Source organism: Xenorhabdus anantnagensis, from assembly GCF_028598555.1.
Taxonomy (GTDB): Bacteria; Pseudomonadota; Gammaproteobacteria; order Enterobacterales; family Enterobacteriaceae; genus Xenorhabdus; species Xenorhabdus anantnagensis.
Map to the genome: position 1 here is coordinate 57,672 of NZ_JAQRFN010000002.1, position 57,671 is coordinate 115,342.

General features: G+C 42.9%; 44 protein-coding genes, 3 tRNA genes, 1 pseudogene and 1 riboswitch (2 of these 49 cut by a window edge). Of the genes and pseudogenes, 22 read left to right on the forward strand and 26 right to left on the reverse strand.

Annotated features, from left to right (window positions below):
- The 3 genes in view from rlmM to PSI14_RS01915 are tightly spaced (at most 55 nt apart) and all read right to left on the reverse strand, a layout consistent with a single transcriptional unit that may run on beyond the window.
- On the reverse strand, positions 1-1,045 hold the 5' portion of the coding sequence (gene rlmM / locus PSI14_RS01905) for a 23S rRNA (cytidine(2498)-2'-O)-methyltransferase RlmM (RefSeq protein WP_273574154.1). The gene continues 53 nt to the left of window position 1, outside the view; 1,045 of the gene's 1,098 nt are visible here — the first part of the coding sequence; the start codon lies at positions 1,043-1,045; its stop codon lies off the left edge, out of view.
- Positions 1,038-1,433 (reverse strand): DUF423 domain-containing protein, encoded by a 396-nt coding sequence (locus PSI14_RS01910; RefSeq protein WP_273574155.1) that lies wholly within the window; start codon positions 1,431-1,433, stop codon positions 1,038-1,040. The genes rlmM and PSI14_RS01910 overlap by 8 nt, the downstream gene beginning before the upstream one ends.
- A gap of 55 nt (positions 1,434-1,488) precedes the next feature.
- The gene (locus PSI14_RS01915) at positions 1,489-2,412 is read right to left on the reverse strand and encodes a transcriptional regulator GcvA (protein ID WP_273574156.1); all 924 of its coding nucleotides are present in this window, start codon (positions 2,410-2,412) and stop codon (positions 1,489-1,491) included.
- Between the two features lie 407 nt (positions 2,413-2,819).
- Between PSI14_RS01915 and csdA the strand changes: the two genes are divergently transcribed.
- Positions 2,820-4,025, forward strand: a complete 1,206-nt coding sequence (gene csdA, locus PSI14_RS01920) for a cysteine desulfurase CsdA (RefSeq protein ID WP_273574157.1) — start codon at positions 2,820-2,822, stop codon at positions 4,023-4,025.
- An 84-nt stretch (positions 4,026-4,109) separates the two neighbouring features.
- Positions 4,110-4,568, forward strand: a complete 459-nt coding sequence (csdE, locus tag PSI14_RS01925) for a cysteine desulfurase sulfur acceptor subunit CsdE (protein WP_273574158.1) — start codon at positions 4,110-4,112, stop codon at positions 4,566-4,568.
- Between the two features lie 23 nt (positions 4,569-4,591).
- Here the strand turns inward: csdE and tcdA are convergent, their stop codons facing one another.
- Positions 4,592-5,404, reverse strand: coding sequence for a tRNA cyclic N6-threonylcarbamoyladenosine(37) synthase TcdA (tcdA, locus tag PSI14_RS01930; protein ID WP_273574159.1), 813 nt, complete (start codon positions 5,402-5,404; stop codon positions 4,592-4,594).
- An 83-nt stretch (positions 5,405-5,487) separates the two neighbouring features.
- Positions 5,488-6,585 carry a murein transglycosylase A gene (gene mltA, locus PSI14_RS01935; protein ID WP_273574350.1) on the reverse strand — a complete coding sequence of 366 codons (1,098 nt, stop codon included), beginning with the start codon at positions 6,583-6,585 and terminating at the stop codon, positions 5,488-5,490.
- 228 nt (positions 6,586-6,813) lie between these two features.
- Here mltA and PSI14_RS01940 point away from each other — a divergent pair.
- The 3 genes from PSI14_RS01940 to PSI14_RS01950 all read left to right on the forward strand — a co-directional run bounded on the left by PSI14_RS01940 (position 6,814) and on the right by PSI14_RS01950 (position 7,304).
- Positions 6,814-6,890: transfer RNA gene (locus tag PSI14_RS01940), tRNA-Met, on the forward strand.
- A gap of 192 nt (positions 6,891-7,082) precedes the next feature.
- Positions 7,083-7,159 (forward strand) — tRNA-Met (locus tag PSI14_RS01945).
- 68 nt (positions 7,160-7,227) lie between these two features.
- Positions 7,228-7,304 (forward strand) — tRNA-Met (locus tag PSI14_RS01950).
- Between the two features lie 225 nt (positions 7,305-7,529).
- On the opposite strand, the gene amiC is transcribed toward PSI14_RS01950, so the two are convergent.
- The gene (gene amiC / locus PSI14_RS01955) at positions 7,530-8,777 is read right to left on the reverse strand and encodes an N-acetylmuramoyl-L-alanine amidase AmiC (RefSeq protein ID WP_273574160.1); all 1,248 of its coding nucleotides are present in this window, start codon (positions 8,775-8,777) and stop codon (positions 7,530-7,532) included.
- Positions 8,778-9,018: 241 nt separating this feature from the next.
- Between amiC and argA the strand changes: the two genes are divergently transcribed.
- Entirely contained in the window at positions 9,019-10,344 is a 1,326-nt protein-coding gene (argA, locus tag PSI14_RS01960; protein WP_273574161.1) for an amino-acid N-acetyltransferase, read from the forward strand.
- A 62-nt stretch (positions 10,345-10,406) separates the two neighbouring features.
- On the opposite strand, the gene recD is transcribed toward argA, so the two are convergent.
- From recD to PSI14_RS02005, 9 genes are all read right to left on the reverse strand, one after another.
- The gene (gene recD / locus PSI14_RS01965) at positions 10,407-12,296 is read right to left on the reverse strand and encodes an exodeoxyribonuclease V subunit alpha (protein WP_273574351.1); all 1,890 of its coding nucleotides are present in this window, start codon (positions 12,294-12,296) and stop codon (positions 10,407-10,409) included.
- Between the two features lie 5 nt (positions 12,297-12,301).
- Positions 12,302-15,949: an exodeoxyribonuclease V subunit beta gene (gene recB / locus PSI14_RS01970; protein WP_273574352.1), complete on the reverse strand. Its 3,648-nt coding sequence runs from the start codon at positions 15,947-15,949 to the stop codon at positions 12,302-12,304.
- A 65-nt stretch (positions 15,950-16,014) separates the two neighbouring features.
- Positions 16,015-18,900, reverse strand: coding sequence for a pitrilysin (gene ptrA, locus PSI14_RS01975; RefSeq protein WP_273574162.1), 2,886 nt, complete (start codon positions 18,898-18,900; stop codon positions 16,015-16,017).
- A 35-nt stretch (positions 18,901-18,935) separates the two neighbouring features.
- Positions 18,936-22,358 (reverse strand): exodeoxyribonuclease V subunit gamma, encoded by a 3,423-nt coding sequence (gene recC / locus PSI14_RS01980; RefSeq protein WP_273574163.1) that lies wholly within the window; start codon positions 22,356-22,358, stop codon positions 18,936-18,938.
- On the reverse strand, positions 22,358-22,726 hold the full coding sequence (locus tag PSI14_RS01985) for a prepilin-type N-terminal cleavage/methylation domain-containing protein (RefSeq protein WP_273574164.1): 369 nt from the start codon (positions 22,724-22,726) through the stop codon (positions 22,358-22,360). The genes recC and PSI14_RS01985 overlap by 1 nt, the downstream gene beginning before the upstream one ends.
- Positions 22,723-23,181, reverse strand: coding sequence for a YgdB family protein (locus tag PSI14_RS01990; protein ID WP_273574165.1), 459 nt, complete (start codon positions 23,179-23,181; stop codon positions 22,723-22,725). The genes PSI14_RS01985 and PSI14_RS01990 overlap by 4 nt, the downstream gene beginning before the upstream one ends.
- A 23-nt stretch (positions 23,182-23,204) precedes the next feature.
- On the reverse strand, positions 23,205-23,816 hold the full coding sequence (locus tag PSI14_RS01995; RefSeq protein WP_273574166.1) for a prepilin peptidase-dependent protein: 612 nt from the start codon (positions 23,814-23,816) through the stop codon (positions 23,205-23,207).
- Complete coding sequence (locus PSI14_RS02000; RefSeq protein ID WP_273574167.1) at positions 23,813-24,319, reverse strand: prepilin peptidase-dependent protein; 507 nt, start codon at positions 24,317-24,319, stop codon at positions 23,813-23,815. Before PSI14_RS02000 ends, PSI14_RS01995 begins: the two co-directional genes overlap by 4 nt.
- Positions 24,320-24,668: 349 nt before the next feature.
- Positions 24,669-25,124, reverse strand: a complete 456-nt coding sequence (locus PSI14_RS02005) for a YaiI/YqxD family protein (protein WP_273574168.1) — start codon at positions 25,122-25,124, stop codon at positions 24,669-24,671.
- 278 nt (positions 25,125-25,402) lie between these two features.
- Between PSI14_RS02005 and PSI14_RS02010 the strand changes: the two are divergent.
- Positions 25,403-25,504 (forward strand): annotated as a pseudogene (locus PSI14_RS02010) (IS1 family transposase); the annotation flags it as partial.
- Positions 25,505-25,615: 111 nt separating this feature from the next.
- Here PSI14_RS02010 and PSI14_RS02015 read toward each other — a convergent pair.
- From PSI14_RS02015 to rppH, 7 genes are all read right to left on the reverse strand, one after another.
- Positions 25,616-26,506: an alanyl-tRNA editing protein gene (locus PSI14_RS02015; RefSeq protein ID WP_273574169.1), complete on the reverse strand. Its 891-nt coding sequence runs from the start codon at positions 26,504-26,506 to the stop codon at positions 25,616-25,618.
- Between the two features lie 210 nt (positions 26,507-26,716).
- On the reverse strand, positions 26,717-27,511 hold the full coding sequence (gene thyA, locus PSI14_RS02020) for a thymidylate synthase (protein ID WP_273574170.1): 795 nt from the start codon (positions 27,509-27,511) through the stop codon (positions 26,717-26,719).
- Complete coding sequence (gene lgt / locus PSI14_RS02025) at positions 27,508-28,398, reverse strand: prolipoprotein diacylglyceryl transferase (protein WP_273574171.1); 891 nt, start codon at positions 28,396-28,398, stop codon at positions 27,508-27,510. The genes thyA and lgt overlap by 4 nt, the downstream gene beginning before the upstream one ends.
- A gap of 451 nt (positions 28,399-28,849) precedes the next feature.
- Positions 28,850-29,230 carry a hypothetical protein gene (locus tag PSI14_RS02030; protein WP_273574172.1) on the reverse strand — a complete coding sequence of 127 codons (381 nt, stop codon included), beginning with the start codon at positions 29,228-29,230 and terminating at the stop codon, positions 28,850-28,852.
- Between the two features lies 1 nt (position 29,231).
- Entirely contained in the window at positions 29,232-29,372 is a 141-nt protein-coding gene (locus PSI14_RS02035; RefSeq protein ID WP_273574173.1) for a hypothetical protein, read from the reverse strand.
- 20 nt (positions 29,373-29,392) lie between these two features.
- Complete coding sequence (ptsP, locus tag PSI14_RS02040; protein WP_273574174.1) at positions 29,393-31,639, reverse strand: phosphoenolpyruvate--protein phosphotransferase; 2,247 nt, start codon at positions 31,637-31,639, stop codon at positions 29,393-29,395.
- 9 nt (positions 31,640-31,648) lie between these two features.
- Positions 31,649-32,179 (reverse strand): RNA pyrophosphohydrolase, encoded by a 531-nt coding sequence (gene rppH / locus PSI14_RS02045; protein ID WP_273574175.1) that lies wholly within the window; start codon positions 32,177-32,179, stop codon positions 31,649-31,651.
- Between the two features lie 116 nt (positions 32,180-32,295).
- Positions 32,296-32,400: riboswitch (TPP riboswitch) on the forward strand.
- 113 nt (positions 32,401-32,513) lie between these two features.
- Between rppH and thiB the strand changes: the two genes are divergently transcribed.
- Genes thiB through thiQ form a run of 3 tightly spaced genes read left to right on the forward strand, consistent with a single transcriptional unit; the run spans position 32,514 to position 35,786 of the window.
- Positions 32,514-33,518: a thiamine ABC transporter substrate binding subunit gene (gene thiB / locus PSI14_RS02050; protein ID WP_273574176.1), complete on the forward strand. Its 1,005-nt coding sequence runs from the start codon at positions 32,514-32,516 to the stop codon at positions 33,516-33,518.
- On the forward strand, positions 33,494-35,104 hold the full coding sequence (gene thiP / locus PSI14_RS02055) for a thiamine/thiamine pyrophosphate ABC transporter permease ThiP (RefSeq protein WP_273574177.1): 1,611 nt from the start codon (positions 33,494-33,496) through the stop codon (positions 35,102-35,104). The genes thiB and thiP overlap by 25 nt, the downstream gene beginning before the upstream one ends.
- Positions 35,091-35,786, forward strand: a complete 696-nt coding sequence (thiQ, locus tag PSI14_RS02060) for a thiamine ABC transporter ATP-binding protein ThiQ (RefSeq protein WP_273574178.1) — start codon at positions 35,091-35,093, stop codon at positions 35,784-35,786. The genes thiP and thiQ overlap by 14 nt, the downstream gene beginning before the upstream one ends.
- Positions 35,787-35,839: 53 nt before the next feature.
- On the opposite strand, the gene PSI14_RS02065 is transcribed toward thiQ, so the two are convergent.
- Complete coding sequence (locus PSI14_RS02065; protein ID WP_273574179.1) at positions 35,840-37,543, reverse strand: ArnT family glycosyltransferase; 1,704 nt, start codon at positions 37,541-37,543, stop codon at positions 35,840-35,842.
- Positions 37,544-37,842: 299 nt separating this feature from the next.
- On the reverse strand, positions 37,843-39,120 hold the full coding sequence (locus PSI14_RS02070; RefSeq protein WP_273574180.1) for a DUF6880 family protein: 1,278 nt from the start codon (positions 39,118-39,120) through the stop codon (positions 37,843-37,845).
- A gap of 252 nt (positions 39,121-39,372) precedes the next feature.
- On the opposite strand from PSI14_RS02070, the gene PSI14_RS02075 reads away from it, so the two are divergent.
- The 3 genes from PSI14_RS02075 (at position 39,373) to rluA (ending at position 45,689) form a co-directional block, all read left to right on the forward strand.
- The gene (locus tag PSI14_RS02075) at positions 39,373-41,763 is read left to right on the forward strand and encodes a DNA polymerase II (RefSeq protein ID WP_273574181.1); all 2,391 of its coding nucleotides are present in this window, start codon (positions 39,373-39,375) and stop codon (positions 41,761-41,763) included.
- Between the two features lie 219 nt (positions 41,764-41,982).
- Entirely contained in the window at positions 41,983-44,892 is a 2,910-nt protein-coding gene (rapA, locus tag PSI14_RS02080; protein ID WP_273574182.1) for an RNA polymerase-associated protein RapA, read from the forward strand.
- Positions 44,893-45,035: 143 nt separating this feature from the next.
- Positions 45,036-45,689: a bifunctional tRNA pseudouridine(32) synthase/23S rRNA pseudouridine(746) synthase RluA gene (gene rluA, locus PSI14_RS02085; RefSeq protein WP_273574183.1), complete on the forward strand. Its 654-nt coding sequence runs from the start codon at positions 45,036-45,038 to the stop codon at positions 45,687-45,689.
- 78 nt (positions 45,690-45,767) lie between these two features.
- Here the strand turns inward: rluA and djlA are convergent, their stop codons facing one another.
- A complete protein-coding gene (djlA, locus tag PSI14_RS02090) occupies positions 45,768-46,592 on the reverse strand; it encodes a co-chaperone DjlA (protein ID WP_273574353.1) in 825 nt (274 codons plus the stop codon).
- A gap of 182 nt (positions 46,593-46,774) precedes the next feature.
- Between djlA and lptD the strand changes: the two genes are divergently transcribed.
- From lptD to apaH, 6 genes are all read left to right on the forward strand, one after another.
- Positions 46,775-49,135, forward strand: a complete 2,361-nt coding sequence (gene lptD, locus PSI14_RS02095) for an LPS assembly protein LptD (protein ID WP_273574184.1) — start codon at positions 46,775-46,777, stop codon at positions 49,133-49,135.
- 64 nt (positions 49,136-49,199) lie between these two features.
- The gene (surA, locus tag PSI14_RS02100; RefSeq protein WP_273574185.1) at positions 49,200-50,504 is read left to right on the forward strand and encodes a peptidylprolyl isomerase SurA; all 1,305 of its coding nucleotides are present in this window, start codon (positions 49,200-49,202) and stop codon (positions 50,502-50,504) included.
- Positions 50,482-51,483: a 4-hydroxythreonine-4-phosphate dehydrogenase PdxA gene (pdxA, locus tag PSI14_RS02105; RefSeq protein ID WP_273574186.1), complete on the forward strand. Its 1,002-nt coding sequence runs from the start codon at positions 50,482-50,484 to the stop codon at positions 51,481-51,483. Before surA ends, pdxA begins: the two co-directional genes overlap by 23 nt.
- Positions 51,476-52,291 carry a 16S rRNA (adenine(1518)-N(6)/adenine(1519)-N(6))-dimethyltransferase RsmA gene (rsmA, locus tag PSI14_RS02110; protein ID WP_273574187.1) on the forward strand — a complete coding sequence of 272 codons (816 nt, stop codon included), beginning with the start codon at positions 51,476-51,478 and terminating at the stop codon, positions 52,289-52,291. Before pdxA ends, rsmA begins: the two co-directional genes overlap by 8 nt.
- 40 nt (positions 52,292-52,331) lie before the next feature.
- On the forward strand, positions 52,332-52,709 hold the full coding sequence (apaG, locus tag PSI14_RS02115) for a Co2+/Mg2+ efflux facilitator ApaG/CorD (protein WP_273574188.1): 378 nt from the start codon (positions 52,332-52,334) through the stop codon (positions 52,707-52,709).
- A 2-nt stretch (positions 52,710-52,711) separates the two neighbouring features.
- Positions 52,712-53,533 (forward strand): bis(5'-nucleosyl)-tetraphosphatase (symmetrical) ApaH, encoded by an 822-nt coding sequence (gene apaH / locus PSI14_RS02120; RefSeq protein ID WP_273574189.1) that lies wholly within the window; start codon positions 52,712-52,714, stop codon positions 53,531-53,533.
- Between the two features lie 88 nt (positions 53,534-53,621).
- Here apaH and folA read toward each other — a convergent pair whose 3' ends face one another.
- Positions 53,622-54,107: a type 3 dihydrofolate reductase gene (gene folA, locus PSI14_RS02125; RefSeq protein ID WP_273574190.1), complete on the reverse strand. Its 486-nt coding sequence runs from the start codon at positions 54,105-54,107 to the stop codon at positions 53,622-53,624.
- Positions 54,108-55,076: 969 nt separating this feature from the next.
- On the opposite strand from folA, the gene PSI14_RS02130 reads away from it, so the two are divergent.
- The 3 genes from PSI14_RS02130 to PSI14_RS02140 all read left to right on the forward strand — a co-directional run.
- Positions 55,077-55,928, forward strand: a complete 852-nt coding sequence (locus tag PSI14_RS02130) for an N-acyl homoserine lactonase (RefSeq protein ID WP_273574191.1) — start codon at positions 55,077-55,079, stop codon at positions 55,926-55,928.
- Positions 55,929-56,135: 207 nt separating this feature from the next.
- A complete protein-coding gene (locus PSI14_RS02135; RefSeq protein ID WP_273574192.1) occupies positions 56,136-57,167 on the forward strand; it encodes a hypothetical protein in 1,032 nt (343 codons plus the stop codon).
- Positions 57,168-57,497: 330 nt separating this feature from the next.
- Positions 57,498-57,671, forward strand: the 5' portion of a protein-coding gene (locus tag PSI14_RS02140; protein ID WP_273574193.1) for an inverse autotransporter beta domain-containing protein. It continues 3,900 nt past the right edge of the window; only the first 174 of its 4,074 coding nucleotides appear in the window; the start codon lies at positions 57,498-57,500; the stop codon falls past the right edge of the window.

A 57,671-nucleotide genomic window follows, 5' to 3' on the forward strand; every position in this document is an offset into this window, starting at 1 on the left:
TGATCTCTTCACGATCGTGATACAGGTGTTTCGCCTGGAGCTGCGCATTTACGCCGTTCTCTTTCAATTGCAACTCTATTTTCTGCAAAATATGAGCCACTTCCTCATAGCGCTTTTTCATCGGCAATTTAAGATTGAAGATCGCCTCACGACACCAGCTTTTTATTAGCCAATCCGTCATAAGCTGTGCAACTTTTGCGGGTTTCTCAACCATGTCACACACCAGCCAGTAAATATTTTTCACTGGCGGTTCAAATTTAAAACCATCCACACGATAATGCTTCACCTGCCCCGTATCCATCAGGCTATCAGCCATCGGGCCATTATCTACCGCATGAACAATCATACTGCGTTTCACAAACTGGTAAGTCCATCCTCCCGGACAAGCACCGAGATCCACTGCGTGAAGGCCACTATCCAAACGCTCTTCCCATTCGTCATGAGGAATAAATACATGGAAGGCTTCTTCCAGTTTCAGTGTTGAACGGCTTGGCGCATCTGAAGGGAATTTCAGGCGAGGGATCCCCATATAGAAACGGGAATTGTTGTTGCTGTAGGAATACCCGACATAGCAGCAACCTGAAGCAATGAAAAAGACATGAATCACAGGGCGACTGAAATTTTCCTTTGCCAGCAAAAGTTTCTCCTGACGCATCGCATTACGCAGCGGAACCGTAAACTTACGGCAGAATTTCATCAACTCTTTGCTTTCATTAGTATCCGGCACTTCTACACGCAGCTCACCCGCCCTCTCAATGACACCGAACAACATGCCAATAATCGGTGTAATGCGATCTTCCGGCGGTAAATCTTTCAACAGCTCACCAACAACCAACATTTGACGAGCAAAAATCATCTCACTAAATGGAATTTCCCGAATCAGACGATCCGCATCATCAGGTTGATAACATTCAAACAGCACATAACCACTGTTCTCTTTCACGCGGGCGAAACCGTAAATTTCTTTTTTACCCGCTTTATCGGTAATTTCTGCCGCACACTCTTTTTCAAAACCCGGACGGCAATATAAAGCAACTTTATTCATGGCTAGGCGCCAATTTCCTTAGACGCAGAGCGCCAATTAATACACATAACCAACCAATGAGAAAACTGAACCCACCGATTGGTGTCAAATAAACCAGAAATTTTAACGGAAAAAAGGCCAGACAATAAAGACTGCCACTAAACAGCACAATTCCCGCCGCGAAAAAAATCCCACTCCAGCCAAACGATGCTACAGGCTGACGCATCAATAAAGCTGCCAGAGCCATCATGGCGAGTGTATGCAGCCCTTGATATTGCAGGCCGGTATGAATCCATTCCATCTGACGTGGTGTCAGGATAGGTGCCAACATATGTGCCCCCATCGCTCCTAATGCCACGTAGAAAAAACCACTGATCCCAACAAAAATAAGCATAATTCGACTGCTCATCACACAGCTCCTGTTTAGCAGCTATTGGGTATAGCTGGTTATTAATTGTGTCAGATTAAGTGTGTTGGGTGATAAATCCTAACCTTTCTTGCTCAGTCGCTGCTTGAGTCAGTATCCATTTCCGGAAAGCGGCGATCTTGCCCAATTCTGCCTGATTATCGTGACAAACCAAATAAAATGCATTCTTACTGACCAAAACATCATTGAACGGGCAGACAAGACGCCCTGCATCAATTTCATTCTGTGCCATGACATTGTTAGCCAGCGCAACCCCTTGGCCATGCACTGCCGCCTGAATCACCATCGAACTATGACTGAATATTGGCCCCTGCTGAACATTGATCTGCTGCTGCATATCAAGCTGGCGGATATAGGCTTGCCAATCCCGCCGGGATGAATCGTGCAGCAAAGTATGTTTGGCGAGATCTGAAGGTGTTTTCAATGGACGATCTCCCGTCAGCAACGAAGGAGAACAGACGGGCAACAGATATTCCGGATAAAGACGGTCAGTTCTCATTCCCGGCCAGCTTCCCCTGCCATAAAAAATCGCGACATCGACATCATCAGCCAGTTTATCTTCTTCCCGATCCACCGCCTGAATTCGGACATCGATCCCCGGAAAACTCTGATTAAAACCAGAAAGCCTAGGCACTAACCACTGAATAGCAAAACTGGGGGATAAACTGACTGTTAACGCCCCCTTGGCACTGCGGGCCTGAAGTTTGCGGGTGGCATCATTAATGGCAGTGAAAATTTCCTTGATATCGAGATAATAACTTTGTCCATCTTCCGTCAACAATAGTGAACGATTACGACGACGAAAAAGCTTTAATCCCAGAAAATCTTCCAGACTTTTCATTTGATGACTAACCGCAGCCTGAGTCACAAATAATTCTTCTGCCGCTTTAGTAAAACTTAAATGACGGGCCGCAGCATCAAAAACGCGTAACGCATTGAGTGGAGGTAAACGTTTAGACATGTTCGTTTCTTATATGATAGTGACGATACCGGTAACTCTTTTCATTTAGGTATTAGTTTTTATAATCCGAATCATTATAATTTGTCCATTGATGATATACCAGCAAATCCCTATAGTGTGCGCACTTCCTAAGCCGGAACGAAAAGTCTCTTTGTAGCAATACATTGACGCTTTTGGCTTTGTGGTTGTGATGTTGTGTTTGCAAGTTGTCTGGGAAACCAGATTTTGTAGCGTAAGCTACTGTTTTTTTCACTTCCTGTACATTTACCCTGTCTGTCCATAGTGATTTTTTTTAATGCACCGCAATTGCGGTGCTTTTTTTCTCGACTTTCTCCTGTAGAATTCCTCTGCTCTTGTCTAAAGAAAAACTTATTCTTTATTACACAACGATTAAATTAGCACCGTTTATGAAAGCCTTTGACTCAGAAAAATTCCGACAGTACTTTCCTGCCCTGCAACAATCAACCACATTTTTGGACAGTGCAGCCACGGCATTAAAACCGACCTGTATGATTGAAGCAACTGAACACTATTATCAAAACCATAGTGCAACAGTGCATCGCAGCCAACATGCCACTGCACAAGCCATGACCGCTCGTTATGAGCAGGCTCGTTCAATGGTAGCGGAATTGATCAATGCGCCATTGCCTGAAAATATTATCTGGACGAAAGGCACAACCGAGGCCATCAATCTGGTCGCACAAAGTTACTTCCGTTCCCGTCTGAACGTGGATGATGAAATCATAGTCAGCGAACAGGAACACCACTCTAACCTGCTGCCGTGGCTGATTCTGGCAGAACAGACGGGCGCTAAAATCGTCAAATGGCCGATTGGTAATCAGCGCCAACCAGAAATCGACACCCTCGCAAAACTATTGACTGAAAAAAGCCGCTTGGTTGCCATCAGCCAAATATCGAACGTTACGGGTGCAGCAGTAGATTTGGCGCAGGTGACCAAACTCGCCCACCAATATAATTGCCATGTGCTAGTCGATGGCGCTCAGGGCATCGTTCACGCACCTATCAATGTTCATCAACTGGACATCGATTTTTACGCCTTTTCGGCCCATAAACTGTATGGCCCAAACGGATTGGGTGTGTTGTATGGCAAAACTGAATTACTGAATACGATGTCACCGTGGCATGGCGGCGGCAAAATGCTGACTCAAGTCTCATTTGACGGTTTTACACCGGAAGCAGTACCTTATCGCTTTGAAGCAGGAACGCCCAATGTTGCAGGTGTGATCGGCTTTGCAGCAACCTTGGCATGGCTGAAAACCATTGATATCCAGCTCGCCGAAGCTCATGCAATTGCTCTGACAGATTACGCTGAACAGCAACTCAGCACGCTGGCGGGTTTTATCAGTTACCGTGTGGCAGATTCCAGTTTGCTGGCTTTCAATATCGCCGGAATACACCACAGTGACCTGGCAACACTGATTGCAGAACAAAATATCTCCCTGCGTTCAGGGCAACATTGCGCCCAGCCACTGCTGGATGCCCTTGGGATCAGCGGCTGCCTGCGTGCTTCGTTTATGCCTTATAATAACCAGCAAGATGCGGATAGGCTGATCAGCGCCGTAAAGTTTGCACTGTCGCTGTTGGATGAGTGATGTTGTTTAGATACATAACTGCTATGATCCTGAAACTTCATCCAAAGGAAATCAGCAACCCACCCACTGCAAGATAAATAACCAATGACACAACTCTCAGACAGCATCCTTGCTCCGCATCCCTTCGGAACGGAAATCACAGAGCAACAACTTATTGAAAACTTTCAGCAATGCATATTGTGGGAAGATCGTTATCGGCAGCTAATCGGTCTGGCCAGAAAGCTGCCTGCTTTGGCGGATGAGCTAAAACAACAGAATATCGAAAGATCTGGCTGCGAAAATCGGGTCTGGCTGGGGTATCAACGACTTTCAGACGGCCGATTGCATTTTTATGGTGATAGCGAAGGCCGTATTGTCAAAGGGTTATTGGCTGTTCTGCTGACCGCCGTGGAAGGCAAAACACCAGAGCAGGTTTTACAAACACCTTTAGCTGAGTTATTTCAACAAATCGGCCTTGAACAGCAATTAAGTGGTTCAAGGCTCAATGGCGTGAAATCCCTGATAAACACGATTCAGGAAATAGCTAATACCTACATTCATTAGCTCTGTTTAAAGATGAGACCTGTTTAAAGCGTATTTTCCCGCCCAGCTTTTGCCACCATTTTTTTCAATGCGTGGGATACAGCAACAAAACCAAAGGTCGCCGTAACCATTGTTGCGGCACCAAAACCAGAAGCGCAATCCATTCGTTTAGAACCCTCCGCAGTGCTCTTCGCTGCGCAAACTGTGCCGTCAGATTGGGGATAAACCAGCTGTTCCGTTGAAAAAACACAGTCAATCCCCAACTTGCCCTTGCCGTTTTTCATCACACGATAATCCGACTTCAAGCGCTCTTTCAATTTTGCCGCCAATGGATCTTGTACCGTTTTTGCTAAATCCACCACCTGAATCTGGGTTGGATCGAGTTGCCCACCCGCTCCGCCAGTCGTTACAACCGGAATTTTATAGCGACGACAATAGGCCAATAACGCGGCTTTTGGCCGTATACTGTCAATCGCATCAATAACATAACTGAATCCTGTGGACATCAATTCAGCTACATTATCAGGCGTGACAAAATCATCAATGCAAGTAACTTTGCATTCAGGGTTGATCGCTCGTATCCGCTCAGCGATGACTTCTGTTTTTGGCAAGCCCACGTTTTGTACCAAGGTGTGCAACTGACGATTGGTATTGGTGACACAAACATCATCCATATCAATTAGCGTGATAGCACCGATACCTGTACGCGCCAGCGCTTCTGCCGCCCATGAACCAACACCGCCAATGCCTACAACACAAACATGTGAACGGGCAAATAATGAAAGTGCTTTCTGACCATAGAGTCGAGCCGTACCAGCAAAACGCTGAAGATAAGCATCAGAGAGAGAAGCTTGCATTGCTAAATAAATCCTGCATAAAACCTACTCTATTGAGATAGGTTATTGATTATTTGAAATTGATCGTGCGAATTGGAGGGATCTTACTGGTTCTCAGCCAAAAAGCCAGATGATGCTTTCTTCAATACCCAAACACGGCCATAGTGATTATAAAAACCGGCCATTTCACCCGATTTCGCCCCAATACCATGATAAATATCGAAATGGTTTCCTTTTATGGCACCACCAACATCCAGCGCTACCATCAGACGCATCTGATACCGGCCGGTAAATTTGCCCATCTCATCCAATACAGGCACTTCCGCCAGTAGCGTCGTTCCGGGAGGGATCAATGACTTATCAGATGCTACCGATGCTTTTGCAACAAGGGGGACGGCACTGGCTCCCCTCACTTGGGTGTGGGGTTCAGGTTTAAAGAAAACAAATGAAGAATTATGTTCCAGCAATTCTCTCACCTCGGGCTCGCTGTGCTGTTCTGCCCACTGACGGATAGCTTTCATGGACATTTTCTCTTTCGGCACTTCTCCACGATTAATCAGAACACTGCCAATACTGAGATAGGCATGTCCATTTTTTCCCCCATAGCCAAAAAAGGTAAATGGACGCCCATCCCCAAAATTGACATAGCCACTTCCTTGTACTTCCATCATGAAATTATCCACTAGGGAATTACTGTATCCGATAATAAATTTCTTATTCAGTGCTCCGCGATATATCGCAGCGCGGCTTGGCAAACGGGAATGCGAATGAGTTGGCATACGATACAGCGGATATTTAAACTCACCTTGTTTGGTATGTCGCGCATGCAAAACGGGAGTGTAATAACCTGTGAATTTTACATTGCCGTATTTATCTTCACCTTCCATCTGATAAGCCAGCAAGCCAAACTCATTTAAATCACGGGTATCACCACCCGACAGCATCCAATTCTCGATCGCCTCAAATATTTCACGATTATTGTTATAAAGGCGAGGAGAAGCCTCACTGATATATTTAACTTGAGTGACAAAATCCCTGGCATTAACCGGGGAGCCTTCGGCATTAGGCGTATTAACCAACTGGAGGTTATGGATAATTCGCCCATCCTTATACTGCTGCGCCCGATCAATCGGTCGAAAATGGCATCCCGATAATAACGAAATGACAAATCCAAATAAAAGATATTTGCCCCACATTCTCATATTTAATGCCTTATCTCTAGCCATCACTTACTCCGACCACGAACAATATCAAACACCCATAAATAATGAAATGTGGTTATAAAAAAATAGCTGACTGTTTTGATAAAGCTTATCGAGTAAAAATGAGACAATAAGATTGCTTTGCAACCAAAAATCAAAGTAATTTAGCAAATATTAATAAAAAACTTGCAACTGCTACATTCCAGAGTATAGTGTGCCGACATCGAACGCGGGGTGGAGCAGCTTGGTAGCTCGTCGGGCTCATAACCCGAAGGTCGTCGGTTCAAATCCGGCCCCCGCAACCAGTTCGATAAAATACTGTCGTTGATATGCTGTAATATTGAGACGATTTAGTAGTAGAGAAGATTTAGTAGTAAAAACAGTAGTAGTAAAAGCAGTAATAGTAAAAGCAGTAGCAGTAAAAGCAGTAGCAGTAAAAATGTCATCATTCAGTATTTGCATTCATGATTGATAATCAAGATTTGCAGATAGACGGACGCGGGGTGGAGCAGCTTGGTAGCTCGTCGGGCTCATAACCCGAAGGTCGTCGGTTCAAATCCGGCCCCCGCAACCAACTTTATACGATGTCATTGCTCAATATTTGCATTCATAATTAATGATCGAGGTTTGCAAATAAACGGACGCGGGGTGGAGCAGCCTGGTAGCTCGTCGGGCTCATAACCCGAAGGTCGTCGGTTCAAATCCGGCCCCCGCAACCAATATCAATTTTTTATCTTATCTCTTCGACTTCTTCCCAATTTTTATTTCCTGATTTTTACCTGATTTATTTTTAGATTAGCATTTGAACATTATTTAAATTCTGTTTAAAAAAATGCCTATAATCACATCATAAGCAATCAACCCTTACTGGTTTTATGCAATATTTTATCAGGCCAAACTTTACAATAGCCTTTATGGTGAGAAATTAATTCACAGCGGATATTTCACCGCCGTGCTAATTCTGCTCCATTCTTGAAATACGCCTTAATGCCAGCAAAAATAGATTCCGCCACTTTTTGCTGGAATTTAGCTGTCTTAAGTTTGCGTTCTTCTTCCAGATTACTGATAAATGCAGTTTCTACCAAAATAGAAGGAATATCTGGCGCTTTCAATACCGCAAATCCTGCCTGATCGACACTATTTTTATGCAGTTTATTAATTTTACCCATCCGTTTGAGCACTTCATCACCAAACTTCAAGCTATCATTAATCGTCGCGGTTTGAACCAAATCCAGCATGGTATGATCCAAGTATTTATCACCACTTTTGCTGACCCCACCAATCAAGTCAGCCTCGTTCTGAGTCTGAGCGAGGAAGCGAGCTGCATTGCTGGTAGCTCTCTTAGTTGAAAGCGCAAACACGGATGATCCCCGAGCAGAGCGATTTGTGAAGGCATCCGCATGAATAGAAACAAAGAGATCAGCCCGCATCTTACGAGCTTTCGCTACCCTCACTTTCAAGGGAATAAACACATCTTCATTACGGGTCATGTAAACTTTCATACCCGGCTCACGCTTGATAATTGCCTGTAAACGACGGGCAATTTGCAACACGACATCTTTTTCGCGGGTTTTATGTTTCCCAATCGCCCCAGAATCTTCACCACCATGACCGGGATCGAGCATAATCACAATTGGCCTGTCTTTACCTGCTTTTCCGGGTTTACGGGTCTCGGCAGGTAAACGTTGTTCCAGATTCCCACTGTTGTATTCTTCAAGCAGAGCCTGCAAAGGATCATCATCCATACTAGCAGCCTTTTTGGGATATAGATCGAGTACCAAACGGTGCTTAAACTTTGCAATCGGTGGTAATGTAAAAATATGCGGAGCCACAGGCTGTTTTATTTCAAATACCAAACGCACTGTTTTAGGATCAAATTGCCCTGTCCTCACTAATTTTAAGTAAGGATCACGCGGCTGAATCTGTGTCCCCATACTGCTCAAAACACTATTAAGCTGGATACCCTGTAAATCAATAACAATACGGTTAGGCTTTGAAAGTGAAAACTGGCGATACTTAAGTGGAATATTAGACTCCAACGTCACTCTGGTATAGCTTGATGCAGGCCAAATACGAACAGCAATGACTTTTGAAGTAGCTGCGTAACCTATCGGGCTGATACTTAATAGCCATACAGCGGCTGCGCCTTTCAGCAGGCGACGACGTGAAGTATTATGGTCTGAATGACTCATCGTTTATTCCATTTAAAAACAACCGAACTCAGTAATCTTTACCAAAGATAATAGTTAAGCGGGAACTCTAATTAATTAGCGAACTTCTGTCATTAAAAAAAATGCCTTTTTTAATCCCTTAATTTATATATACCAATATAAATAATAGCGTTATTTTTATCCATATTTCCTCTTGCCATTTCCCTCCAAAAAGAATAAAAATACAAAAAAATCGAATAAAAATTCAATCAGAGAGGGGATCATGAAAGAACGCAGTACTGAATTGATTGAAGCATTACGTCACTCGGTTCCGTATATCAATGCACATCGTGGCAAAACCTTTGTCATTATGCTGGGAGGTGAAGCCATCGCCCATGAGAATTTCCCCAATATCGTCAACGATATTGGGTTACTGCATAATCTTGGTATTCGTTTAATCGTTGTTTATGGTGCTCGTCCACAAATTGAGCAAAATATTGTCGAACACAATTGCCAATCGGTTTACCACAAGCACACCAGAGTAACAGATGCTAAAACACTGGATTTGGTCAAACAGGCAGCGGGTCTACTACAATTGGATATTACAGCGCGCCTTTCCATGAGCTTAAGTAATACACCATTACAAGGTGCCAATATTAATGTTGTCAGCGGGAACTTTATTATCGCTCAACCTTTGGGAGTGGATGACGGGGTTGATTATTGCCACAGTGGCAGGATCCGCCGTATTGATGAGGAAGCAATCAACCAGCAATTGGATAATGATACTATCGTGCTGATTGGGCCGGTTGCGGTCTCCATCACAGGAGAAAGTTTCAACCTGACTTCCGAAGAAATTGCAACACAATTAGCGATTAAACTAAAAGCAGAAAAATTAATTGGATTTTGCTCATCTCAGGGTGTACTTGACGCTGAAGGTAATACCTTGTCAGAAATGTTTCCCAATGAAGGAGAAGCTCACCTGTACAAATTGGAAAATACGGGTGATTACTCTTCAGGAACCTCGCGTTTCTTAAGGGGAGCAATCAAAGCCTGCCGCCGTGGAGTTCGCCGCAGCCATCTGATCAGTTATCAAGAAAATGGTTCGTTGATTCAGGAATTATTCTCCCGAGAAGGTATCGGCACCCAAATAGTTATGGAGCGCTCCGAACAGATACGCCGCGCCAATATCAATGATATTGGCGGCATTCTTGAACTTATTCGCCCATTGGAGCAACAAGGCATTTTGGTACGCCGTTCACGTGAACAACTGGAAATGGAAATTGATAATTTCACGCTGATAGAACTTGATAATGTCACTATCGCCTGCGCTGCGCTGTATTCGTATCCTGATGAAAAAATCGGGGAAATGGCCTGCGTTGCAGTGCATCCAGACTACCGGAACTCTTCCAGAGGTGAAATATTGCTGAATGCAATTTCCAATCAGGCTAAGCAGATAGGGTTGGAAAAACTTTTCATACTCACAACTCGCAGTATTCACTGGTTTCAGGAGAAAGGCTTTGAACCCGCAGGAATAGAGATATTACCCGTGGAAAAACAAGCGCTGTATAACTACCAGCGCTGCTCCAAGATCTTGATACTGAATTTATAAGGCTATTCTATTAATCTTGTTAGAATCAACCTTAACTATATCAGTCTAGCCACATCGCCTTTTTATTGCGGGTTGAACCATTCCACCAACCCGCTTCGCCGCTGGGTTGCTGTAGCCACAGCCTTGTCCAACACTGGCTTATGGGCATAAATAGTCAATTTCTCCCTAGCCCGGGTCAAAGCGGTATATACCAATTCTCGACTGACTAATGGTGAATATTGAGTTGGTAACACCAAGGCCGTATGCTCAAATTCAGATCCCTGAGATTTATGCACAGTCATCACATAAGCCGTTTCATGTTGGGGCAATCTGCTCGGCTGAAACCCTTTAATCTGCCCATCCGACAACTGGAAATAAGCTTTCAGCTCATTATCCTGATTTCTGAGCATAACCCCGATGTCTCCGTTAAACAGCCCAAGAGTACTGTCATTACGCAATATCATGATAGGACGTCCGACATAACCACGGCTCTCTACAGTTTTTGGCAGAGTGATAACTCCTTTCCTGTGCAGTAATTGTTCCACTCGCTGATTCAGTCCGGTGACACCAAAAGGGCCTTCCCTTAACGCGCACAACAATCGAAAACGGTTAAATTCGGCCAAAATAGCTTTTTCCGATGCCCGTTCATTTACCATCGCCAAATATTGGTAGTAACCTACAGCAGTTTCAGCCAACAGACGTTGATAATCTTCATCCGCTGAAAGTGGGTAGAAATAAACATCAGGAAAAGATTGACTCAGCATCGTAGCGACACCCGCACGATCCCCCCGATTCACTGCCGATGCCAATTGCCCAATGCCAGAAGCCGAGTTGAAGCGATAACTTTTACGCAACAGGCATAAGCAATCCCGCACTACGGAAGCGTTTTCATCAGAAGATAAAGAGGAAGAAGAGGGGGAATAAGATGTCAGCCTGCATCCGGTTAATCTTCCCAACTGCTCAGCACGTTTGGTACTATAACCCTGTTCGGCAAAGCGGCAAATATCACCCAATACCGCACCTGCTTCAACCGATGCAAGCTGGTCTTTATCCCCCAAGAAAATAACCTTCGCCCGTGGCGGCAAAGCATCAATCAAGTGAGCCATCATCGGCAAATCCACCATTGAGGCTTCATCAATAATCAAAATATCAAGGGACAACGGATTATCACGACCATAACGCAGTTTCTGGCTATCGGGTTGCGCCCCTAATAAACGATGGATAGTTTGAGCCTGTTCTGGAATGCTACGCCACTGTTCCAACGTCAAATCGAGTTTCTTGACCGCTTCCCTAAGTGATTCTGTCAATCTTGCCGCCGCCTTACCTGTTGGCGCTGCCAATTGAATGCTTAATTTTTTTCCTCCATGTAACTTAATCAAGGCGGCCAATAACTTAGCCACTGTCGTGGTTTTTCCGGTTCCCGGCCCACCAGAGATCACAGAGATTCGGCTCGTTACAGCCACTGCCGCCGCAACTTTCTGCCAATCAACTTCTTCTTCGGTAGTGACACCAAAAAGCTCATCCAAAATACGGCGTAGTTGAATTTCATCAAAAGTATCAGTCAACTCTACCGCAGCAAAAAAATCTGCTACACGCCGTTCGCTTTGCCACATACGTTGTAAATACAGACGACAACCAGTTCCTTCTTGATGGGCAAGGATCATCGGTGTAGGAAACTCCCCTACACTCACCGCTGGACAGGCCTGCAACTCAGCCAGTATCTGCTGTGGATCTGGTTCCCCGGCCAAAGACCAAAGCGATGCAGCTAATTCAGGTTGCCTTCCTTCAAAAAAATATTTTGGCGAGATTCGTTCCAGTGGTAAACAGACATGCCCCGCTCCTGATTCAGCACTTAACAGCGCCGTAATTAACAGTAACAGAGGGTTTTCATCCTCAACCATTGCATAAGCGAACTGCACATCCAAAGGACGCAGCAGCTTCTGGCTCACTGCCTGCTGCAATAATGACATCATGGAATTCATACGCTTTGTTCCTCACCAGCACCACTGAAAAGCGTATCCAGTTCGTCAATAAATTCAAAGGGAGGCAAATAATGGTAGATGCCATGACCGGGGTTAGCCTTATCAATACCACGCAGGAACAGGTATATCACGCCACCAAAATGCTGACGGTAATCATAATTGGCTAACCGGTGACGTAAATAACGGTGCAGGGCCAGAGTATAAAGCTGATACTGTAAATCATAACGATGCTCTATCATGGCTCTTGCCATCGCTTCTTGCGTATATGACTGGCTGTTTTCACCCAGCCAATTTGATTTGTAATCCACTACGTAAAACTGATCCTGCCAGCAAAAAACCAAATCAATAAAACCTTTTAACATGCCTTTGACCTGATGAAAGGACAGCGGCGCACATTGTGCAGACAGTGGATCATAACGACGAGTCAGGGCATCCATTTCCTTTGAATGCAATAACTTATCCACAGGCAAGTAAAACTGCATTTCACTTTGCTGGTGATGGCGGGGCACATTGACAAGCTGCATACCTTGCTCATTCAATTCTGCGTCCAAAATATCCTCTATCCATTGTTCCAATACAGGTGCCCAATTTTCATCAAATCCTGATGTGGTCAGTTTTTCCACTAACCACGCCCGATCCGGGGGATTGCCGAAATCCAGATCCTCTAAAATACTGTGCAAAAATGTACCCGCAGATGCCCCACGTGGAAAAGTATGCGGAGTCATCTGTAATGACTGTTCTCCCTGCTTTTCACCACGAGCATCAATATCCAGCTTCGGAGAAATGGATTGCACAATCACATCTACAGATTCGCCAAATGCACCAGCATAAGCATAAGAAGCCGCGTGAGAAGACGAGTATTGTAAACCCGAATAGCTCGTCACCCGCCAGTCATCCCGAACGGAACGTTGAAACCTTCTGGCTTCCAGCGACAGAATATTTTCATTTTGCAAGTGCCATTGTGAATCGGTGATATCTTCCACCAGCTTGATCTCTATACTGTCATCACAAAGCTCATTCAGGCTGTTTACCAATAGTTCTGCATCACCTTTCTTCCCCTTTTGCAGCAGGTATCCAAGAGCAGACAAGTGCAAATCCGTGTCACCTGTCTTCCCTCTATTCCCTTTGATAAGCGGGGCCACACCAACACTACAGTGATAAATCGATCGCGTTAATGCTACGTAAAGCAAGCGTAAATCCTCAGCCAAGCGCTCTTCATCAGCCAGTTCCAGAGCTTCTTTCAACGTTTCATCATCATGGGAAATACTGAGATAGGCTTTAAAGTTATGGCGATCATGATAGACAGCCTGCTTCTGCTTCCTGTAACCACAAATGAAAGGCAAGCAAACCAACGGATATTCCAGCCCCTTAGACTTGTGAATGGTACAGATTTTCACCAAATGCCGATCACTCTCCAGCCGTAGCTGCTGGTTTTCGGATTGCGGGTTCGGGCGTGAAATCTGTTGTGCCAGCCAACGAGCCACGGCATGTTCGCTATCTAATTGCTGAGATGCCTCCTGCAATAACTCACCAATGTGCATAACATCTGTAAGCCGGCGTTCACCGTCATCACCTGCCAACAAATTTTCTGCTATCCGATATTTCACCATGACTGCCCGCAACATGGGTAATACGCCACGAGAACGCCATAAACGGGCATAATCATCAAACTCATCGACCAAACGATCCCACGCCGTTTCGTCGTGATTTAATTGATCAATTTGTTGTGCATTCAAGCCAAATAAACTGCTGGCTAATGCACTTCTCAATTCACGCGCTTTTTCCGGAGCCAATACCGCCTGTAATAGCCAAAGCAAATCTTTTGCTTCTAACGTATCAAACACACTTTCTCGGTTGGAAAGAAAAACCGATGGTATCTTCAGCGCATTCAATTCATTACGGATTAATGATGCTTCCCGGCGATCACGTACCAACACTGTAATATCTGCCGCCATAACCGGACGGCTTTTTTCTATATGACATAAAAGAGCCTTCCCTTCTTGTCCTGCCTGCAACCAATCCCGTATTTGGGCAGCACATTGTCGGGCCATGCTTTGTTCATATGCTCCTTTGGAAATGCCTTCACCAGACTGTAACCAAAAACGCAAAGCAGCCTGATTCTCACCATGAAAAGAAAATTGCAGCCCCTGATTTTTCGCTGCTGCATTAACGTTAATGAATGGAATTTGTTCAAACAAAAATGGGCGTTCTGGGCGAGAAAACAGTTTATTGACGGCTTGCACCATTGATACAGAAGAACGCCAGTTAGTTTCCAGCGTATAGTGGGCCTTAACGTTAGAACGAGCGCGAATATAGGTAAAAATGTCTGCCCCACGAAACGCATAAATCGCTTGTTTGGGATCGCCAATGAACAGCAAGCCATTTTCCGGCAGTTCCCTGTCTGATTGAGGGCAATATATAGCCTGAAAAATGCGATACTGCTGTGGGTCAGTATCCTGAAACTCATCGATCATTGCGACGGGATAGCGCTGCCGAATGGTTGCTGCAAGCTGCTCTCCTCCTGCACGTCGCAAGGCACTGTCCAAGCGGGTCAGCAAATCATCAAAACCCATGTAGCCACGTGTCAGTTTTTCCTGACTAACCGATTGACGAACTTCCACAATCGCTTTGGAGATGATGATGTCTTTCAAGGTCAGCGGATGTTGGTATAAACCATCGATGGCTTCAAACAGCGCATGCTGCGGAGCCTCTCCTTTTTTGGTCTTTTCCAATAAACGGGACTGACAAAATTTATCCAAATCTTTGGGCAGCAGATAATCTTTGGTAGATAATCTAGCCCATTCAGAAACACCATTCAGCCAATTGGGTAAGTGCTTTTTGCTGTAGCTACGCTTATCAACACCTGAATTGGCGATCAATTCCTCTAACTCAGAAGCGGCATCATTCCACTGACGCTTTATCGAATCAATCTGTTCAATGATTTTCTGATGACGGTTAAACAACGTTTCATCACCATCAGGCGCATTGACGATATACGGCATATCTCCGTGTAAATAATCAGCAATATCTTTCAATAATGCTTCCGGCCCACTCCATATCCGGCTGATTTCCGCAGCAATCGGCAATGGCAGGGGATAACAATGACGCCGCCAAAAATCAGCACAGCCTTGTTTACGTAACTGACTTTCATCCTGAATCAACGTTTGCTCAAACAATACACCTGACTCAAACGCATTGTGTACCAACATTCGCTGACAAAAACCATGGATAGTATAAATCGCAGCCTCATCCATCTGGCGCTCAGCGGCCAATAACCAACTGGCTGCGCTTTCCTTGTCAGGAATCTCATTCAGCAATTGCTGATAAGCCGGATCACCAACAATTGTTTCTTCCCGTATACAGGCCAAGCGAAGTTGATGGATGTTTTCGCGGATACGTCCACGTAATTCATCCGTTGCAGCTTCCGTAAAGGTAACAACCAGAATCTCTTCGACATTCAGCGGACGGGAAAAGGCGGCAGAGCCGCCCAATCCCAGCAACAGACGCAGATACAACAAGCCTATCGTATAAGTCTTTCCCGTTCCTGCTGAAGCTTCAATCAGCCGCTGACCATACAGCGGCAGTGTTAACGGGTTAAGTTTATGAGACTGTACGACTTGATAATCTTGTTGATAATCCAGCATCTGACAGCCTAACATTTCATGATCCGGTATTTCATAATCCGATATAGCTTTCGATATAGCTTTGCTCACTGAGCATTCACCTTGATCGGTAATTGTTTCTGGAAATCTGACACAGAATCGTAAGTTTTCCAGCCTTTCATCTCAGCATATTGATGAACTGTGCCTTTTTTCCCTGTAATTTGGGAAACCAGAGCCAACCCCTGACGTTTAATCACTGCTTTTTCATAAAACGCGATGAGCTGCGCTTTAGTGGCTTTTTCCATTGCTGCTATGATTTTTTCTCGTGTATCAAACTTAAAGTTATTACGCCCAAAATCCGCATAATAGCGACCTGCTTCTGAATAAAAAGTCTGCGGCGGTTCACGCATTTCTTTCAGAAGAGATTTTTTATACTGCTCAAATTCAGCATCAGACATCGCTTTCAGCTTTTTATCAGCCTGTCGATAGAAGCTCTGGTAGCGTTTATGTAGGTAATCCGGTTGCTTACTGTTGCTTTGCAACAAGAAACCCAATCCCCATTGTTTACCTACATGTTGGTTGAAAGCAAAAACTGCATAGCCAAGCTGTTCTGTCGTCCTCAATTGATCATAGAACCACTGTGACAAAATGCTACTCAGCAAACTGGAATAAATTTTGCCGTTGATGTGGTCATATCCTGTCGGAATATAGATTTCCGCCAATGCATTATCTGTACTGTTAGCCGTGCCTTTAAAATTAACCGCATAATTACGGTCGATAACAATGCGATTGCCAGTCCACCATACCGTTCCTTGATTAGCGAGTTGCTTCTGTGCTGATTGAACGATGTCAATACTCTGCGGCTCAGTTAAATTACCGAAAACCAGAGCCTGTAAAGCCGAGTGTTGGATCATGCTCTGACGGTATTTCACAATATCATCAACGGTGATGGTATCCAGCACCTTCAATTTTTCTGCCTGTTCAAAGTAAGGCACACTAGAAAGGCGAGAAACTGGCTGCATTGCCATTTGGAAGGCGTTGCCATTATTAGCGACTTCCAGCTGTTCCCGATACCATGATTTCGCTTGAGCCAGTTCCTCTTGAGTCGGTGTAAACGAAATATATTGATTAATCGCTGAAGTTAACAACTCTGGTAAATGTTGCGTATAACCGCTGACACCGATCTTCAAGCCATTGACATAACCTGTAAAAACACTCATCCCCCCAACTGAAGCCTGATAACCCAACTGATTAAGTGTCAGTTCAGATAAATAGCCCAATAATGTATCTGAAACCTGATCCTTGATTTTCTTCAATCCATTAGGGTTACGCATCTCTAGTGTAATACTGCCTTTAGGTTCATCGGCAAAATATTGACTCGGCATATACAGCAAGCGAACATTTGGCTTTTCCAAAATCATTTCAGGGTGTTTTTGGCTGCCAGATGTTTTAATCAGAGATAAATCATCAGGAATATAAGGGTTCAATTCAGGCAAAGAGAATAAATCTCCCTGTTCGAGTTTTTTCCATTCCGCCAGCTGCTTTGAGGTAATTTTATTGACTTGATACGGAGCCTGTACAAAGTAAGCTTCTTTGTTATGTGGCTCTGTTGGGCTGGTAAACCAAATACGTGCATTTTCAGGTGTTAATTCATCCAAACGGCTGGCTATCGCTTTTGGATTGAAGCCATCTACAACATACCCCGCATCCAGAACATGGGAAATAGGCAATATCAGCATGGCATCGGACAGCCCCTCAATATAGTTCATATTCCGCACGATTGACGCATACTGGAACGACAAATTAAGAACCTTAGCCATTTCATCGAAATAATTCTTGTTGATACCCTGTTGTTTTAACAGGTTAATGTAAGAAAAAATGGCTGCTATAACTTGATCTCGCTGTTCAAGCCCTTTATCTGTCAGCGAAACATAAATATTAAATGTCCCGGAATTGCCATCAGTTTTTGGACTTGCCCCTGCATCAATGCCTTCGATTAAACCTTTTTTCTGTAGCCAGTCAGATAACGTATTTTGACTGCGATTACCGATTAAATATCCAACATAGGTGTCTGTTTTGCTGCGAAAATCTGCACTATTGTCGGCAATGCTGAATTCCAGTTGCAACGCTTTATGGGGTTGTGCTGGCACATAATGGATAATGATGCCTTTTTCTTTATCTGTTATTGCAGGAACTGTAATAGCAGGCACAGAAGCGTGTCGATTCGGAATGCGACCGAAAGTTTCTGCCGCAATCTGAGCCAATTTATCGATTGATTGATTGCCATACACAACTCCTTTCATCAAATTGGCAGAGTAATAGCGTTGGTAAAAATCATCCAGTGCAGTCTGTAATTTGCTGTCAGGTTTATCTTTGAGCGTTTCTAAATTTCCGCCAGCAAAGCGGGCATTAGGGTGGGCAGGGTTAATGGTTTCGGAACGGATTTGCCATATACGATGCCCTTCACCCGCACGGGCAATGGTCATTTCATTGTCAACAGCATGGCGTTCACGATCAGCATTCACGGGATTCAGCAAAGGTTCAGCAAGAGCATCCGCAAGGCGATCCGTCGCTTCTGTTAAGGAGTCATTTTCAACTTCCAGATAGAATGCAGTTCGGTTGGCAGTTGTGCTAGCGTTACGGCCTCCCCCATGTTTTTGCAAAAATTCGGCAAATGCTCCCGGTTGAGGATAACGCTTGGAACCCATTAATACCATGTGCTCAAGATAGTGAGCCAGACCAAGCTGATTATCTGGATTTTCCATGTGACCAACCGGAATAGATACGGCGGCTAATGATTTAATCGCTTTTTCATCAGAAACCAACAGGACTGTCATACCATTTTGCAGTTTAATGGCTTTATATTGACGAGGGTCCCGATCACTTTTGTGAATCGTATCTGGCAACGGCTGCCAAGGCGATTGCGCATACGCAGTAACCCCACAAATTAGCAGAAAGAGCATCGTCATGATGCGGATAATATATTTAGGCATAACCTAATATTCTCCCTAATGATTTAAATAATGAGCTACTTGAATAATGAGCCATTTGAATAATGGGCCATAGGTAACAAATAGCTCTGAATTTCACGCTTCATGCGCTCCAAAAGTAATTGATCAACCTGCCGGAAAGCCCGTTGTACGTAATGATCACTGCTTTCCCCTTTTCTGTCATGTATTCCCAGCCATTGTTCCATCAATTTATTTTCAGCGCTTTGTTGCACTTCTTCACTGAAATCGATTTCGTGGGTTTCCTGATTAAAACAATCAACCAGCCATGCCCAGCCACTTCGGCAAAACAAGGGGAGAGGCTCAGACATTCCTTGAAGATAGCCTTCGACCATTTGGTTCAAATATTTTTTCGCTTCATCCTGTTCTAGCGGTAAGAAACGATATTCTGAAACTTTTTTATCTTCCTTCTCTTTTTTCCCCTTTTTGCCCGTTCCATACATGCGGCTTTCACTGCTACCACTTGAAAGACAATAGGCAAGGTGTTCAATCCATAGTTGGATACCATCATTAGCCGTTAAGTTCGCTGGTCGCCAACGTAAAATTCCATCAGGCTGTACCTGATTAATATTGCCGGTCAATATCACAGCGTCTAGTTTCTCATATAGCTCAATGGAAAAAGGCTCTGTTCTCTCTTCACGTACCCTAGCAGCCAGTGGCTGCATGGATTCCAGTTGTTCCATCCAATAAACCTCGCCAAAGGAGCCGTATGGCAATCCTCCCGATGCACGGAGATGGCAGAACAAAGATTCAGGTGCCCCCTGTTCAATAAGAATGCTTAACAGCAGTTGGTTGAATTGATAGCGTTGCAGGTTATCCAGTACAAAAGGCTCTTCTTCAGGCAGCTCCATCTCTTCAATGACAAAATGCACTTTCAACCGTTGCTGAAAAAACGCCCTGACAGGATGTCGATAAAAGCGGATCAATTCATCTAATGTAATTTCTTTTACTTCACTGCGATCAAAGGCAATCGGCTGACAAAAATCAGTCGCTGAAACACCTTGCTGTGTCGCGGCTGGCAACCATTCTGCGGCATAACTTTGTGAATAGTGGTCAGGCAAGAAATTTTCCGTCGCAAAAGGCACACGAGTATGCTGTGAAAGTAAATGTTTTCTGACATTCTTGGCACTCTCATCAACATTCAACATTTCATCAGCGGATAAGCAAAAACTCTGGCAAACATAATCCAGTAATTCATTGACCAATACGGATGGATTGCACTCAGTATCATCTCGAATCGATTTACCGATATAGCTAATATAAAGAAATTGCTCAGCCGAAACCAACGCCTCCAGAAAGAGATAACGGTCATCATCACGCCGTTTCCTATCCCCTCGCTGAGTTTTCTCTACCATAAGATCAAACCCAAGTGGTGGTATGGTTCTTGGATAAACCCCGTCATTCATTCCCAACAGGCAAACAACCTTAAAAGGGATGGAACGCATAGGCATCAGGGTGCAAAAATTGAGGGAGCCTGCAAGGAAGCGCTGGCTGATCTTCTCATCATCAAAACGAAGCACCAGTTCATCGCGCAACAGCACCAAAGGAATGCTCTCGCCGTAGTATGCATTCAGGCCATTATCAATCACTTTTTGCCATTGCTGCGTAATAAGCACCAGAACCAGTTCAATTTCATCATCCACTTCGAAAAAAGTTTCCAGCAGTTGCGGACATACCGTTAACCAATCCGTCAACCGCTGTTCTTCGCTCAAAATTTTACGCCAGCGATTCAGTTCCATTAAGAACTCAGCCAATTGCCCCGCTAATTCGGCCGCAAGGCCACTGGATTCATCGTAAGGCAAAACCTCATTCCATGGCCCTGCCTGACTATCCATCGCATAACCCAACAGCATACGCGTCAGACCAAAGCGCCAAGTATTCTGCCCTGTAGCTGGTAAAGACAGTGCTTCAATGTTGTCATCATCCAGCCCCCAGCAAATTCCTGATTCTTTTACCCAACGCCGCAATAAACGCAACCCTTCTTCCTGAATAGCAAATTTATTGGCTAAAGCGGGAACTTCCAATAATGCCAGCACCTGCTCTGCCGTAAATCGGCTCTGTGGTAAATCCAGCAGAGTAATGAATGCCTGTAAAACCGGATGTGCCTGACGCACTTTACGGTCAGAAATGGCAAAGGGGATATAACGGTCATCGGGTGCATTGCCAAAAACGGCCTGAATATAAGGGGCATAGCTGTCGATATCCGCCATCATCACAATGATGTCCCTTGGTGTCAGTGCAGGATCATCATCCAACAAATGCAGAATTTGATCCTGCAATACTTCTATCTCCCTCTGCGGACTATGACATGAATGAAAAGTCAGAGAGCGATCAGCATAATCAATCAGGCGCTTTTTCAGACTATTTTTGAAGGTATCTTCTGTAGAGCCAATTTGGGCATGATCTTCAAGATTAAGAATATCCTGCTGGATTTGATGCAAGATGGAATCAGGCTCTAATTCAACAAAAGCATGAACATCAGAATCCGGCTCCAGTTGTGATAGCAGATAGAGGTTATCCCTGCCCAATTTTCCCCAAGATGCCAGCAGTGGGTTGTTCAGTTCCTGCTCCCCTTCTTCATTAAAGAGCAATGGGGCCTGTTCTGGATCTTTGAATCTTTCCAGCAATTGACGGCTTTTATAATGTTTGGGTTTCCGGCTATTTAACTTGGCAAGAAACGCATAACTCTGAATATCCCCCCAATAATATTGGCATGGGTTAGTGAACATAAGATGAATATCAATATGTTTACCTAATGCTTTAAATACTTGCAGATAGGCAGGGGGTAATGTAGAGACGCCGCAGATGAAAATGCGCGGAGGAAGGTTCTCCAATGGAAAATTCCCTTCTTCCAACGTTGTGATAAATCGTTGGTATAAATTAGCGCGATGCCACAAAGGTTGTTGTAACCGGCAAGTATATTCTATCAGTTCAAACCATAGCCTTTTTTGCCATAACTGATTACTGCTCAAGTCGTCAATTAATTGACCCTTTTCCCAATTTTCTAACCACCGTGGGCGATAAACCAAATATTGGTCAAACAGATCGGCAATCCGGCCAGCCAACTGGTGGATCTTGCGTTTATCAATATCTTGATCAAGATAATGCCTGAGCGCTGAAAACTCCGGCTCCGTCAGCAAATCAGGCAGCAGGGTCATCAATTTCCATTTCATGGCATCCTTACTGAAAGCACCATCTTTGGGAACATCAGGCAATACTTGAGTAAACATCTGCCAGATAAAGGTTGCAGGCAGCGGGAATTCCATGTTCGCAGCAATACCCAGTTTTTCTGCCAATTGAATCTGCAACCACTGTGACATCCCCGGGCTTTGAACCAAAATCACTTCTTTACCAAATGGGTCAGATAAGGGATTATCCCGGATCAATATCGCCATCAACTCCTTAAGAATATCGAGTTGATTTGAATGATAAACTCTAAACATCAATACTCCCCACCTGCGCAAAACCAGCGTTCTAATTTACTTGGTTTATTGTAATGTACTGTCAATTTAATCGTTACTTGATAGCATCCCAAAGAGTGAAATTCTCGCTGAAATTCCATTTTCCATCTCTGCTCCTCCACTTCTGTCTTCTTTAGTGCAATCTGGCCTTCCCAACGTTCATATTGTTCTAATTGATCATGGGCATATCGTACCGCCTTAAGCTGCCCCCAATATTGTTGAAAATTGGCTGACAGTGCTTGATGGTAACGCATTAAACCTAATAAGGAGATCGCAAATACGGCAGACGCAACCATGACTTCTGGTAAACTCATGCCCGCTTGTCGCCCAAGTGAGCTGCGCATTTTCATAAACAAAATTCAGCCTGAGGAACAGGACAAAAATCCAGCCAACCACTTTCAATAGGAGCCAGTGTTACAGGAATAAGTGTATCTTGATTTGAATATTTCATCTGTTTCATCCATTGATAAAGTTCAAACTTTTCTCCTGATGTGAATTGAGCGATACCTTTTAATAAAAAAAGATTGCCTGAATAGTGTCTGAGGCAACTTTTCAAATTAAATTCAGTTTGTTGTAGACAAAACCAAGCGCCCATTTCTTGCTGATTAATCGGCCATGATTGAGCCTTTCCCCATATCAGTGATGATTCAGCCCGCAGAAAAGCATTCAAATAATTTTGTTCATCCATCATCATGAACATAGCGCTTTCCTGTTGATAATGGAGCGCTTTCAACATCATCAAACTCAGTGCCAATAGCATCATTATCGATACCAGCAAAACATTTCCCTGTTGCTTATCTGCCATATTCTCTTCATATCCTGATATATTTATTCCCTGATATTACGCAGCCGAATTGTTGCTTGATGACGATGCACAATCGATGAGGATTTCAACCAATGGGCATCAATGGACAAAGTAATAAAAATTACCCCACTTTTTATCCGTGATTTTTCAAGATGAAAAGCATCAATGACAATCTCTTTTGGATCAAATAATCTTTCCCAACCCCCTTCCTGACAATCTCCAGCTCCTCTCTTCCACTCAAGAGTCCGGTTATTTAAACGATAACCAAAAAATTCAGATTCAATATGATCAGGTTTTTCCCATCGATTATTTAAATTGAGATCAAAAGCAGCAATAAAACAAGAATTAGCAGCTTCCGTATTTTTATTTTTAATTACCAGTGGATCACCTTTACACTCCTTTCTCTCCTGACAATAACCTGCACGTCGGATATCTTTCTCCATTAAATAGACCGTTCTATTCACCAAATAATGCAATCTATATTGACGATAGAGATCGAGAATTTGGCCTGATATAATCGGATACGTTTTCGTCATGGCAATAAAAATCACACTACTGATTAGCAGAGCTATCATTATTTCCAACAAGGAAAATCCTTTCTGTTTTGGTTTAAAACAGAGAATAGTCAGAATCATGGATTTTTTATTCCCTCACAATTAGGAAGCTGATTAATTGTATTGCTGCATGTTCTGATCCGCCCACGCCCCGAAATCACGACACTAATTTCACCTGCCGAGTTTGCCAGAGTGAAACTCGCTGGCATTGCTGTATTTCTGATCCCATAAAAATCAATGCGATCAGCCGTGGAAAATGATAGAAATACATCTTCATGAGGAGAATTAACTCGCTCCCCATCACTTTCATTGCAATCAGTAATTTTGGTTACAGACGATACCAAGCACCAATGCTGCCCTACCACCAACCATAGGGTACGATCCTGATTCAAATAATTTGCCAAAGCCTGCTGCCTTTCCATGAAAGACAACACATTATGCACTGAAGATTGTAAACGCAGACGGTTTTGATATTCTCCCCAATAATACAACCCCCAGGACAAACTGATCGAAATGATGAGCATTGCAATCATTAATTCTAACAATGTAAATCCATTTTTCTTGTTAATACATTTATACGTCATTATTTCCTGATTTATATATCACTCTCGATTTTGGTCAAGGGAAATATCTACTATTAGAAATAGAATAAACAGTGTCACTGTTTGATTATGCGGAGAGATTCGAAGATAAAATAAATATGTTACTTTTTTACATTTTAATTGCGTGATGGTTCACAGAATAACATTTGAAATTCTCTCAAAACCATTGTCTATCTTATTGTTGCATTTTCCAGCTTGATTATTTTCATCGTACCTATCAAGCTGGAATCAAACAGCAATCAGGTACGTTTGTGGGTTCTCATGGAGACTGAAGCTGTAATCCTTTTAATAACAATCGTGTTTTTTGCTCACAGAACAGTCACATATCCTTTCAAGACACTTTTTTTTGTTGCAATAACCATTTATCTAATTCATTTGCGAACTGCTGGCGATCACGTTGGTTTAACGTAGCAGGCCCTCCCGTATGGATCCCACTTGCCCGCATCGTATCCATAAAATCACGCATAGCTAGGCGTTCACGTATTGTCGCTTCACTATAACGTTCACCGCGCGGATTGAGTGCTATTGCACCTTTTTCGATCACTTCAGCAGCAAGAGGAATATCTGCTGTAATCACTAAATCACCAATTTCTAAGCGACGAACAATTTCATTGTCAGCGACATCAAACCCAGCAGGGACTTGTAATGTACGTAAAAAAGCGGATGCAGGTACACTTAATCGCTGATTTGCCACGAATGTAACCTGTACTTTTTCACGTTCTGCTGCACGATATAATACTTCTTTTATAACTTTAGGACATGCATCAGCATCTACCCATATAGGCATAACAGATTCCTCTCAATTTCATATTTTTAGCTATATCTAGGATAGTTACACGATCTTTAAAATAATCAAACTATTCATTTATGAGTTTCCTTCCTCATTTTAGCCTATTTAATAAGCTAAAAATCACACTCAGCTCAATAAGTGAGATTGCGTTCATAAAAATAGTTAAAGTAATAAGATGAACTTTACTTCAAAAAATAATGAAAAACAATTAGATAAAAACGTTTAGTCTTATGAACTAAATTTAAGCTCAACATAAGTTAAATACCTTCGGCAGACGGATCAAGCGATTAAACCGAAAAATATTGGGTTATTCAGAATCCCCTGTAATGCATGAAAAAGTCATCGGGGCTTTCATCGAAAGAAAATATTATGTTTAAGGCCAACCATCATTTTGAATGTATACTCCTATTTTTGAAGTTGCCAGAATAGCCGTAGACCTAATGATCTTAAAACAAGATGGAAAAACAGCCCAGATTGCACATATTTTATTATCTCAACTGACAGCGTGTTTTGATTACAATATACTCATCACTTTCTCCTGGACTTATTTCCACTTTAACATCCTCTATTTCTTCTGTATTTTTTATATGAGTCCCACCACAAGGGATAACAACTGGATGATTTTCTACAGTACTTTTCCATAATCGTAAATCTTCAATATTTTTTGATATGTATTCAACCTGTATTTCGCTCCCTACTGACAACCAATTTTTCAGGGTAAGATTCATTTCTTCATTAACACTATCAATATCCTGCAAAAAGGCTGCCTTATCAAATCCTTTTTTCTTTATCGACTTACCAAACCGATATATATCTACAGATTGCAATTCAGAAATTGATGATTTAAATATTGATGCTTTATCCAAGTTAAAGTTGCCTAAACTATCTGTATCATAATTTTTATTCCAATATTTATTAGCCACTTTGTTCAGAGCCAAAGACATAAAATGTGCCATGCTATGCGCTGCACTGATTTTATGTCTGACTTCCGCATCAACAGATAATTTGACTCTTTTACCTATAATAATTTTTTCATCTAAAATAATTTTTTCTTCCAAACCATTTAGTGACTCTAAATAGAGTGCTGGAATAAGTTTATCTTCTGAACTTAATTTATTAGGTATATTCTGGTCAATATAAATCCGTCCATCAATGACAGCCGCGGTATAAGTTTTGACAATATTTAATATATGGGTACTAAAGGCTATAACGCCAACATCACTTTTTTGATCTCCCCACTTATAGTTTTCAGGATAAAATGGGCTATTATCCGTAATAATAATATAACCATTATTATATTTGAATATATCGATTATTACTGCATCCAGACTCAATTGCCCAGTCATAAATGAGGATTCAATTACTGAGTTATTTAACATGTCAATTTTACCTACTGTTTATGTTATAAATATTTAATCTACTTATTGATTGAAAAATGTCAAGATCTCTACGGGATGAATTTCTTGTACAAAAACGAAATGTAATTAATGAAATAAATAATTAATGAAGGTAAATATATTTTCCATCCTCAGATTCGAGGATGGAAAAAAGAAGAGAAGTGATTTTTTATTTACTGGAGCAATTAAGAATTAAATTGCAACCGGGGCTTTAATACCCGGATACGGATCATAATCCATAATCTCAAAGTCTTCGAATCGATAATCAAACAGTGAGTCTGGTTTACGCTTAATAACTAACTTAGGTAACGCGCGTGGCTCACGGCTTAATTGAAGTTTGGTCTGTTCCAAATGGTTGCTGTAAAGGTGGGTATCACCACCAGTCCAAACAAAATCACCGACCTCAAGATCACACTGTTGTGCCATCATATGCACCAATAGAGCATAGCTGGCGATGTTGAATGGCAACCCTAAAAACACATCACAAGAACGCTGGTAAAGTTGGCAGGAAAGTTTGCCATCAGCTACGTAGAACTGGAAAAAAGCATGGCATGGCGCCAGTGCCATTTTATCCAATTCCCCGACATTCCATGCGGAGACAATGATACGGCGTGAATCAGGATCGCTTTTCAACTGCTCAATAACTTGGGTCAATTGATCGATCTGGCGGCCATCCGCAGCACCCCAGGCGCGCCATTGTTTACCATAAACAGGCCCCAAATCGCCATTTTCGTCAGCCCATTCATCCCAGATAGACACGCCATTATCCTGCAGATATTGGGTATTGGTATCGCCATTCAAGAACCAAAGCAATTCATGGATAATCGAACGAATATGACAACGTTTAGTTGTTACCAGTGGGAAACCTTCTTGCAAATTGAAACGCATCTGATGACCAAAGATAGAGAGTGTTCCCGTACCTGTACGGTCATCTTTTGCTGTACCCTCTTCCAGCACTTTTTTCATTAAATCCAGATACTGTTTCATTTTGTCTCTTGTACCTTGTTATTGCGAGTTTTGTTGCCAGAATATTTATATGCCCACACCATCATGATAATTCCAAATAAAATCATAGGGATGGAAAGAATTTGCCCCATACTTATCCCTTCAAACAACCCGAGTTGCGCGTCAGGCTGGCGGAAAAATTCAACTATTATGCGGAATGCGCCGTAACCAATCAGGAATAAGCCTGAAACACTCCCCATCGGGCGCGGTTTGCGGATAAATAAATTAAGGATGATAAATAATACGATGCCTTCAAGCACCATTTCATATAACTGTGATGGATGACGGGGCAGGACACCAAATTTTTCCAGAATCGGCCATAACGAAGAATTCGCTGTGGCGAGTGCAATATCTTCACTGCGGGAACCCGGGAATAACATCGCCCAAGGCGTATCAAGCGTAACACGCCCCCACAATTCTCCATTGATAAAATTACCGATACGCCCCATGCCCAAACCAAAGGGAACTAGTGGAGCGACGAAATCCGCGACTTGTAAGAAGTGGCGCTTGGTACGGCGCGCAAACCACCACATGGCACTGATAACCCCTACCAGTCCACCGTGGAAAGACATTCCTCCATCCCAAATTTTAAACAGGTAAAGAGGATTATCAAGGAACATTGGGAGATTATAGAACAGAACATAACCGAGGCGTCCACCGACAAAAACCCCGACAAACCCTGCATACAGTAAGTTCTCAACTTCGGTTTTGTTCCAGCCACTGTTTGGTTTTGCCGCACGGCGATTTGCCAACCACATGGCAAAAACAAAACCAATCAGATACATAAGGCCGTACCAGTGAAGAGATAAAGGCCCGATTGAAAATATGACTGGGTCAATATTAGGAAATGCCAGATAGCTAGTGCTCATCGTTCCCCACTAAAAATAATGTTGTGTGAATGAATGATATTGTGAATAACTTAAGATAAATAACCGCAGATAATAACACAGGCAAGTGGCTTGCTCCCACCACTAAACCGCAAGTGGTTATCGTGGGAGCCTCTTACGAACTCTATTGGCAAGTAGCAAGCGCCAAGAGATTTCGTACAGTATCGTGCTGATAGGTATCACTGTAAGGGAGGGTTTTATGACAGCAAAATACACCCGCACAAAAAAGTCAGCATGACTGTATTATCAGACACCATACCAACAGGCAAAACAGATAGGGGGAGAAAAACAACCTCAATCAAGTTGTATTTTTGGTTACATCAGATCAGGTTTCTTCAATAATGACTACCGAAGTATGTTCCTGCCATGAGTTATATTTTGAGTAATAATGATTGTTAAAACAATCATTATTACTGTTAAGTGAAAAATAAAACTAATTGTTTTCTGAAGTTATATCAAAGTAAGCGGGTTCTGTTAATGAACACTCTTCTGCTGATATAATTGATGAAGCTATGAAAGTAACAGGTTTTTTGTGATTATCGATATATGGGATAGTGATTTCTATTGTTTGAGTGTACAGCTGCCCCCACTCTTCAAACACGATTGGTTTCTTTCCTTTTACTAATTTGCTTCTTTCGATTAAGAACGAGGTTGCTCGAAGTTGATCAAGCTGTTTATTTTTCTCGACTATTATACTTATCACCTTTTGGGCAGGCCAAGATTGAATTGTTGCACAATAATCTAAATCGTCGTTTGTTGAAGATAAAGCAATACTAGGAACAAATAGCATCGCAAATACAATAAATTTTTTCATACTATTCTACCACTAACTCTCTATCTACAGAGTGGATTATTTCCCTTCTTGCATTCGGTCCTACAATGATACAACCTTCTGACGCTTTTCCTGGATTTTCTCTACTATCACCGTGAATTCTAAAAAGATTCCTTCCATACATATTATTACAATCACAAGGTTCTAAATCCCCCCTCGAATCAGTCCTCCCAAACCATGTGATTCCATAAATTCGGCTGACAATTCTTTTACTTCATGGCTGGTTTCGGCTTTTAATACCAACTTGATAAAATACTCAAGTTCATTGGTATCCAAATGTCGCAACAAATATTTGGTGCGCGGAACGCTTCGGCCACTTACGCTCAGGCTACGATAACCTAAACCAAGCAATATTAATGTCCCCATTGGTAAACCTGCCATTTCTCCGCATACACTAATAGGGAGATCAAGGCGCTGGCATTCATCAAAGGCTAATTTCAGTGCTCTAATTACCGCAGGGTGTAAATTATCATATAGCGAAGCGACGTGTGTATTATTGCGATCCACCGCCAGCAAATACTGGGTCAGATCATTTGTACCAATAGAAACAAAATCAATCCGCTTTTTTAATTGTGGCAGCAAAAAAAGGGTAGATGGTACTTCAAGCATAATACCAATCTGAGGCATTTTGATCGTAGCCGCTAGCGTTTGCTCTACTTCAGCTTTCGCTCTCTCAATCAGTTTTCGGGCTTCATCAATTTCTTCAATGCTTGTCACCATCGGCAAGAGTATTTTTAAATTGCCAGTCTGCACATTGGCTTTTAACATCGCCCGAAGCTGAATCAGGAATATTTCCGGCTGATCCAGCGTGATGCGAATTCCCCGCCACCCCAGACAAGGGTTTTCTTCATTAATGGGCATATAAGGAAGTTGTTTGTCAGCACCAATATCCAGTGTTCTCAACACAACTGGCTTATCGGGGAAAAGTTCCAGCATCTCTTGATAGCGATTTTTCTGTTCATCTTCTGATGGAAAACCACTATTCAGCATAAACGGAATTTCTGTGCGATACAGCCCAATACCATCAATACTATCTTCTATCTGCCGTTCATGTTTTAAACTCAGGCCAGCATTAAGCTGTACCAGAACCCGCTCCCCGCTTTTAAGCTGTGCTCGCCGCTGTTGTTCATATTCAGCCTGCTTGCTGAGAACCTGCTCTTCTTCGATGATTTGTTGGTATTCCTGGGCAACCAAAGGCTCTGGTTCAATAAAAACCTCTCCGCGGTAACCATCAAGAATGAGTGTCCGGTTATGTAATAGCTCAGGCTGGATATCCGCCCCCATAATCGCCGGAATCCCCATTGCACGAACCAGTATTGCAGAGTGAGAGTGAGTCGCACCATCTCGCACAATCACGCCAACCAATTGCTCTTGTGGCAACTCAGCCAGCAAATTAGCACTGAGTTCATCAGCAACCAGAATAAAGCGCTCCGGCCATTGTCCTCCCTCTGTGAAGAGATCATTCAGATGGTACAGCACCCGTTGCCCAAGCGCCCGCAGATCTGATGCTCTCTCTCGCATGTAAAGATCTTGCAAGCTGTTAAACTGTTTGGCGTATTTCTCAATCACGGTTTTAACCGCCCATTCCGCCATAAAACCATTATCGACGGAATGAAACAGATCTTGTTTGAGTTGAGGATCATTTAATAGATGAGAATAGAGATCAAAAATGGCAGCACTTTCTTTCTGTGAGCTAACAGTAAAACGCTTACTGATACGACGGCATTCAGCCGTGGCTTTTTCAAGGGCACAAATCAGCCTTGAGCGCTCAGCCTGATAATCCAGTGTTAATACTTCAGTAACCTGTTCCAACAAAGGTTGGGAGCGATCTTGCCATCCCTGCGCCATCACAATGCCATTAGAAATGGCAAGTGCCTTAATACGGGTTTGACGATACTGACCAAATAACCCTTTTGTTTGCACCTGAGCGAGAACAGCAGCAAGCTGCATCGCCAATGTCACCATGAAAGATTCTTCACTTTCATTAAATAACCGTCGCTCACGCTGTTGAACAACTAATATTCCCTGCAATTGGCGACGATAAACAATCGGTACACCTAAAAAAGCCCGCAGGTTTTCTTCTTTTACTTGGGGAATATATTTAAAACTTGGGTGGTCACGGACATCAGCGAGATTAATTAACTCGGACAAACGCCCAACTTGCCCCACAACACCTTCATCAAAGGCCAAACTGATCGCTTGCCCTTTGGGTTTTTTCAACCCTTTGGTTGCCATCAGGTAATAACATTGCCGCCGATGATCTGCCAAATAGATAGAACAGACATCTGTGTCCATTGCCAGACACGTTTCATTGACCAGCAGCTCAAGCGCTTCAGATAAATTGGCTGCCATAGCAACCTTTTCGACAATTTCCCGTAAGCGCATGAGCATAGCAATTATCTAATTTCTTCTACGACGATGTAAATAAGGTGAATGTAGCAATGAAGCAGGTTCCTGAGTTGGCATCACAATAGAAGAGAATTCTTTCATCACGCGGCGATATACATCTCGTTTAAAAGAAACGACCTGCCGGACAGGATACCAATAGCTGACCCAACGCCAACCATCAAACTCCGGCATCTTACTGCACTGCACATTAATCTCTGCTTCATTACACAGCAACTGCAATAAAAACCAGCGTTGCTTTTGCCCAATACAAACGGGCTTTGTATCCCAACGCACCAAACGCTTGGGTAATTTGTAACGCAACCAACTCCGGGTCGAAGCGAGAACCCGTACATCTTTGCGATTTAAACCAACTTCTTCGAACAACTCGCGATACATCGCTTGTTCTGGTGATTCCCCCGGATTGATACCCCCCTGAGGAAACTGCCAGGAATGCTGCCCATAACGGCGGGCCCATAGAACCTGCCCTTGGCGATTACAAATTACAATTCCTACATTCGGGCGGTAGCCATCATCATCGATCACCAGACTACCTCTCGGTATAGCAAATTTAAAAAGATAGCTAATTGTTTCACACTCATCTCAAGCGGTAAACCTCTATGATTGGACTTTGCAGGCGCAACCGAAGTCTCTACAATACTGCCATCTCAACGGGGTGCGGCTGTTGCAAAACAGTACGGCTGAGAACAAACCCGTCGAACCTGAACCGGCTAGTACCGTCGTAGGGATTTGAGACGCTATTCATTAATATAATAAATGTAATTTTTATTTAGCATTTTCTCAGATCCTTTGCCACTGCTAATAACTGTTAATACTCATAACTATTAATATTCTTTATTAATAACTACAGGAGAGCAAAGTGTTTAAGAAATTATTTTCCAGCTTTATTGCTATCGGTATGCTGTCTATTCCGGCCTGTGCTCTTGCTCAGGCGAAACCGACACTGACAGTTTATACTTATGATTCATTTGCCTCTGAGTGGGGGCCGGGGCCTGCCATCAAAAAAGCCTTTGAAGCAGAGTGCGGTTGTGAACTAAAACTCGTTGCTTTGGAAGATGGGATATCCTTGCTGAACCGCTTGAGGATGGAAGGCAAAAAAACTCCCGCAGATATTATACTGGGATTAGATAACAATCTGATTCAAGCGGCTCAACAAACAGGGTTATTCACACCAAGTCATGTCAATACCTCAAAACTGAAATTACCCATTACATGGAACAATACGACGTTTATTCCTTACGATTACGGTTATTTCGCCTTTATTTACAATAAAAACACTCTCCCTCATCCACCCAAAAGTATGGATGAATTAATCAATAATCACCAAAATTGGAAGATTATTTACCAAGATCCACGCACCAGCACTCCGGGCTTGGGGCTGCTACTCTGGATACAGGAGCTTTATGGAGACAAAGCGGTGCAGGAGTGGCAGAAAGTTGCCAAAAAGACACTGACCGTCACTAAGGGCTGGAGTGAAGCTTATGGCCTGTTTCTGAAAGGTGAAGGTGATATGGTACTGAGTTACACCACGTCACCGGGCTATCACATTATGTCAGAGAAAAAAGATAACTATGCCGCAGCCATCTTCAAGGAAGGACACTACTTGCAGGTTGAAGTCGCGGCTCAAGTGGCTTCAAGCAAGCAGCCAGAACTGGCGCAAAAGTTTATGAATTTCATGATCTCACCGACATTTCAGCAAGTACTGCCAACAACTCAATGGATGTATCCCGTGATTGATATTCCTTTGCCTGACGTTTTCAAACACCTTCCTGTTCCTGAGAAATCTCTGCAATTCAACGCAGATGATGTGGCAAAACACCGTACAAAATGGATCCGTACATGGCAAAGCGCTGTAAGCCGTTAATCGCGGGTTGGTTATTGCCGGGGGTCATTGCCTCCGGCCTATTAATTATCGTTGCCCTGTCAGCATTCGGGGCGCTGTGGCTCAATGCGCCTGAAAGCCATTGGCTGGAACTTTTAAATGACAGTTATCTCTGGCATGTCATTCGATTTACTTTCTGGCAGGCCTTTCTATCTGCTGTTTTCTCGGTAACTCCTGCCATTTTTCTGGCACGGGCACTTTACCGGCGCCATTTTCCGGGAAAGACGCTATTTCTGCGCTTATGCGCCATGACATTGATTCTTCCCGTTTTGGTCGCGCTGTTTGGCATTCTTACCGTTTATGGTCAAACTGGCTGGCTGGCAAATATTTTCCAATGGATAGGCGTTGAATATCGTTTTACCCCTTACGGGTTGCAAGGCATTCTGCTGGCACATATTTTCTTCAATATGCCAATGGCAACACGGTTATTGCTGCAATCTCTGGAAAGTATTGCCATTGAGCAGCGCCAACTCGCTGCCCAGCTTGGTATGAATGAATGGCAGCATTTTCGTTTTATCGAGTGGCCTTATCTGCGCCGCCAGATTTTACCGACTGGTGCATTGATTTTTATGCTGTGTTTTGCCAGTTTCGCAACCGTTCTTGCCTTGGGGGGAGGCCCGGCAGCAACGACTATTGAACTAGCCATTTATCAAGCCATTAGTTATGACTACGATCTTGGTCATGCAGCCCTGCTTGCCTTGATACAACTTTTTTGCTGCCTCGGTTTGGTGCTCCTTAGCCAAAAGCTCAAGGGCGTACTTTCCGTTGGTTATGGACATCAACAACAATGGCGTAATCCACAGGATTCATGGCTGCGAAAATTATCTGATGGTTTACTGATTGGCATCGCGTTACTGCTGTTACTTCCCCCTTTATTGGCAGTCATAATCGATGGCCTGAACCGTGGTATTTTTAGCGTATTAAGCCAACCTGCTTTATGGCAGGCTCTGACAACTTCCATCATCATTGCGTTGGGGGCAGGATTGCTATGTGTCTTCCTAACTATGATGTTGCTATGGAGCAGCCGCGAATTACGCTTGCGTCACTCCCCTCGATGGGGACAAGCAATGGAAACCAGTGGCTTATTGATCCTTGCCATGCCGGGAATTGTCCTTGCCACGGGATTTTTCCTCCTGCTGAACACCACCATTGGCATCCCCCAATCACCTTACGGATTGGTTATCTTGACCAACGCCCTGATGGCGATCCCCTATGCCCTCAAAGTGTTGGAAAATCCGATGCGCGATCTGGCGGAGCGTTATAATCCCTTATGCCGTTCTCTCAATATCCAAGGATTGCACCGCCTGCGCTGGATCGAGCTTAAAGCATTAAAAATCCCATTGGCGCAGGCACTGGCTTTTGCCTGTGTATTATCAATTGGAGATTTTGGGGTTGTTGCATTATTTGGCAACGAAGATTTCCGTACCTTGCCTTATTACCTGTATCAACAAATCGGGGCATATCGTAGTCAGGATGGTGCAGTCACCGCATTCCTGCTGCTTTTGCTTTGTTTTATTTTATTCACTGTGATTGAACGCTTACCGAATCGACGCCATGATAAAACTTGAAAATGTCACTTATACCTATGAACACCTTGCCATGCATTTTGATGTGAGTGTTAAAGCTGGAGAACGCATTGCGATCCTCGGCCCAAGCGGTGCGGGTAAAAGCACATTATTAAGTTTAATCGCGGGCTTCCAGTTTCCAGAACAAGGCAATATCTGCCTGAATGGCGAAAATCACACAAATACCCCACCTTCCAAGCGACCTGTTTCGATGTTGTTTCAGGAAAATAACCTGTTTTCTCATTTAACCATTGAGCAAAATATTGGTTTGGGATTGCATCCCGGATTGCGGTTGAGTATTGAGCAAAAGAAAACGCTCCAACAGATTGCCACACAAGTGTCGCTGGAAGAGTATTTGCCTCGCCTGCCAGCTCAACTTTCTGGCGGGCAACGCCAACGTGCAGCCCTGGCTCGCTGTTTAGTCCGCCATCAACCCGTTTTATTGCTGGATGAACCCTTTTCGGCACTTGATCCTGCTTTGCGTAATGAAATGCTGGAATTGCTGGATCAAGTCTGTAATGAACGACAAATTACTTTATTAATGGTGTCCCATAATCTTGATGACGCAGCAAAAATCGCTCCGCGTTCTTTGCTGATTGTGGATGGAAAAATTCATTATGATGGGGCAACGGAGAAGTTGGTGAGCGGAGAGGCTGATGAGGCGGTGATTTTGGGGATAGGTTAAGCAATCGAAAACTTCAGTAGTGGCCGCTTAAACGGCCACTAATACAATATACCTTACTCATCACTTTCTATATTATCCAACTCCATTTTCTTATAGATAACTATATTTTCACGATCTTCATCGGGCCTATGCCCATGCCAAAATAGCACCATTCCCTTGGGTGCAGGTTCTATTTCTTCGGATAACACAATCAACCAATTGCATTTTTCAGGCGTTTCAAATTTACTCTGTTTTTGATGCAAGATATGAGCAAAGTAATAAAGCATTGGCGCTTCAGATTCGCCAATATTATACGAAGCCATACAGTCATTAACTTGATACATTCCCGCTACTTTCTGTTTTAAATCAAGAAATACCTCTTTATAGCCCTTGGCGTAATCAATCCAGCCAACAAATAGCGTAAATACTAATCCCCAAACAGTAGCGATACCTAAAACCCAATGTTGAGCAGTGCGCAAGGCGGGTGATTTAGACAGGAGCCAATTTTTCGCCATCCATACAGCGGTTATCAGAACAGCAATGGCAATGATAACGCCTGAAAAATGCATCTGATAACTCATTGGCAACCATCTGCCAAGCGGCGCTAACCAATGCTTGTAATCAGAGGAAAGCGACAAAAAATAACAGGCCCATAAAAATATAATCAGAATAGACCAAAGTGTGGAGGAGAATATGGTGAGATATTTATAGATTAACTTAGGTAGTTTAATGAATATTTCTGTCGCTAAAATTGCCATTGGCGCAATAAAGGGTAATAAATATAATGCGCGACCAGAGACTGATATTTGCAATAAAACAACCCCTAATACAACAAACACAGCACAAAGGAAATAATTTTTATTCACTAAGATTTTAATTGGATTCATTAGTATAAAAATAACAGACAATATTCCCGATGGTAAGGCAAACAATAGCACTGCCTCAGGGATTATTGTCAAATTTCCCCTTGCACCAAGATCTTCAACAGAAAAACCTAAGAAGCGACCGATATTGTTATCCCAAAACCAAATTTTAAATAAATCGGGATGTTCAATCAATAACATAACTGGCCACGGCAGGATTAAAACCAGCGCAATGATTCCTGACAATAAAGCACTTAGCCAATAATGTTTGGTTCGGCAATGTTTAAGAAACACAGGAGCCAGAACAAGGCAAATCCACAATAACCCCGGAATAAATACCCCTTTTGATAACAGCGTTACAGCTGTACCAATGATCAACCATAAACAAGAGTAGCCTGTTTTTTCGTTTTTGATTAATCCCAGCAAGCCATATAATCCGATGGTTGTTCCTGTTATCAATGAGGTATCAGTAAACATATCATGGCTGTGACGAACCAGTCCGGGGGCACTTGCATACAAAGCAAAGGCTATCCATATCCGACTGTCTGTAAAATTTTTGACATCAAATACACGGCGAGCCAACAGAATAAAAAAAGAAAAATTAATTACTGAAAAAAATAAACTGGCTGTTCTGGCTGCATCGTGCATCGGAAGCCAGTGAGATAACAAATGGATGAACGAGGTTGCCGTCCAATAATACAAAGGAGGCTTTTCCATAAAAGGTTGCCCCGCATTCATTGTTACCAACCAATTCCCTGTTTCATACATGGTTTGAATAATGCCAAAACTGTAATTTTCATCTTGTTTCCAAGGGGTATGCCCATAAATGCCCGGTAACAAATACAACAGCATGAAAGCGATAAATAACAGTAAGGGTTTGATATCTGTTTGACTTAGTTTATTTTCATTACTCATCATAGTTTACCAGATTCAATTAATTTTTCGTTTTCGATATAAGAACAGAAATGATATTACTCAATTGGATTTAATAATAAAAGATGATTAAATACGATAGAAAAAATGCTTAACAATTTTGATTAATTTATAATAATTTCAATTGGCAATCTATTACTGACAAAAACTATCCACTATAAATAAATTATCTCACTTCATCTTTTTTAGCCCACAAAACAGTAACCTAAAAGATAAAGGAGGAATGTAACAATTCCTCCTTAAGTGATAATAAATATATTTAATTATCAGCAATTAAATTATCAATTCTCGTAATGCACGCCACCTTTACCAACCGAAATGTCTTTAATTTTTTCTTCCACCAAAGCCCAGAATGAAACTTTTCTTTTATGCTTTTCATATAATCCGTTTAGATAAGTTTCATGGGTATCGAACCCCTGCCAATCTGATAGCTTTTGACTATAGTCAAAGCTCTTTTTCAGATCAGAAACAGCATATTTATAATATTTTCTTGCACTGCGATTGAGAACCTCACTGACCAACGCTCGTCGCAAAAGTATCGCAGAATGAGCAAATCCGCATTTATCCAGCCCAGTTGAACCTTCCCTAGCCAATTTATGACCAAACGTTTCTACAATATTGGCTTTATCTTCCTCTCCGAGCGTCAAAATATATTCATTGAGAAGATCAAATTTCTTCATTTCGATCAAGAAACAAATATATTGGAAATCTCCATCTTTTTTGCTGCTGTCCAGAAATAATTGTATCGCCTGTGCTCTTTCACTTTCGTCAATCAGACTTTCATATAATTCATAAAATTTATAGCTATAGTCATTTTGGAAGGCTTCAAAGCAAAGTTCTTTTGCTTTTTCTTTCTGCCCTTCTTCAATATTGGCTCTAATTAATAGCGACATCAGTACATCATAGTATCTGGATCGCTGAATTTCATGATCATTTCGAAAATTCTCCAATACCACAATGGCTTCATCCGCCCGGACATCTTCAATCAGCAATTCAGCATAAGCCAGATAAGCTGTAATTATTGAAGCGGATTCGATATTTTGATCAATCATCATCTTCAGGAAATCCATATCATTGAAAGCCTTGCTGATCGCTATGGCTTCTCTATATTCTTTATGTTGATAAAAGAGATCCCGCAGTAATTGAAATGTTGCCAGACCGAAATCATTTTTGTAATTGAGCAAGAAAGTCTCATTAAAGCAAAAATAAGTTTTTTGGGCGATATTAAAAAGCTTATTCGCCACAACAGCCTTATCGACGTCTTTTTGTAAGGCAAGCGCTTTTACCCACGTTTCAATGACATAAAAGTAATAATCCTGCCAGCCACCACTTGATGTATCCTTAGTTTCAGCCACGCGGTCAAAATCCAGCACTATTTTCTCCAAGAGTATTTCCGACTCTTTCGGTGCCTTGGATATCGCATTATCAAGCAGCGGAGCCATAATTTTATGTAGTTCTTTAAAGAAGATATCAGCTTCATGATAATCAAGGAATCGCTGGCTTTGAGTGCGTTTTTTATATTCTTTTTCTATCAGTTTCAAAATATCTTTCGGTTCCAATAGGTAGCCACTACTTAATGTGGTTTTAGCCTGTTCATTATTCGTAATAATGACTTGAATAATTTCGAGCAGTTTTTCTTTATCAAAACTGGTGAGTAATTCCATTTGCTTTTTAGTTAACCCATTTTTCATTATCACCCTCCCACCTAGTGGCCTGTCAAAAACACTGTATAAATAACCAATAAAAATGCTATAGTTGCGGCTATCATCGATAATACTAATTCTGGCTTATAGCGCTTAAACAGAAAGATTATGCAGACAAATCACGTTGAGCAAGGTTTTATACTCACTCGCCATTGGAAAGATACGCCATCTGGTATCGAGTTAATATATTGGCTGGCGACGGATAAGGGCGCACGTCGTATTACGATCTCCCGTCAAAAAGCAGTTGCCTTTATTCCTCAATGTGATTTGCCTAAAGCAAAACCTCTACTAACGCAGGAGCGGCAATGTGAAATAAAGACATTGCCATTGAAAGATTTCAATCGTCAGCCTGTTGCGGCGCTGTATTGCTTACAATATCGTCAATTGCAACATCTGGAAAAAGCGCTCAGGGAGCAGGATATTCCCCTCTACGAAACGGATATCCGCCCACCCGATAGGTTTATGATGGAGCGCTTTATCACTGCTCCCGTTTGGTTCAGCTGCAAATCCGACAACAAATCCGACATAAGTTATCAGATGAAACCCAATCCCGCCTATCGGCCAGATTTAAAATGGGTGTCACTGGATATCGAAACCAGTCAGCATGGGGAACTCTATTCTATTGGTCTGGCGGGATGCGGCGAGAAAATCGTGTTTATGTTAGGGCCAGAAAATGGTAACCCACAGGGTCTCGATTTCAAATTGGAGTATGTTGCCAGTCGCCCAAGGATGCTGGAAAAACTCAACCAATGGCTGGCGCATTATGATCCTGATGCCATTATTGGCTGGAATCTGATCCAGTTTGATTTGAAGGTGTTACAGCAACATGCTGAGCGCTATAACGTGCCACTAAAATTCGGTCGCAATAAGGCTTTGCTCGAATGGCGCGAGCACGGTTTCAAACCGGGGCATTTTTTCGCTTCGGCGGAAGGTCGTTTGATTATTGATGGCATTGATGCCCTGAAAACTGCAACGTGGAATTTTCCTTCTTTCAGTCTTGAATTTGTCGCTCAAGAACTCTTGGGAGAAGGGAAAGCGGTCGATAATCCTTATGATCGCATGGATGAGATCAATCGCCGCTTTCAGGAAGATAAACCTGCCCTCGCCCGTTATAATTTGCAGGATTGTATTCTGGTTAATCGTATTTTTGAGAAGACCGATTTGATGGCCTTCCTATTGGAACGCGCGACGGTAACAGGGGTGGCAGTGGATCGCAGTGGGGGATCAGTGGCGGCATTCACGCATCTTTATCTGCCAAGAATGCATCGTATTGGCTATGTTGCTCCCCTTCAACCAACCTATTTCGATGATAACAGTCCCGGTGGTTTCGTGATGGATTCGTTTCCGGGGTTATACGATTCGGTGTTGGTGCTGGATTACAAGAGTCTTTATCCTTCGATTATTCGCACATTTCTGATTGATCCCGTCGGGATGGTTGAAGGCCTTGCTCACCCTGACAGTGAATATGCTGTGCCCGGTTTTCGTCAGGCGTTTTTCTCCCGCACGCAACATTGCCTGCCGGATATCGTCACACAAATCTGGCATGAGCGTGACAAGGCTAAAAAGCAACAGAATGCGCCACTTTCCCAAGCCCTGAAAATTATTATGAATGCATTTTATGGTGTGCTCGGCGCTTCGGGCTGTCATTTTTTTGACCCTCGCCTGACGTCATCAATTACGATGCGTGGGCATAAAATCATGCACCAGACCCGTGAGTTAATCGAATCACAGGGCTATCAGGTGATTTATGGCGATACAGATTCAACCTTTGTCTGGCTGAAACGTCCCCATTCAGAAGAAGAAGCCGGTCAAATCGGGCATTCTCTGGAGCAATTTGTCAATCAATGGTGGCGAAACCATCTTAAAACCGAATTTAATCTTGAAAGTACGCTGGAGTTGGAGTTTGAAACGCACTATCGGCGCTTCCTGATGCCAACGGTACGAGGAGCTGAGCAAGGCAGTAAAAAACGTTATGCCGGATTAAGCGGTGATAAGGTCATTTTCAAAGGGCTGGAAACGGTAAGAACCGACTGGACACCTCTTGCACAAATATTCCAGAAAGAGTTGTATACCCTGATTTTTCATCAACGATCACATCAAAAACAATCATATCAAAAACAATCACATCAAAATTATATTCGTGAGTATATCGCCAAAACGCTGACGGGTGAGTTTGATGATCGTCTGGTGTATCGCAAGCGACTGCGCCGTAAGTTATCTGATTATCAGCGCAATGTACCTCCCCATGTCCGGGCGGCACGTTTGGCGGATGAGTATAATCAACAGCATAATCGCCCACTACAGTACCAAAATGGGGGTTGGATCAACTATGTTATTACCCAATCAGGCCCTGAGCCATTGGAGAACCAGACTTCGGCACTAGATTATGAACACTATATCCATAAGCAGTTGAAGCCGATTGCCGATGCCATTTTGCCGTTTATTCAAGACGATTTTATGCCCCTGCTGACCGGGCAAATGAGCATATCTTTCGAATAATGGATATTTTTGCAGGTGACGACTTGCTCAGCTTCAATTAACATATCGCCCTTCTAATGGGCTACTGTACTTTTGTGATCCCGTTGTCAAAAGAACGGGCGTTGTAAAATTCAGTTGAAAACTATCCCTATCGATAACCAATGATGATCGATATCCAACAAAAGCAGCCACCCTGCAACCATAAATAATATTGTCTAACAGAAAACTGAGTCAAAATTTATGCCATTTACTCTTGGTCAACGCTGGATAAGCGACACAGAAAGCGAACTTGGATTAGGAACGGTCGTGGCGCTTGATGCGCGCATGGTGACGTTGCTCTTCCCTGCCAGCGGAGAAAACCGCCTTTACGCACGCAATGATTCACCCATCACCCGCGTTATGTTTAATGTGAGCGATACCGTGACCAGTCACGAGGGCTGGAAACTCAGGATCGATGATGTCCAGCAAGAAAATGGCCTGCTGATCTATGTCGGTACTCGTCTGGACACTGAAGAAGAAAATACCTGCTTGCGGGAAGTTTTTCTGGATAGCAAGCTGACGTTTAACAAACCACAGGATCGCCTGTTTGCGGGGCAAATTGATCGCATGGATCGCTTTGCTTTGCGTTTTCGCGCCCGTAAACACCAAAGTGAGCAGTTCCGTCTGGCTGAAAGTGGGCTGCGTGGTATTCGCGCCAGTTTGATTCCTCACCAATTACACATTGCCAATGAAGTGGGCAAGCGTCACGCCCCTCGTGTATTGCTGGCGGATGAAGTTGGTCTGGGTAAAACCATTGAAGCCGGTATGATTATCCATCAGCAATTGATGGCTGGACGGGCGGAACGTGTGTTAGTCATTGTGCCTGAAAGCCTGCAACACCAATGGCTGGTAGAAATGCTGCGCCGTTTCAATCTGCGTTTTTCGCTGTTTGATGATGGCCGATACAGCGAAGCACTTCATGACAGTGATAATCCATTCGAAACCGAGCAGATGATTATCTGTTCCCTGGATTTTGTTCGCCGCAATAAGCAACGTTTTGAACATATTCTGGAAGCGAGTTGGGATTTGATGGTGGTAGATGAAGCTCACCATCTGGCATGGAGCGAAAAATCCCCAAGCCGCGAATATCAAGTTATCGAACAATTGGCAGAACAAATCCCTTCCGTCTTGCTGTTGACAGCAACTCCGGAGCAATTGGGACAAGAAAGCCACTTTGCCCGCCTGCGCCTGCTCGACCAAAATCGTTTCCACGATTATCAGGCTTTTATTGATGAACAACAGCAATACCGCCCTGTCGCAGATGCTGTCACACTGCTGTTATCCGGTGAAATACTGAACAATGATCAGCAAAATGCAATCGGTGACCTGATCAGTGAGCAGGATATTGAACCTATGCTGAAAGCAGCAAACAGCCATCAGGATGAAGAGAGTGAAAATGCCCGCCGCGAACTGATCACCATGCTGATGGATCGCCACGGCACCAGCCGACTGCTTTTCCGTAATACCCGTGGTGGTGTAAAAGGCTTCCCACATCGTGAATTGCATGAGATCAAGTTACCATTGCCATCCCAATATCAGACGGCAATCAAGGTTTCTGAAATCATGGGAGCCAAAAAGACGGTGGAGATGCGCGCCAAAGATATGCTCTATCCTGAGCGGATCTATCAGGAATTCGAAGGGGAAAATGCCACATGGTGGAATTTCGATCCCCGCGTAGAATGGCTGATGGGTTTCTTGATGGCAAACCGCGATGAGAAAGTGTTGGTGATTTGTGCCAAGGCAGAAACTGCGCTGCAACTGGAGCAAGTTTTGCGTGAGCGCGAAGGTATCCGCAGTGCCGTGTTCCACGAAGGTTTGTCCTTGCTGGAGCGTGACCGTGCCGCCGCTTACTTTGCTTCTGAAGAAGAAGGTGCGCAAGTGTTGCTCTGTTCTGAAATTGGCTCAGAAGGACGTAACTTCCAGTTTGCCAACCAACTTGTCATGTTTGATTTGCCATTCAATCCTGATTTGCTGGAACAGCGCATCGGTCGTCTGGATCGCATCGGTCAAAGCCGCGATATCAAAATCAGTGTGCCTTATCTGGAAAATACTGCGCAATCCATTCTTCTGCGTTGGTATCACGAAGGTCTGGATGCCTTTGAGCATACTTGTCCTACAGGTCGCCCCATCTATGACAAATATTATGAAATTCTGCTGAATTTCCTTGCCAAACCCAATGAGCAAACCGGATTCTGTGAATTTATTGCGGAATGCCGCAAGCATCATGAGGCGCTCAAACAACAATTGGAGCAAGGACGTGACCGTCTGCTGGAGATGAACTCCAACGGTGGCGAGCGAGGCCAGGAACTGGCAGAAAAGATTGCTGCACAGGATAACGATACCGATCTGGTGAATTTTGCCCTGAATCTGTTCGATATCATTGGTATCAATCAGGAAGATCGCTGCGACAATATTATTGCCCTGCATCCATCCGATCATATGCTGGTGCCTGATTTCCCCGGGTTACCAAAAGATGGCTGCTCCATTACGTTTGACCGTGAAAAAGCATTGTCCCGCGAAGATACTCAATTCCTGAGCTGGGAACACCCAATCATTCGCAATGGACTGGATTTAGTCCTGTCCGGGGATACGGGAAGCTGTGCCGTTTCCATTCTGAAAAACAAGGCACTGCCAGTCGGTACACTGTTGGTTGAGTTGATTTACGTTGTTGAAGCCCAAGCGCCGAAGCACCTGCAATTGACCCGTTTCTTGCCGCCAACGCCAGTGCGCCTCTTGTTGGATCTGAAAGGAACCAATCTGGCTTCTCAGGTCGAGTTTGAAAGCTTCAACCGCCAGCTGAACGCCATCAACCGTCACAACGCCAGCAAGTTGGTTAATGCGGTACAGAAAGAAGTTCATGCTATTTTGCAACAATCTGAGCCTCTGATTGAAGAGCAAGCGCGTGTGTTGATTGAGAAGGCGAAGAAAGAAGCAGATGAAGTACTGTCGGCTGAATTGTCACGTCTGGAAGCCCTGAAAGCGGTTAACCCGAATATCCGTGATGATGAGCTGGAATCGATTGAATCTGAGCATAAAAATCTACTGCTCAATCTTGATCAGGCTAATTGGCGTCTGGATGCTATTCGTTTGGTGGTCGTTTCTCACCAATAAGTTTCTCACCAATACAATGATTTCCCGTGAATAACGTGAATAATATGAACAAATAGCGATTAATCGCTAGCCAATCTAAATTCAGGGGCTTTCTCCGTAAGATGCCCCTGACATTCAACTTTTTCCGACCCATTGGAGCCACTATGCTGGAGTCTTATAATCCCCCGACAGATCCTTGGTTATATGTGCTGTATCAGGATGAGCACATTATGGTTGTTAATAAACCCAGTGGATTACTTTCTGTGCCGGGTAAAGCAGAAGAGCACAAGGACAGTATCATGACGCGGATAAAAGCTGAATTTCCTACAGCCGAATCAGTTCATCGATTGGATATGGCCACCAGCGGTATCATGGTCGTTGCTCTGACTAAAGCAGCCGAGCGTGAGTTGAAACGCCAGTTCCGTGAACGTGAACCGAAAAAAGTCTATATCGCACGGGTATGGGGAAAAATGGAGCAGGAAAAAGGATTGGTGGATTTACCCTTGATCTGCGACTGGCCGAATCGCCCGAAACAAAAAGTCTGTTTTGAAACGGGCAAGTCAGCACAAACTGAGTATCAGGTACTGGAATATGAAGCTCAGGCAACCCGTGTCCGATTGGCACCAATCACAGGACGCTCTCATCAGCTGCGGGTACATATGCTGGCACTTGGCAATCCCATTCTGGGAGATAAGTTCTATGCTCATACGCAGGCAAGAGAACTGGCACCTCGCCTGCAATTACATGCCCAAGCGCTATTCATTACTCATCCGGCTCATGGTACGCCAATGCATTTTGAGTGCAAAGCCGAGTTTTGATAAATGCTTTTTTCTGATTTTTTTGTCTAAATTTTGTTTGAATAAGTTTTGCTTAGATAAGTTTTGTTTAAATAAGAGCTACTTAAAGCCCTTCTCTTTTTTAATCAAATCGTAAGCCGACTGGATGGATTGTGCCTTCTGTTTCGCAAGTTCCATCATTTCTGGTGGCAAGCCTTTTGCCACCAGTTTATCGGGATGATGCTCACTCATCAGTTTTCGATAAGCTCGCTTAATGGTTGTCGCATCATCCTGCTTATTGACGCCCAATACTTTACAAGCATCTTCCAATGTCGCACGCTGCGGCCTATGACCTTGATAATGCCCATGTTGCCGGGATTGCCCACCAAAATCATGCCCATCAAAATGACGTCCCCCTTCCATCATGGCAAGGAATTGTTCAAATTGGATACGGGAAATGCCTAACTCTTCGGCGATGACAAACAGAACCGTTCTTTCATTGGGATGCAGTTCGCCATCAGCAAACGCAGCTTGTAACTGAATTTCCAGAAACATTCGAATCAGGTCAAAACGACCGAAGCAAGCACGGCGCAATTGTCTTAATGTTTCACGCAAAGGAAATTGAGACTGTTTACCTTCACGAAATGCCTGCTGTGCGGAAAGCCGTGCCTCACCATGCAGCTGCATTCTGTTCATCAGTTGGGTGGCAAGCTGGATATCCGTTTCTGTTACCCGACCTTTTGCTTTGGTCAAGTGCCCCAATACTTGAAACGTACTGCGGAAAAACAGTGCCTGTCGGGTTGGACTTTTAGTGGTCTCTCCCAATTTTTTCGCCCTGACTTTGTCGAGTACATGACCAAGCAATAAGCCGATCACAATCCCCCAAAAACCAGTACCAGACGCAATCCCAAATATCAATCCGAATAATTTTCCCCAATACTGCATATAGTCTTCAATTCCCCAATGCCCTGAACGCAATTTTGCATTATCATACTATTCATTAAGCTCTGTGCCTAACAGCAAGATTAGCAAAGTTAAACTTTACTCTGGCGCATATATCTCAACTACGTTAGTCTCTGAGCGTTTGCCGGCACGATGCCACTGATGACGGAACCGCATAAACATCTATGAATAAATGTTATCCTACGCTGCTGGCCACAATGGTATGGGCAGCTCTTTATAGTCAGCAAGCTCATGCTGACCTTGCAGCACAATGTATGCTGGGTGTACCTGTCTACGATAAGCCGATTATCACAGGCGATCCTAATAAAATGCCGATTAACATTAAATCCAATGATACTCACGGTGAATATCCCAATGTGGTTGAGTTCATTGGCAATGTTGATATCCAACAGGGAAATAAAACGCTGATAGCCGATAAAGTCCGGCTCGAACAAACACAAGATAAAGAACCTGTTCGCACTGTTACCGCAGTAGGTAATGTCCATTATGATGATCCTCAAATCATTTTGAAGGGACCACGTGCCTGGGCTAATCTGAATAATAAAGATACCGACGTGGAACAAGGCAATTACCAGATGGTTGGTCGTCAAGGGCGTGGCAGCGCAGACAAAATGATGCTGCGTAATGAAAACCGCTACACTATTCTGAATAATGGAATTTTCACTTCTTGTCTTCCCGGCAATGATAGCTGGAGTGTCGTTGGTTCCGAAGTCATCCTTGACCGTGAAGAAGAAGTGGCTGAAATCTGGAATGCCCGTTTCCGCATTGCCAATGTACCTGTGTTTTACAGCCCCTACTTGCAGTTGCCGATCGGTGACAAACGCCGTTCTGGTTTTTTGATCCCCAATGCCAGTTTTTCCAATAAAGACGGCTTCCAGTTCCTGCTTCCATATTATTGGAACATTGCACCCAATTATGATGCCACGATTACCCCGCATCTCATCACTATGCGCGGTTTGAAACTGGATAATGAATTTCGTTACTTAACCAAAGCGGGCGCAGGGACTGTTGCGCTGGATTGGATTGGTCGTGATCGTCTGTATGAAAAGGATAAAAGGCTCAATATCAGGCCTGAGCGGGATAGCAGCAACCGCTGGTTGTTCTACTGGAATCACAGTGGTGTCCTGAATCAGGTTTGGCGTTTCAGTGCTGATTATACTAAAGTCAGTGATCCGAACTATTTCGGTGACTTCAGCTCACAATACGGTTCCAGTACCGATGGCTACGCTACCCAGAAATTCAGCGTGGGCTATGCCCAACAAAACTGGAATGCCACACTGACAACCAAACAGTTCCAGATCTTTACCCCGAGTGAAAGCAAAAAAGCTTACCGGGCTGAGCCTCAGTTGGATTTCAATTATTATAAGAATGATCTGGGGCCATTTGATTTTCATACTTATTCCCAAGTAGCGAGATTTACCAGTGTTGGTAATCAGTGGCCAAATGCAACCCGTTTGCATCTGGAGCCTGCCATTAACTTACCTCTCTCTAATGGCTGGGCGAGCATCAATAATGAATTTAAATTGATGGCAACTCATTACCAACAGGATATTTCTGATGCAGTTAAAAAAAATGCACAAACTGCTTCATTGGAAAATTCGGTAAACCGTGTTCTGCCAGTGTTTAAATCAGATGCGAAGATGGTGTTTGAACGCGCCATGTATTTTAATCAAAATTACACTCAAACACTGGAGCCACGCGTTCAATATCTCTATGTGCCTTATAAGAATCAGAATAACATTAACAATTTCGACTCTTCTCTGCTGCAAGCGGACTATAACGGATTATTCCGTGACCGCTTCTATAGTGGCTTAGACCGCGTATCATCTGCCAATCAATTTACTACGGGTATGACTACCCGCGTTTATGATGAAAATTTAGTTGAACGTTTTAGCCTGTCCGTAGGTCAAATCTACTACTTTGAACGCCCACGAACCGAAGATACTGAGTCTATTTCAGGTGGTAAGGATATCATCGGAAATAAAAAGGGAACGGGGGCCACAACATGGGCTGGCGATGCGCACTGGAGAATCAATGATTCCTGGGGCCTCAAAGGCGGGCTGCAATATGATAATCGTCTGGGCAGTTTAACTATGGGTAATGCCGTAGTGGAGTACCGCCGTGATGCTGATCGTATGTTGCAGTTGAACTATCGTTTTGTTGACCGCGATTATATTCAAGCCACGCTAAAGCAAGGCACCCCCGCTTATCAGCAGGGTATTTCTCAGGTTGGTATGGTGGCAAGCTGGCCATTGTCAGATCGTTGGGCATTTGTCGGGGCTTACTACTACGATACCAAAGAGAAACAGCCTGCAAACCAGATGGTAGGTCTGCAATACAACACTTGCTGCTGGGCGGTTAATGTGGGTTATGAACGCAAAATCGTTAACTGGCGCTTCGGCAGCAGCCAATATGACAATAAATGGTCATTCAATGTTGAACTTCGTGGCTTAAGTAACAATCATAGTTTGGGGAGTCAGAAAATGTTGCAGCAAGGTATTCTTCCTTACCAACGCGCATTCTGATACCGATAAACGCAATGTAAACAAAATAACCCCGCCAAGGCGGGATTGATATGATGGGAAATGTATGAAGAACTGGAGATCGCTCATTCTCGGATTGATGTTTTCAGTAAACTCTGTCGCAATGGCCGCTCCACAAGAGCTCAATAAGGTGGCTGCTATTGTTAACAATGATGTCGTACTGGAAAGTGACGTCAATAACCTTTTACAATCCGTTAAACTCAATGCGAAACATGCAGGCCAGCAAGTACCGGATGAGCAAGCCTTGCGTCACCAGATCCTCGAGCGCCTGATTATGGATGACATCATTCTGCAAATGGCAAATCGGATGCAGATTACTATCCCTGATCAAGCCTTAGACTCTGCGCTCACAAATATTGCCGCCCAAAACCACTTGAGCCTTGCCCAGTTGAAACAAAATCTGAGCGCCGATGGTATTAGCTTTGATACCTACCGTAACCAGATCCGCAAGGAAATGATTATTGCAGAAGTACGCAATAATGAAGTACGCAGCCGAATCAATATCCTGCCACAGGAAATTGATTCGCTGGCGAACCAAATCGGCAGCCAAAATAGTCAGGACACTGAGTTAAACATCAGCCATATCTTGATACCTCTACCGGAAAACCCAAGTCAGGAACAGGTAGAAAAAGCAGAAACCAAAGTCAAAAAAATATTGTCTGAACTCAATAATGGCGTGGATTTCGGCAAATTGGCACTGACCTATTCCGGCGATACCCAAGCCCTGAAAGGCGGAAATATGGGTTGGAGCAAACTACAAGAATTGCCATCTTTGTTTGCAGCACAGCTCCAATCTGCACATAAGGGACAAATTGTTGGCCCGATTCGTTCCGGCGTGGGTTTTCACATTCTGAAAGTGAATGATACCCGTGGTGACCAGATGCCAATCGCAGTCACTGAAGTAGATGCCCGCCATATTTTGCTGAAAATATCACCGGTCATGAACGATGAACAGGCGCGTAACAAATTGATGCAACTCAGAGAAGAGATCTTAAGTGGCAAAATCTCATTTGAAAAAGCCGCAAAAGAGTACTCTCAAGATCCCGGTTCAGCCATGCGCGGTGGAGAGCTGGGTTGGAATTTGCCGAGTGCTTACGACCCTGCTTTCCGTGATACGTTGATGCAGTTGCAAAAAGGTGAAATCAGCCAGCCTGTTCACTCCTCTTTCGGGTGGCATTTAATTCAACTGATTAATAGCCGTAAGGTCGACAGAACAGATGCAGCGCATAAAGATCGTGCTTACCGTCTACTGTTAAACCGTAAATTCAATGAAGAGGCACAAAGCTGGATGCAAGAATTACGCGCCTCTGCTTATGTGAAAATTTTAGATGGTAGCGATGCTCAACAATAAACCCATCATTATTACCCCCGGCGAACCAGCCGGGGTTGGCCCTGACTTAGTCATTGCCCTTGCTCAAAAAGAGTGGCCCGTCCAATTGGTTGTCTGTGCCGATCCAGAGCTGATGCTCTCCCGGGCCAAGCAACTAAATTTACCTCTACAACTGCAAACTTATTCTCCTGAACACATTTCTTCATCACAAGCCGCCGGAACCCTGACCATCCTGCCCGTTCATCTTCAATCCCCTACTATTGCAGGGGAGTTAAACCGAGAAAACGGTACTTATGTCACGGAAACCTTAGCAAAAGCCTGCGATGGTTGTCTGAATGGCGAGTTTTCAGCATTGGTGACAGGGCCTGTACATAAGGGCGTCATTAATGATGCGGGAGTGCCTTTTACCGGACATACTGAGTTTTTTGCTGACCACAGCCAATGCTCAAGAGTGGTCATGATGTTGGCGACAGAAGAGCTACGGGTAGCACTGGCAACAACACATCTGCCGATTCTGGATGTCCCCAAAGCGATCACGTTTGAGTCCCTAAGGGAAGTTGTCACCATTCTCAATCATGATCTAAAAACCAAATTTGGTATCCCCCGCCCCCACATCTATGTTTGTGGCCTGAATCCTCATGCTGGTGAAGGAGGACATATGGGACATGAAGAAATAGATGTTATCATTCCGGCCTTAGACAGTCTGAGAGCAGAAGGCATATGGTTGGAAGGTCCATTGCCTGCGGATACTCTGTTCCAGCCCAAATATTTGGATAATGCTGATGCAGTGCTTTCAATGTATCACGATCAAGGGCTACCCGTGTTAAAATACCAAGGTTTTGGCAGGGCAGTGAATATTACTCTGGGTCTGCCATTTATCCGAACTTCTGTCGATCATGGCACAGCACTGGAGCTGGCAGGGACAGGTCAAGCTGATGTGGGTAGTTTTATCACCGCATTAAATCTAGCAATTAAAATGATACAAAACAGTAATGAATAACAAAGTCCATCAAGGGCATCATGCCCGTAAACGTTTCGGGCAAAACTTTTTAACCGATCAGTTTACCATTGAGAGTATTGTCGATGCGATAAACCCACAGGCAGGCCAAGCCGTAGTGGAAATCGGCCCAGGTCTGGGAGCGCTGACTGAACCAGTTGGTGAACGCATGGATAAAATGACTGTCGTCGAGCTTGACCGTGATCTGGCGGCTCGCTTGCATGTCCATCCCAAATTGAAAGATAAGCTGACAATCATTCAACAAGATGCAATGACTGTTGATTTTAGCCAGATTGCCAAAGAGCGTGGTCAATCCCTGCGTGTGTTTGGTAATTTACCTTATAACATTTCTACACCGTTGATGTTCCATCTCTTCAGCTATACTGATGCTATCGCTGATATGAGCTTTATGTTACAGAAAGAAGTCGTGAATCGTCTTGTCGCAGGGCCTGGCAGTAAAACTTACGGGCGTTTAAGTGTAATGGCACAATACTACTGTCAGGTAATTCCTGTTCTTGAAGTACCACCTACGGCATTTACACCAGCGCCGAAAGTGGACTCTGCCGTTGTGCGTTTGATCCCACATAAGTGCATCCCTTATCCGGTTCAAGACATTCGCATATTAGCCCGGATCACAACTCAGGCATTTAACCAACGGAGAAAAACTATCCGCAATAGCCTTGGGAATACTTTCTCCGTTGAACAGTTATCTGAACTGGGCGTTGACCCAAGCACGCGGGCTGAAAACATCTCTGTCGAGCAATACTGTAAAATGGCAAACTGGTTATCATCTCAACCTACAACTGCCTAACTAAGTCAATAAACAGACATTGCAGTAACAGGAGGCATTTATGCTCAATGAACCAAGAATTCATATTCAAGTACAAAGTACTTACGTAGAAAGTCAATCACAGCCGGAACAACAACGTTTTGTGTTTGCTTATACCATATTAATTCGTAATCTTGGGCATTCTCCCGTGCAACTGATTAGCCGTTACTGGCTCATTACCAACAGTGATGGTCACCGAATCGAAATTCAGGGTGAAGGGGTTGTGGGAAAACAACCTTTGATCCCACCGGGAGCAGAATACCGCTACAGCAGTGGCACTATTTTGGAAACTCCTTTAGGTACTATGGAAGGCTACTATGAAATGATTGATCACAATGGTCGTCCGTTTCGAGCTCCCATTCCTGTGTTCCGTCTGGCTATTCCAACACTGATAAATTAATTATGGCTACCTATCTTATTGGCGATATTCACGGTTGTTATCGTGAATTTCGCGCTTTATTAGAACAAGTTGATTTTAATCCCAATAAAGACACCTTATGGTTGACAGGTGATCTCGTCGCCCGTGGCCCTGATTCATTGGCAGTACTACGTTATATCAAACAACTCGGCTCCGCAGTTAAATTGGTACTGGGCAATCACGATCTGCACTTGTTGGCGGTTTACGCGAAAATCAGCCGCAATAAACCGAAAGATTTGCTGGATGAATTACTCACGGCGCCAGATATTGATGAATTAATAAATTGGTTGAGAAAACAGCCAATGTTGCAAATTGATGACGAATTAAAACTCATCATGACACATGCCGGGCTTACCCCGCAGTGGGATTTAGAAACAGCCAAAATATGTACCCGTGAGGTGGAAGCCATTCTTCGTAGTGACAGCTATCCCTTGTTTCTCAATGCAATGTATGGGGATATGCCAAATAATTGGACTCCAGAGTTAAGTGGTCTTGCTCGATTGCGTTACAGTACCAATGCCTTGACCCGGATGCGTTACTGTTTTCCAAATGGTCAATTGGATATGATCTGCAAATCCAAACCTGAAAGTGCCCCTGCTCCATTGAAACCTTGGTTCGAATTACCACGCCGTATTCCTGAAGACTATTCCATTGCCTTTGGTCACTGGGCCGCACTGGAAGGTCAAGGTGTACCTGCTGGCATCTACGCTTTGGATACGGGGTGTTGTTGGGGAGGTAAATTGACCATGCTTCGTTGGGAAGATAAGCAGTATTTCAGTCAGGATTCATTGCTCGCTAAATTATAAATTCAGCGGATTATAATCCTGACCGGTGATCCCCCGGAAGGAACTGTCATGCCGGAGTGCCTCAAGGCACTCCGCACGTAAAATTAGCTCACTCTCGACGTTCTAGAATTTCAAAACAATAGCTGTGTGAATTGTTTTCATCTGCATCATGATATTCAGTAAAAACTGAATTCCACTCATCAGGTTCATAATCAGGAAAATGCGTGTCGCCAATCACTTCTGCATCAATATGGGTCAGATACATACGGTTGACCAAAGGAATAAACTGCTCGTAAATTTTTCCTCCGCCCATCACCATAACTTCTTCGGCATCACCAGCGGCTGCCAAAGCAGCTTCGATAGAGTTTACCCAAGTGACCCGATCATCACTTGCAGGTTGTCTACTGATCACGATATTCAAGCGCCCCGGCAAAGGGCGGCCAATCGACTCATAAGTCACTCGCCCCATCACAACCGGCTTTCCGAGTGTCTTGTTTTTGAACCAGGCTAAATCACCCGGTAAAGTCCATGGCATGGTGTTCTCCATACCGATAACTCGATCCATAGCCATCGCAGCAATCAAGCTGATAATCATTAAATCACCTTACAGCCAAGTAGTATGAAAATTTCGGACACTATACGGAAAGGGTTACTTTCAGTCGATAAGATTAGTAGTTTATTCCATACAAATAGTTAGTTTGTACACTAATTGTTAAACAATCCATTGTTTTACAAAATATTACTTAACAAATTGGTGAAAAAATAACGCCCTTACTCAATTTCACAGAATATTTATCTGAAAAGTGAGTAATCTGACGGGGCATGGGGTTGAAGTCCAACGGTACGGAAACATACGCTAAGCGGTATCAAAGAAAGTTTTCAATTACATTTAAATGTGATGATCAATACGTTTTCATTAATATGAAATGTAATCTTATGCTTTATTATGGCGTAATATTCTTTAGATTGAAATAATATTTTTCTTATGATATAAATTTTTTATTATATTTAGTTACGTCATTTCAGCCAGTAGCAATAATTCAATCTTGATGCTTATCGCATTATTATACACACTCATTGCTTCGGCATATAGAATATAACCATTTAAAACTATCAATTAAAAAAATTTCAACCTCATTTTTAATACATAGTGTATATTGTTTTAATTTAGCTTTAATATATTTATCACGGATCATAATTGAAAACATTTAAAATATCATCAAGCCAATAAAAATTAATGATTAGCTGATAACAAAAAGTAATTTGAATTAATTAAACAAAAAAGACAACTTATATATATTGCTATTTTTTTAAAAATCACACTTAATTTAAAAATAAATATAAAAAGGGTTAATCCTCAACAAAACCATATCTACCAAAATATATCAGGAGGTTCAGAAATAGTGATTCCAATCAATTATAAATAGAATAAATAATTTAGATTTAGATAACCCAAGAGATTTTAACAAGCACGTTTAATAATATAAATTATAGGTGTCATTGAAATTGAAAACTCAATCCATCTTGAGCCATCTATTAACGTTGAGAAATTAGGGATAATCACATGAAAAAAATAATCTTACTCCTTCAGTTTTTTTTAATTGGATTTTTTGTCTCTGTTGTTCATGCTCAATCAAATCATGATCTCTATGGTTACAACATTGCAAAAGAAATAACAGACAATTATTTTCACACTCCCAAGGATTGTGGTGATGATGCTTCTCCCGCATTTTTATGCTCTGGCGTTTTACTGAGAGGAACTGTTGCTTCGGATAATTATCATTCTTGGAACCCAAGTCCACATTCTCAGGAAAGTGGAGGAGTTTCATTTTCCTATTTAAGACATGATGCTAAAGTCATTGAATTAGCTGATGATTACAAAAATGGTTTTATTTTTTATCCGTATAATACAAACCCCATTGATAATAAAATTAGCCCCGAAGTTCTTTGCTACTTTCCTATTAATGGAGATACATTCTACAGAAGCGAAAAAGGCTGTGGGTCTTACATTGGAAACTCTCAAAGTGTTCCTTGCCAAGAACAGGGAATTACTACCGCCCAACAGTGGGTGCAACAATATTATAACGTCTCTCAAAATAACTTATACCAATGTGGTTTTAATGTTAGGGGACAGGCAGATGCATTTATGCAAGGAATTGAGGTGCGATCACTGATCAATTTATCCTTAAATAACGAATTAATCTTAGCCACGTGGGATCAAAATATCCCTGAAAAATTACCTATCAGCGCCTTTTTCTATCGTATTGGAGGATTACAAGACGCACAGCATGATCAAAAAGATTTTTATCAAGTAACCGGAAAAGTAATCCCTATTATACTAATGAATTTACCCTCTGATGACAGTGGAAGTGCTATTTTTTCCTATAACCCAGAAGATCAAGCCGTTACTCCTTAAAATCAATACCTAAAATTTATGAAAGACTCATGTTCTTCGTTATGATATCCAGATCGGAAACAAAAAATAATTATATCTATCCGTATTTTTATAAAACAAACGTCTTTAATTAATACACCTGAGATTAACCTTTTTTACCAAAAAGTAGGGACATAAAAACTTAAACTTAAACTTAAACTTAAACTTAAACTAATCAAGAGGTAATCAATGAAAAAATTAGATAAAATAACACTTCCCTCCCCTCAATTCCCGCAGGCAAATGGAACTGATACCATCAACATTCACGATATTCGTGAAATGGGGAATAAATACCTATTAATGTCAGTGGGTAAATATAAAGACGAAGAGGTTGGCGATGAAATAAATGGCTATCTTTGGTTAAGTGATGATGGTTCAAAAGAGAATAATACTGTTTGCCTAAAATCTTTACCATATTATATTACGCCGGATAAAGAGACTGATTCACCATACTATTTACTCTTCCTTGTGGATGAAGTTTCTCAGTATGGAACATACCAGGCTCAATATAAAATAATCAGTCACGGGAATGAACGCGATTCACCAATAGTAAATATAAATCTTGTGTTCCAAGATTCATCCAGTTTATCTGACTATATTCCCAATGTTCCTGAAGCTACAGGTGAACAAGGATCATTACTGACAAAAAATGACTATTATCGGTTAGATAGATTGCAAGTGGATGTGCCGATTTATGAAGGGATGGCGCTTGGGCAAAGTGTCAAGGTGCTATGGCAGGGACGTCGTAAAAATTATATATACTCAACGCCAACTCAAATAGTCAATGAAGTCAAGCCGATGAGATTCACTATTCCTCGTATGGAGTTTATTGACACTATTGGTGATACAGCAAAAGTGAAGTTTACAGTGGAAAGAGTACCCAGCACGGGCATTGAGTATTCAGGGATTTTACACCTAGGGATTGAAGGACAAGATCTTAATTTACCCGTACCAACTCTTGACTACAACAATGGTTCTATTCAAGTCGTGATACGGTATCCTGATATGACAGTAGAGCAAACTGTAGAAATCCGTTTAGTGGGTAAAACAATGGTGCAAACTCCCTATCAACCCGTTGATAATGTACAGCAAATGCTTATAGATATTCCGTATGATTGGGTACAAGAAAATCGCGGACATCTTGTATTGATTGATTACGCTGTAGGTAGTATGTCAGGGATGGAATATCGCTTCTCTCGCGTATTAAGACAAATTTTATAAAAAATTATAAAGGTGAGTCGACAGGCTATTTTATTTTAAGTCAGGGCTGCGGCAGGAATTTCCGTGTACTATTCTACTGTACGTTTCAGTTTCTGCGCGCAGTCCGTAAGAGTGGCCAAAATAACTGACACATTGCGATTAGCCAAATCAGAATACGAAATTATTCTCTAAACAATAAATTATTAAAAATAGTTATCAACTGATAACTATTTTTAATAACGCAAAATAGAAATATTCAGCTAGCCTAATAAGATGAATAAACTAGTGTCATTAGATACATAGGGAAATAGAAATCTAGATTTATACTAAAATCTCTGAGGTGCTTAATATATGTCAAAATATATTAGTAAAGTCATTGTCTTATGTTCTTTATTTTATACCTTATTGATAGCTTCTACAATGACGAGCGCTTTTTCTGATGGAAACCCCTTGAATTCCAGCATCAATAAAGAAGCGCGTTTAAAAGAAAATAATGACACCTCAGAGTCTGATGCACCGAATGTG

What these genes read in the sequence shown, in the direction of transcription:
- recD (WP_273574351.1), bottom strand. Translation starts at nt 12,296, where the DNA reads ATGATGTCATTATTGCAGCAGGCAGTGAGCCAGAAGCTGCTGCGTCCT.
- folA (WP_273574190.1), bottom strand. Translation starts at nt 54,107, where the DNA reads ATGATTATCAGCTTGATTGCTGCGATGGCTATGGATCGAGTTATCGGT.
- lptD (WP_273574184.1), top strand. Translation starts at nt 46,775, where the DNA reads ATGAATAAATGTTATCCTACGCTGCTGGCCACAATGGTATGGGCAGCT.
- PSI14_RS02035 (WP_273574173.1), bottom strand. Translation starts at nt 29,372, where the DNA reads ATGTATGGAAGGAATCTTTTTAGAATTCACGGTGATAGTAGAGAAAAT.
- apaG (WP_273574188.1), top strand. Translation starts at nt 52,332, where the DNA reads ATGCTCAATGAACCAAGAATTCATATTCAAGTACAAAGTACTTACGTA.
- ptsP (WP_273574174.1), bottom strand. Translation starts at nt 31,639, where the DNA reads ATGCTCATGCGCTTACGGGAAATTGTCGAAAAGGTTGCTATGGCAGCC.
- PSI14_RS02005 (WP_273574168.1), bottom strand. Translation starts at nt 25,124, where the DNA reads ATGCCTATATGGGTAGATGCTGATGCATGTCCTAAAGTTATAAAAGAA.
- csdA (WP_273574157.1), top strand. Translation starts at nt 2,820, where the DNA reads ATGAAAGCCTTTGACTCAGAAAAATTCCGACAGTACTTTCCTGCCCTG.
- rsmA (WP_273574187.1), top strand. Translation starts at nt 51,476, where the DNA reads ATGAATAACAAAGTCCATCAAGGGCATCATGCCCGTAAACGTTTCGGG.
- apaH (WP_273574189.1), top strand. Translation starts at nt 52,712, where the DNA reads ATGGCTACCTATCTTATTGGCGATATTCACGGTTGTTATCGTGAATTT.
- csdE (WP_273574158.1), top strand. Translation starts at nt 4,110, where the DNA reads ATGACACAACTCTCAGACAGCATCCTTGCTCCGCATCCCTTCGGAACG.
- djlA (WP_273574353.1), bottom strand. Translation starts at nt 46,592, where the DNA reads ATGCAGTATTGGGGAAAATTATTCGGATTGATATTTGGGATTGCGTCT.
- rluA (WP_273574183.1), top strand. Translation starts at nt 45,036, where the DNA reads ATGCTGGAGTCTTATAATCCCCCGACAGATCCTTGGTTATATGTGCTG.
- PSI14_RS02065 (WP_273574179.1), bottom strand. Translation starts at nt 37,543, where the DNA reads ATGAGTAATGAAAATAAACTAAGTCAAACAGATATCAAACCCTTACTG.
- recC (WP_273574163.1), bottom strand. Translation starts at nt 22,358, where the DNA reads ATGTTTAGAGTTTATCATTCAAATCAACTCGATATTCTTAAGGAGTTG.
- tcdA (WP_273574159.1), bottom strand. Translation starts at nt 5,404, where the DNA reads ATGCAAGCTTCTCTCTCTGATGCTTATCTTCAGCGTTTTGCTGGTACG.
- argA (WP_273574161.1), top strand. Translation starts at nt 9,019, where the DNA reads ATGAAAGAACGCAGTACTGAATTGATTGAAGCATTACGTCACTCGGTT.
- PSI14_RS01995 (WP_273574166.1), bottom strand. Translation starts at nt 23,816, where the DNA reads ATGATTCTGACTATTCTCTGTTTTAAACCAAAACAGAAAGGATTTTCC.
- PSI14_RS01985 (WP_273574164.1), bottom strand. Translation starts at nt 22,726, where the DNA reads ATGAAAATGCGCAGCTCACTTGGGCGACAAGCGGGCATGAGTTTACCA.
- thyA (WP_273574170.1), bottom strand. Translation starts at nt 27,511, where the DNA reads ATGAAACAGTATCTGGATTTAATGAAAAAAGTGCTGGAAGAGGGTACA.
- PSI14_RS02135 (WP_273574192.1), top strand. Translation starts at nt 56,136, where the DNA reads ATGAAAAAATTAGATAAAATAACACTTCCCTCCCCTCAATTCCCGCAG.
- PSI14_RS01990 (WP_273574165.1), bottom strand. Translation starts at nt 23,181, where the DNA reads ATGGCAGATAAGCAACAGGGAAATGTTTTGCTGGTATCGATAATGATG.
- lgt (WP_273574171.1), bottom strand. Translation starts at nt 28,398, where the DNA reads ATGAGCACTAGCTATCTGGCATTTCCTAATATTGACCCAGTCATATTT.
- amiC (WP_273574160.1), bottom strand. Translation starts at nt 8,777, where the DNA reads ATGAGTCATTCAGACCATAATACTTCACGTCGTCGCCTGCTGAAAGGC.
- mltA (WP_273574350.1), bottom strand. Translation starts at nt 6,585, where the DNA reads ATGAGAATGTGGGGCAAATATCTTTTATTTGGATTTGTCATTTCGTTA.
- PSI14_RS02075 (WP_273574181.1), top strand. Translation starts at nt 39,373, where the DNA reads ATGCAGACAAATCACGTTGAGCAAGGTTTTATACTCACTCGCCATTGG.
- thiP (WP_273574177.1), top strand. Translation starts at nt 33,494, where the DNA reads ATGGCAAAGCGCTGTAAGCCGTTAATCGCGGGTTGGTTATTGCCGGGG.
- PSI14_RS01915 (WP_273574156.1), bottom strand. Translation starts at nt 2,412, where the DNA reads ATGTCTAAACGTTTACCTCCACTCAATGCGTTACGCGTTTTTGATGCT.
- ptrA (WP_273574162.1), bottom strand. Translation starts at nt 18,900, where the DNA reads ATGCCTAAATATATTATCCGCATCATGACGATGCTCTTTCTGCTAATT.
- thiQ (WP_273574178.1), top strand. Translation starts at nt 35,091, where the DNA reads ATGATAAAACTTGAAAATGTCACTTATACCTATGAACACCTTGCCATG.
- recB (WP_273574352.1), bottom strand. Translation starts at nt 15,949, where the DNA reads ATGCTGGATTATCAACAAGATTATCAAGTCGTACAGTCTCATAAACTT.
- PSI14_RS02015 (WP_273574169.1), bottom strand. Translation starts at nt 26,506, where the DNA reads ATGTTAAATAACTCAGTAATTGAATCCTCATTTATGACTGGGCAATTG.
- pdxA (WP_273574186.1), top strand. Translation starts at nt 50,482, where the DNA reads ATGGTAGCGATGCTCAACAATAAACCCATCATTATTACCCCCGGCGAA.
- PSI14_RS02030 (WP_273574172.1), bottom strand. Translation starts at nt 29,230, where the DNA reads ATGAAAAAATTTATTGTATTTGCGATGCTATTTGTTCCTAGTATTGCT.
- PSI14_RS01910 (WP_273574155.1), bottom strand. Translation starts at nt 1,433, where the DNA reads ATGAGCAGTCGAATTATGCTTATTTTTGTTGGGATCAGTGGTTTTTTC.
- rapA (WP_273574182.1), top strand. Translation starts at nt 41,983, where the DNA reads ATGCCATTTACTCTTGGTCAACGCTGGATAAGCGACACAGAAAGCGAA.
- PSI14_RS02130 (WP_273574191.1), top strand. Translation starts at nt 55,077, where the DNA reads ATGAAAAAAATAATCTTACTCCTTCAGTTTTTTTTAATTGGATTTTTT.
- surA (WP_273574185.1), top strand. Translation starts at nt 49,200, where the DNA reads ATGAAGAACTGGAGATCGCTCATTCTCGGATTGATGTTTTCAGTAAAC.
- PSI14_RS02000 (WP_273574167.1), bottom strand. Translation starts at nt 24,319, where the DNA reads ATGACGTATAAATGTATTAACAAGAAAAATGGATTTACATTGTTAGAA.